This window comes from Streptomyces sp. MS191 (genome assembly GCF_008042125.1).
Classification (GTDB): domain Bacteria; phylum Actinomycetota; class Actinomycetes; order Streptomycetales; family Streptomycetaceae; genus Streptomyces.
The window spans coordinates 68,284-114,705 of the sequence record NZ_RDBI01000057.1 but is presented as its reverse complement, the minus strand read 5'-3'; the positions used below and the strand labels follow the sequence as shown (position 1 = coordinate 114,705).

The following is a 46,422-nucleotide window of genomic DNA, read 5'->3' as shown; positions in this document are numbered from 1 at the left end:
CCCGGCACACCCGCAGGGGCTCTCCACCGCCCCGGTCTCCCCAGACGTTTCCTTCCCACCCGCAAGGAGGCCCCGATGACATCAGCACCCCCGACCACCGGCGACCTGCCCGACCAGCCGACCCTGCCGCAGCTGCTGGCCCGCAACGCACGCGAGTACCCCCGGCTGCCCGGCCTGTCCTGGCAGGCTGCGGACGGCGACGGCGACTGGACGACGCTCAGCTGGGCGGAGATCCACGCGCACACCCGGAGCCTCGCCGCCGGCTACCGGGCCCTCGGCATCGGCCGTGGCGACCACGTCCTGCTGATGATGGCCAACCGGCCCGAACACTGGCTGTCCGACCTGGCGCTGGTCCGCCTCGGCGCGATCCCGGTCAGTGTCTACGGCACGGCGGCCCCCGAGCAGATCACCCACATCGCCCGCAACTGCCGGGCCCGCCTCGCCGTCGTGGAGGGGGCGGCGCAGGTCGCGGTGTGGGAGCCGTTGCTGGCCGACGCCGGTACCCCGCTGGAACGTCTGGTGGTGGCCGAGGCGGGCGCGGAGGACGGCCACTTCCCGTACGCCGCACTCCTCCGCGAACCGGTGCCGGAGGAGTTCGACAAGGAGGTGGACGCCGCCCGCCCGGAGGATCCGCTGACCGTCGTCTACACCTCCGGCACCACCGGCGAGCCCAAGGGCGTCGTCCTCACCCACCGCGAGGTGATGGCCAACGCCCTGGCGCTGGATGCCGTGGTGGAGCTGCCCCCGCACGTCGAGCACATCTGCTACCTGCCCCTCGCCCACATCGCCGAGCGGATGCTGGGCATCTACCTGCCCTGCCACCGGGCCTCGCACGTCCGTCTCTGCGCCGAGCCGACGCGCGTCGGCGAGGTGGTGCGCAAGGTGCGCCCCGCGCAGTTCTTCGGCGTGCCGAGGATCTGGGAGAAGCTGTCCGCCGCCGTGCGGGCCGTCCTCTCGCTGATGCCGGCCGAGCAGCGGGAGGTCATCGACCGGGCGTTCGAGGTCGCCCGTGAGCACGTCGGCTACCGAGAGCGGGGCGAGACGCCGCCCGCCGAACTCGAGGAGCGCTACGTACGCGTCCGCACGGACGTGCTGCTGCCCATGCTGGCCGCGGGCGGTCTGGACCGGGTGACCTGGTCGGCGAGTGCGTCGGCGCCGATGTCGGCCGACGTGGTGAGGTTCTGGGCCGGCTTCGGCATCGTCATCATGGACGCCTGGGGGCTGACGGAGACCACCGGTGTGGCCACCAGCAACAGCCCGAAGACCGGCTTCCGACTGGGCTCGGTCGGACGCCCGGTGGAGTCCGTGGAGATCCGCATCGCCGAGGACGGCGAGATCCTGGTCCGCGGCTCGTCCGTCTTCTCCGGCTACCTCCAGTCGGACGGCTCGGTGCGGTCGGCCCTGGACGCCGACGGCTGGCTGGCCACCGGCGACATCGGCCGTACGGACGAGGACGGCTACCTCTGGCTCACCGACCGGAAGAAGGAGCTGATCATCACCTCCACCGGCAAGAACGTCTCTCCGGCGCTGGTGGAGAACGCGCTCAAGGAACACCCGCTGATCGGGCAGGCGATGGTGCACGGCGACAACTGCTCCTACCTGGTCGCCCTGCTGGTGCTCGACGCGGAGGCCGCCCCCGCCTGGGCCGCGGCCAACGGCGTCACGGCGGAGAGGGGACTGGCCGGGCTGGCGGAACACCCGCTCGTCCGGGCGGAGGTGGACCGTGCCGTGGCCGCCGCCAACACCCGGCTCAACCGCACCGAACAGGTCAAGCGGTACGAGCTGCTGGCCGAGGAGTGGGGCCCCGCGACCGGCGAGCTGACGCCCTCGCTGAAGATGCGGCGCCGGGTCATCCGGGACAAGTACGCCGACGAGCTGTCCGGGCTGTACCGGGACTGACCCGGGCCGCGATCCACCTGGCCCCTCCGTACGGCCCGCGCCTCCCGCGTACGCGAACGGCCGCCCACCCCCCTCCGGGGTCGGGCGGCCGTTCGCGTTCCGGACGACTCAGAGACCGTAGGTCTTGCCGATGACGTCCCGCTGGATCTCGCTGGTCCCGCCGTAGACCGTGGAGACGACCGCGGCCCTCAGGTGGCGCTCCATGTCGAACTCCGTGGTGTAGCCGTAACCGCCCATCATCTGCATGCCCTCCAGGGCGGCCCGCTTCGCGATCTCGGTGGCCTTCAGCTTGGCCATGGACGCCTCGCGCGGGAACAGCCTGTCCGGCTGCGCGTCGCAGTCCAGCGCCACCTCGCGCACCAGGAGCCGGGTGCACTCGATCTCGGTGGCGAGATCGGCGATCCGGTGCCGGAGCGCCTGGAAGGAGCCGACGGGCCGCCCGAACTGCTCGCGTCCGCGGACGTAGGCGACGGTGTCGTCGAAGGCGCGGCGCGCCAGGCCCAGCATGTTCGCGGCCAGGAAGAGCCGCTCGTGGTTCAGGCCGGCCATCAACTGACGCCAGCCGTTGTCGACCTGGCCCACGACGGCGTCCGCGGGCAGCCGCACACCCGTGAGGAAGACGTCGTTGACCTCCCTGCCGCCCATGGTCTCGATGCCCCGCACCTCCACCCCCCGAGCGCCGGCCGGCAGATGGAACATGGTCAGACCACCGTGCTTGTCCTCCCCGGTGCGAGCCACCAGCAGAATGCTCTTCGCGAGGTGCGCGCTGGAGATCCAGGTCTTCTGACCGTCGATCACCCACGCACCGTCCGGCTCCTGCCGGGCGCGGCAGCGCAGTGCGCCGACGTCCGACCCGGCCCCCGGCTCCGACATGGCGATGGACAGCACGTCACCGCGGACGGCGCCGGACAGCACCTCCTGCCGCTGCCGCTCGGTGCCGAACCGCTCGTACGCCTTCGCGGCGATGACGGTGGTGATGAACCCCCCGGCCGGGACCATTCCGTACGAGGTCTCCTCCAGGAACAGGCAGGCGTCGGCCAGCCCGCCGCCGGAGCCTCCGTACTCCTCGGGCAGGCACACCCCGAGCCAGCCCAGGTCGGCGAGCCTGCCGTACAGCCGGGGGTTGTGGGCCTCGCGGCCGCCCGCGGTCAGCGCGTCGCGCTGCTCCCGGGTGCCGCACTCCCGCTTGGCGAAATCGCGGACGGCCGCGACGAGATCGGCCTGTTCTTCGGTGAGGCGACTGCCCATCAGATCCTCCGAGGTTCGTGTCGCGATACGGAGATATGATATGCGTCTCATCATGTCTTGGGGAGATGGCCGCCGGTATCGTGAGCGCCATGAGAACCGACTCGAACGACTCGGCCGTCGCCCGGGCCATCGCCCAGGCGGAGGCGGAGGACCCCACGGCGCGGAGGATCCTCGACGCCGCGCTGGAGCAGTTCACCCTGCTCGGCCTGCGCCGCTCGTCCGTGGACGACGTCGCCAAGCGCGCCGGGGTCTCCCGCGTCACCGTCTTCCGGCGCTTCCAGACCAAGGACAAGCTGGTCGAGGCCACTCTGCTGCGCGAGCTCAGCCGGTTCTTCCAGCGGCTGGACGCGGCGGTGGCGGTGCTGCCGACCATGGAGGAGCGGGTCGTCGAGGGCTTCGTGGTCGCCCTCCGCCACACCCGCGCCCATGCGCTCTACGGGGGCCTCCTGCGCCTCGAACCCGAGGTGGTGCTGCCCTACCTGACCGTGCAGGGCGGCTCCTCGCTCTCCGCCACCGTCGAGTACCTGACATTCCATCTGCGCCGCGCCCAGCAGGTCGAGGGCCGTCCCGACGAGGACCCGCGTCCGGTCGCCGAGCTGATGGTGCGGGTCGCCGTGTCCTTCCTGCTCAACCCCGCGAGCTGCATCGAGATGGACGACGAGGACCAGGCCCGGGCCTTCGCCCGCCGATACCTGGCCCCGCTGCTGGACGCCTGACCGGCCGGACCGTCCGAGCGGACGGTCGGCGGCCGGCAGTCCCGCCGCCCTGCCCTTCAGCGGCGCCGGTGCAGCGCCCGGGCCAGCCGCACCGCGCGCTCCCGCGTGGTGGCCGGCACCTCGAAGGAGGTCAGCGCGATCGGCGGAGTGAACCGCTGCACCGTCGTCGACTGCACGGAGGTGAAGGCACGGAGCCCCTCCTCGCCGTGGATCCGCCCGAAGCCGGAGTCCCGCGAGCCGCCGAACGGCAGTGCCGGCACCGCCGCGAAGCCCAGCACGGAGTTCACCGACACCGCCCCCGCGCGCAGCCGCGCCGCGATCTCCGCACCGGCGCGCCCGCTGCGGCAGAACACCGCGGCCCCCAGGGCGTAACGCGAGGCGTTGGCCCGCTCCACCGCCTCGTCCACGTCGGCCACCGGGTTGATCGCGACCACCGGCCCGAAGGTCTCCTCCGCCATCGCCGCCGCGTCCTCCGGAACCCCGGTCAGCACGACCGGCGCGACGTACGGAGCACGAACCGACTCGGGCCCGCCCAGCAGGGCCCGCGCACCCGCCGAGACCGCACCGGTCACATGCCGCTCGACGATCGCGACCTGACCCGGCAGCGTCATCGGCCCGTAGGAGGCGTCGGCCTCGGCACCCGGGCGCAGCGCCCGGGCCCGCTCGACCACCCGTTCACACAGCGCCGCATGGATCTCGCGCACCGCGTAGACGCGCTCCACCCCGGCGCAGGTCTGCCCCGCGTTGCTCAGCGCGCCCCACACGATCGCGTCGGCGGCCGCTTCCAGGTCCGCGTCCGCGGTGACGATCACCGCGTCCTTCCCGCCGCACTCGGCGAGGAACGGCGTCAGCGTCYCGGCGCACACCGCCATCACCTTGCGAGCCGTCCCCGGTGAACCGGTGAACGCCAGCTTGTCGATCCCGGAACGGGCCAGGGCGTCCCCCGTGGACGCCGCGCCGGTGACGGTGGCGAGCAGCCCGGCGTGCCCGGGCACGGCGGCGTCGAAGAGCTCGGCCAGCAGGACCCCGGTGCCGGGGGTCAGTTCGGACGGTTTGAAGACCACGGCGTTCCCCGCGGCCAGGGCGTAGCCGATGGAGCCCATCGGGGTGTACAGGGGGTAGTTCCAGGGGCCGATCACGCCGATCACGCCCAGCGGCCGGTGCACCAGCGAGGCCCGCTGATGGACGGTGAACAGTCCGGTGCCCACCTTCCGCCGGCGCAGCACGCGCCCGGCGTTGCGGGAGGCCCAGCCCAGGTGCTCCAGCGTCAGTACGACCTCCAGCGCGGCGTCGCCGGCGAGCTTGCCGGTCTCCTCGGCGATGGTGCGGGCCAGCACGTCCAGGTCGGTGGCGAGGGCCTTCTTCCAGCGCAGCAGGAGGTCACGGCGCCGGGACGCGGGCAGAGCCGCCCAGCCGGCCTGGGCGGTCCGGGCCGCGGCCAGCGCGCGGGAGACCTCCTCCGGCCCGTTCACCGGGTGTTCGGCGATGGCCTTGCCGGTCGCGGGGGAGTACGTGGTGAAGGTCGCCGCTTCTGCCGCCGCGGCCGGGGTGGTGTCGGTCATCGGGTCTCCTGCCGGGAAGTCCGGGGGGCGGTCGACCGCGCCGGGACGGAGGGCGCTTCCGGCGCCTCGTCCTGGGGCGGGGCCGGCGGACGGGAGTGCGCCCAGTGCGGACCCAGGTCGTCCAGGGTCCAGCCGAACGGGTAGGTGCGCGCCTTGGGCCGGCGCGGGAACCGCTCGGGGCGCGCGGGCAGCAGACGGATCAGCGCGGCCCGGGCGCGGAGCACACGGTGGACGGCGGTCCGCAGCCGGCGCGGCTCAGGGCGGAAGCCGAGCGCCGTCAGCAGCGGTTCGTCCAGGACGGCGAGCGGGACCCGGGACGCCAGCCGCCGCACCGGGGCCGGGTACCAGGAGGCCATGATCCGCAGGGTGGCCGCGGCGACCCTGCGGTTGGCGGGGTCGTAGGCGAACATCTCCCGCTCGTAGTCGTCGTGGAGTCGTTCGAACGCGGCGTAGGTTCCGGGCACACCCGAGATGCCCATCATCTCGCCCATCCGCCAGCCCACCAGCGCCAGGCTCTCGGTCTCCTGCTCGCACAGGCGCCGCCAGCCGAACCGGTCGATCCAGCGCTTCGGCCCGACCACCGTGGTGGCCAGGACGTAGAGGAAGTCCTCGTTGGGGATCCGGTAACGGCCGTGAATGCGGTTCAGGTGGCGGGCGGCGGCCAGGCCGTGCTCCGAGTCCATCCCCTCGCGGACCATCTCGTACGTGATCAGCACCGTGTCGTCGTAGCGCTTCTGACCGGCACGTTCGAACTCCTGCGTGCGGTCCAGGAGTCGGGATATGCGCGGGACGCCGTAGTCGCGCAGGAACGCGATCGACGTCCCGTGGAGATAGTCGCTGGGGAACTCGTAGTGGATGATCCACCGGTAGATCTGCTCGAAGTCCTGCTGCGGATCCATCTGCTGGATGCGGCGCAGCCGGCTGTAGCGGCCCATGGGTGATCCCTCCTGTCGAATCGCGGCCACCGGCTCGCGGTGCGGCGGTGGTCATGTCGGAGAAGTGGACGGACTCCGCGTCGACGAGCACCTGGCCGGCCTCCCCGTGGTCGCCGGGCGGCTTCSGAAGCCGCCCGGCGGCGGGGCGGCCGCCGGGCGATGCCGGCGCCCGGACGGATCCGCGGAGTGCTGACGTTCACGTGGGGACGGCGAGGGTCGGTCGGCCGGGTGACGCACCCTCGATGAGTCGAAGATACTGAAACTATTGAACCGTCTCATGAAGCGTCAATACTCCGGACGCGACGGGGACGCGGAGACGCCCGTGTGCCGTCCTGCAATCGCTCGCGCAGGTCTCTCGGGGCGGGAGTGGCGGCGTCGTGCGGTGTGCAGCGGCGGAGCCGGCGAGCGGCCGGGTGGCGGGGCTCGCTCCACCATGTCCATCGTTGGCGCGGTAGGACAGCGGGGTCCTGTTCACGATCGAGTTCGTCGGCAGGCTCTGACTGTTGCCTTGCTGTCGCGCGGGGCGTTCTCGGTGGCGACGAGAGGAACGAGCTGCGTCCCGTACGGAAGGTCGTCGTGCCGGACGATGCACTGCCGCTCCACGAAGTCGCCCACCCAGGCGAAGGCCTCGGCCGGTTCGGGAGCCAGACGGACGAAGTCGGCCAGTGGGAGGTCCAGCAGGTCGCGCCGCTTGCAGGACACCGCGGCCCCGACACCTGCCTGCTTACGTTCCCAGGTGCGTACCAGGGCTACCCCCACGCCTGAGTGATGGTTGCGGTGCGAACTGCCCAGCCGGCGCTGCCTCCTGGTCCGAGTGGAGCACTCCTGGCGAATGTGGCCTTTTGGCTGCGCGACGTGCTCGAGCTCCTAGATCATGCGCATGAGTGTGTGGCGGTGCGGTCGGCTGTGGACATCGCCCCCGCTCCGCGGCGTCACCACGCATCGTTCCGGTACGCATCGCGGACCCCCGGCGATCTCAGTCGATACGGAGAACCTCAGTGAGCACTTACGCCGCTCCACTCGTCGAAGCTGCGACCCCGATGAGCGAGTACGAGGGGCAGGTATGGGACGTGCTCAATGAGCACTGGCAGGGCCGCAACAACCGCCGTGGTCTGCCGAACTGGGCGAGTGCCGCCCTCGGTCGGACAGGTGAGTTCACGGGAAACGCCGTGAGACGGGTCACGGACGCGGTACCGGAGACGGTCACCGAACCCATCCGTCGCGCAGGCGAGGCGGTCGCCGACAAGGCCGTGCGACCGGCGCTCGCCGGCGCGGCGGCGTTGCTCGAGCTGGTCAACGACTCGGCCCTGGAGCTCAACGATCCGAAGAACGTCGAGAAGCTCGCCCGCAAGCGAGGCCTCGACATCGACAGTTTCACCGAACTGCGGCAGCAGGACCTCAAGGTCTGTGACCGGCTGCTGACCCGCAACACCCTCAAATGGCGGGCCACCGGCGCGGTCGAAGGCGGCGCTATGGGTGTGTTGGCGATGGTCCCCGTCGCCGGTATCCCCGTCGCGATGACAGCGGACATCCTCGTCGTCCAGGTCCTCAGCACGTCGATAGCGGCACGTATCGCGTACTCCTACGGCTACGATGCCAAAGACCCGAGGGAGCAGGACTTCATCCAACGCCTGGTCCAGCGGTCCTTCATGGCACAGGCGGCCAAGGCGAAACCCTTGCGTGATGCCGCACGGGCGGCTGACGCGGTCAAGGGACGCGTGAACTGGTCACAGAAACTCCGCCAGGACCACCGCCTCCTGACCTCCCTCGAGAAGTTGATGCAGCAGCTGGGCCCAGCCGGCTCCAGGGTGCCGGTCAAGAACGTCGCCAAGGTCGTGCCGTTCGTGGGCGTCCTCATCGGTGCCGGCATGAATTCCGCGGTCCTCGGCAGGGTGGCCGCCGACGCCCAGCGTTACTGCCAGACCCGTTTCCTGTGCGACAAGTACGGGCTGCCGCTGCCGGCCGCACTGGCGACCGACCGGGACGACGACCCCCAGACCGACGCCACGTAGGGGCGGCCGCGGGGGTCACGATGCAACCGTCGCCGAGCCCCGTGCGGGCGAGCGCCGACCGCTCCATGCGGCACGGCGAGGCGCGGGCAGGAATGATGCTTCAGGACGCGCTGACCGCCCGGGTCCACTTCGTGTGACCCGGATCGGCCGGTGAGGCTCGGATCAGCGCCGGTCCCGGCGGTCCTCCCGGCGGTCTTCACGGTCGTCCCGGCGGTCACTGCGGCGACCGACCCCGTGGGCGACGACAGCCGCCGTGCCGGCGACGGCCGCCGTGCGGGCGACAGGGGCGCCGATGACCCCACGTCGCCCTCTGCGCATCGGTCCGATAGGCATCTCATTCCCCTTCTTCGTCGGCCTCGATAGAGGCCAGGATCGCCTGGATCGGAATGCGTCCGTTGGCGATGAGCTGGCCTCCCGAGCGGCGTGCGGCGGAGGCGAAGGGTCCCGCCCACACGTTCTCCCAGACCAGCACGCCGGCTGTCGTGCCGGGCTCCATGGCGGCGGCGAGGTTGACGACGTCCTCTTCGGCGAGCAGGCCGGCCAGCTGCGCCTCCGCGGCGCGCAGTTCGCCGACGCTTTCCGGGGCATCGACCTCCATGACGTCGATCTCGCCGTCCGCCCCCTTCGTCAGGATGATCAGGTCCAGGACCCGGATCGTCCCCGAGGTGACCAGTTTGTCGAGCTCCTCGGCCATCTCGCCGGTGAAGTGCGAGGTGGCCGGCGGGAACTCGACCACGACGTAGTCGACCGGTCCCAGTTCGTCGGTGTCAGGTGATGTCATGTCAGCGTTCCCGTTCTCTCGATGAGCACCCGTTCGAGATGGAGGGCCTCTTCGGCGGCGGACGGGGCGGACGCCTCGAGCTCGGACGTGACTGTCTCTTCGGCCGGTCCGGCGCAGAGCGCCCACATGATGAAGATGTCCACGGCGATGGGCACGGTGGCCCCGAAGAGGTGGAAGGGCGGCCGGAAGAAGTCGGCGATCATGGCCGGCCCCGCGAGCGGGGCACGATCGGCCCTCGCTCGTCGGATCGGGTCCCTGGGCAGGCTTCCCCCTGTGTCAGCCTCGCACGGCGGCTGTGGGCCCGCATCCTGGCTGGATTTTCGGCCTGGAGGCGGCAGACGCCGTATGCGGGGTGGTGTGGTGGGGCGGCGCCATCCCCGACGGCGGCCGGGAGCCGACCTCCTTCCAGGGGCGATCCGTGCGCTGATGGTCATGAAGGGGAGGTAGGAAACGATGCGAGCTTGACCGCATGAGGCTTCCGATACGCACCCAGGCCCTCGGCAGGGCTGACCGGGGCGCGAGATCCGGGGCTGACGCAGCCACCATCCGGTGCCACGATGGACGGAAGGGCTTCGTTGCCGGGCGCTTCCGGGAGGCGATCATGGGCCGCGAGTACCACTTTCACTGCGAGCACGCCGGCTGCTCGGTCACGGTGGGCCTGCACATGGGCGGGACGCGGGAGCTTGAGCTCCTCGTGGACGGGAAGCAGGTCGCTGCCGCCCGCGCCCACGGCCACCACGCCCAGACGACGGTGATGACCACGACCCTGCCCACCGACCCGCCCCGCGGCATCGAGGTCGAGGTGACGCTCCCGGGCGTTCTCGGCGGCGACCCGGCAAGCACTCTGCTCGCGGGTGGCGAACGCACACCCATGCCCGCCCGGGACGTGCCCCGCCGGGCGCGGCCGGCGGAGGCCGACTGGTACTCGTGAGACGTTGCTCCAGCCCGGTCGAACAGGATGAAGACGTCGTTCAGGACGCGCTCGGGGTCCTTGCGGCCTCTCCGTGGCGGCCCGGGTAGTCGGCGGCGTCGCCAGCGCTATGGTCGTCTCCCGAGCTCGAGCGCCGCTTCGAAATCGGTCTGCGCGCCGTTTCTTTGGCGTTGCCTGTGGCTGCTGAACTTGGTGTCCCGTCTCGCGAGACGTTCTCGTCGTCTCAGGCGACCTTGGTGGATTGGCCGCTGGTCTCAAGTGACCTTGTCGCTGCCATGTTGAGGTACGCCGTCGGGCTCACGTGATGTCGGCGGCGTGGCCCAGCAGCGACTCCGGATCCCAGCCGACCCGCGCGGTGCGGCCCCTCGAACGTGGCAAGGAGCTCGTACAGCCGGTGTCCCAGCTCGGTGAACTCGGCTGCGGAGAGGGGCAATCCGGGGAGGCTGGCATCGAGGCCGACGCCCCAGCCGACGGCTACCGGGAGGTTGGGGGGTCGGACGTGAGGGAGAGTCCGCAGTGAAGGGTTCCAGGGTCCGCCCGTCGACGTAGGCGGGCTGAGCCGGTATCAGTGACCCGGCGGGCCCGTACCCAGCTCCTCGGGTGTGCCCGTTCTCCTGCTTCACCGATCTTGAATGATCTAATGATCGACGGCCCCGTAGGCATCGGTCGTCGTCTTTGTCATGACTGTGGCGAAATGAACGATCCGGTCGGGCGAGGCTCGCTCCCCATGCACCCCCGCCGAGGGGTGCATTTTTCTCGTTCGACGGCAAGGGATGTGAAGAGCTGAATGAGGAGACCTTCCATAGCAGCGGGCTCGGCGGTGCTGTGCTTCGCTCTGCTCGGCCTGTTCACGGGCTCCGCCGGTGCGACCGCCGCGCCCAGGCAACCGGCAGTGACGGCCACGGCATTCGACGGCATGGCGGATGCGTCGACCAGTGTGGCGGCCGTGGCGGGCGCCGACGTCCGCCACGACTACAACGGTGACGGCCGCAGCGATATGGCCGCCTGGTACGACTACGGGGACGGGCACGACGCGGTACGCACCTTCTTCGCGGGCTCGAACGGCGCTTTCGGCGCTCCCGGAACGGGCTGCTCGCCCGCCCGGACGGTGGTTTCGGCGGGCACTTCTTCTCCTTCCAGCGGGCCCCTGAGGATGGCTGGTACGTCAACCGCATGAAGTTCGCCACCGGTGACTTCAACGGGGACGGACGTGACGACCTCGCGGCGCTGTACGGGTACCGGGACGGCAGAGTGAAGCTGATGTACTGGGCCGGGCGGACCGATGGCGGGTTCGCCGAGCCCGTGCACGGCTGGGAGTCCGAGGACTGGACGTTCCGTCAGGCGAGTCTGCACGCGGGTGACTTCGACGGGGACGGCCGTGACGAAGTGGCTGCCTGGTACGACTACGGAGACGGTCACGACGCGGTGATCGGCTTCAGTCTCGGCACGGACGGAAAGTTCGGCGGCCGGCGGGAGATGCTGAACCTCCCGGCGGGCTCGTACGAACGTCCGCAAATGAAGATCGTCACCGGTGACTACAACGGGGACGGCCGCGACGACCTGGCCACTCTCTACGGCTACGGGGACGGACGGGTGAAGACGATCACCTTCACCGCCAAGTCCGACGGCGACCTCAACAGTGCCCTGCACAGCTGGGAGTCCCTGCCCGGCAACTGGACCTTCGGACAGGTCCACATGATGGAGGGGTACACCAGCCCCACCGCGCTGCCCTACTGTCCCGAGGTGTTCGGGCACGGCGGGTGGCCCACGGAGGCGGGAGGCTGGGAAGAGGACCAGATCCGTGCGGCGAACCACCCCACGGGCCTTGCCCAGGAGAAGAGCTGGGGCGCGGCCGGGGTGGAGGCCGATCTGCGGCTGACCAAGAACGGCACCAAGGCCGTGATGTGGCACAACAGAACCACCTACGGGCTGACCGGATCGTCCGCTTCCATCTCGGATCTGACGTGGGCGAGCGGGGAGAACCCGCTCGATGGACGCACCATTAGGTGGGGCCCTTACGCGGGCGAGACCGTGTACACGTTCCGTGAGTGGCTCGACAGCGCCAAGGAGCACGGCATGGCCGTGTTGGTGGAGGTGAAGGGGGAAACGAAGGAGTCGCTCCTCAGCAGCGACTCGTCGATCCGGGACAACGCCTGGAACGAGGTGCTCGCACCGATCAAGGAGCGCATCGCGTCCCAGGAGATCATGATCTACACGAGTGACACGGATCTGATTCCGGTGCTCCAGAGCCGGGTCAGCGCCGAGGGCCTCTCCGCGGCCCTCACCGGCCATCCCGCGTGGGGGGTCGACGCCGTCGAGTGGGAGGAGCCGCCCCCGCCGGCCTCCGGCAACTACTCCTCCTGGCAGAAGGCACTGGACGCCGACGTGACCCGTGTGGCCACCTCGTGGACGAAGGGCTTCACCGACTGGATGGACGGACGCTGCGTCTGACGTTCGCACCGGGCCGCGGGGGAGGCGAGGAAGTTCGCCTCCCCCGCGGCCCGGTGCTTTCCGCATGCCGCTCTACGGCCGGATCAACGGGAAGCGCAGGTAGGGGTTGTCCCGTAAATGATCTACGAGCTGCCTCAGGCGTCGTTGTGAATGATCGGCTGCGGGGGGCGACCTGAGCAAGGCGCGTTGCCGCAGGTCAGGTAGCAGCCGTCCCGGCCACCGAGGGCGGTGTGGGGAAGGCCGCAAGCTCGTCGAACCGTTCGCCGTGCTGGAGACCGTGGTAGAGCTGGCCGATCATGCGGTTGAAGAGGTTGCGTTGAGCGGCGGCGTGCCAGTCTGCATGGGTGTCGCGGCGGCGCCGGTGGTGGGCCTCGGCGCCGGGCGACGTGGTGATCGCGGAGAACGCCCAGAGGTATCCGGCGTGGTTGAGGCGGTCGTTCTTCACTCAGCGTCGGGTGATGCCGGACTTCTTGCCGGATGCCCGGATGCCCGGGTGATGGGCGAGGCGCCGGCGTAGGCCTTCAGACCGCGGGCGTTGGAGAACCGTTGTCGGTCGTCTCCGATTTCGGCGAGCACCCGGGCGCCCAGCTGGGTGCCGAGGCCAGGGAAGCAGAGAATGATCTCAGCGTCCGGGTGCTGAGGGAATGCCTCTTCGACAGCCTCGGCGAGGTTGTCGGTGGTGGAGCAGGCGGCCTCCAGCTGAAACAGGAGAGCAAGCATCTGCTTGCCGAGCGCGACCTCGACCAGCTCCGGCTGGTGGGCCCAGTCGGCCGGGAAGACCTCGCGAAGCCGCTCAGCGTCGGCTGCGATGCCCCGCTGACGACCGGCCCGCTTGAGCGCGGCCTGCAACCGTGTGCGGGTAGGCCGGGTCGCCTTGGCCGGCGTCGGGGCCGGCTTGAGGATCTCGTCGGCCTCCGGCCGGCAGAGACCGTTCTTCCAGGATTCGACGGCCGCGAGAGCGGTGCAAAGTGGTCTCCCGCTTGTCTGATGGCCCATCGGGCAAGTCGGCATTCGGTCAGCATGAGTCGCCGGGCATTCCCGGAGGATTGCCTGAACAGGTGTCGGTGATGGCGCGAAGCCCAGGTGGGGCCCTTATCGCCTGACCCGAGCGATGTTCCTCACAATCCTCGACCGACGCATCCCGGTGTACAGTCGAGGCCGCCCTTGACCTGCAGAAAGCAGGCAGGGAGCCGTCTTCGAGGAGTCCATAGTACTGCGCACCATGTTCAAGTCCTACATCTGACATCTGGGCGTTTCCGCAGGTCAGCGGCGTGGCGGTGGGGCTCTGGTCAGCAAACGGTCAGCATCAGCCCCTTGGGTCGCTCACGGAGGCACAGCAGCCGGGCGGTCGCGCATACTGCTGGCGCAGGGGCTTGTCGGCGCGCCGTTACGGCCTCTGCCGCGGGCAGCCCGACGTCCTCGGGGCCGCGCCCGGTTACCTGTCAGCGACAGAGGGTGCAGTTCGCGCCTGCTGCGCAGGAGGTGGCCCGACTGGATCCTTACAGCCGGGGGCGCTCACCCATCTCGGCCACCGACGTCGTCACGTGCGTGATCTCCGCAATCCACCGGATGGCGAGTGTCGACAATGCGGAGGCAACTTCCCCTCGTTCGTTCAGGGGAAACACGCGCGAAAGCACGTCGCAGTCCGATCTCAAGGTTCCTAGCGTCGGCAGCAGTGTTTCGCTGGGCGAGAGTAATCGAATGTGGCCGACCCGCCGGAGGCGTAGGTGTGCGACCGTCGGGTGTAGTGCGCCGACCTCCGGGCCGGGCGAAGCGGCGTACGGATGTTCTGCGCGAGTAAGAGGAATTCAATGCCAATCGCCGCAGGGGGATTCCTCCGGTGCTGTGGGCGTTCCTCGCACCGGACCCGGACCGCTACTACCGATGGCGGACGCAGCTCGATTGCGCGTGCATCACCGAGCTCTTGACTCCGGACAACTGCACCCGTCGACGAAGGGCAGTGGCGCGCTCTTGGGGAAGGCGAAGCGTTGCCGCCGGGACAGGCGTAGTGCCAGCACGATGATTGGGGTCATGCCGCTACCGCGACGTCATTGAAATGGGTCTGGAGCCCCGTCGATGCCGGCTAGTACCACCACCGCACCCGTTGTCCTGACCGCCAGTGCCCTGCTCCTGGACGGCACGATCGTCAACTCCGACGCCGTGGTCGAGCGCTGCTGGCGCGGCTGGGCCGTCTCCCACGGGCTGGACCCGCAGCAGGCCCTCAAGGTGGTCTACGGCCGCCTGAGCCACGCCACCATGGTTGTCCTCCTCCTGGACCGCCCGATGGAGGTCAACCACGTGGAGATGCTCGCCCGTGAGACTGCCCACACCGACGGAGTGGTCCCGGTCGCGGGAGCCCCCGCGTTCCTGGCGGCGCTCGACGGTCTGCCGCACGCCCTCGTCACCTCCGCCGACACGGCCCGGGGCCACGGCCGCGTCCGTCGGCGCCAGCAAGCCCGACCCCGAAGGCTTCCTCAAGGGCGCGGCCGCGCTGGGCATGGACTCCGCCGACTGCATCCTCTTCGAGGACTCCGCCGCCGGGATCGCCGCCGGCCGGGGCGGCGGCCATGCGGGTCATCGGCATCGGCCCCCGCGCCGCCGCCCACGCCCCTGCGGCCCACGTCCCAGACCTGACCGGCCTCACCGTCGCGGCCGCCGCCGACGGCTCGATCCTGGTCACGCTCCACCCCCGGGACTGACACCCCGCCACGGGCACGGCCCCGGCGCGCGGGCCCGGTGTCCACTCCTCAGACTCCCCGTCCGAACCTTGAATATTGGTCTATATTTCGCATCCGAGGGGGGTGACTTCGTCGACCCCGGAGAAAACGAGAAGCAAGGACCAGTGTGACGACTGCGGGCTCCTTCGGTGGCGGTGGAGAGCTGGAACAGCTCAAGGCGAAGCTGGCTCAGTACCGGACTTCGCTGGTGGATCTGAGCGGTCGCAACCGGCTGCTCAACTTCCGGCACACCAGGGCCTCCACGTTGGAGATTCTCCACCCGGCGGCGGAAGAGTTGGTCGCAGGGCTGGAGAAGGGTTGGGAGTTCGCTCCGCTTCCCGATGAAGAGCCAGATGACGACTGCGACTTCCCGGAAGAAGCCGACGGGATCCTCACCCAGCGGAAGACCACCCCCGCCCTGCAGCGGGCGCTGCTCCAACTGCGGCGCAAGTCCACTCAGCTGTTCAATGACTACGGTCTGTGGACCCTGCAGCTCGGCGTCGGAATGCTCAACTGGCGGGAGGACGGGGCTCTGTCGGGCAGCGACGCCCCGCTCGTCCTGGTGCCGGTGAACCTCGAGCGCACCGAGGACGGCAGGGTCAAGCTGACGGCCAACACTGACGAGGACCCCCGGCTCAACCCGGCCCTGAAGGTGAAGCTGGAGCAGTTCCACATCGACTGGTCGACCGTGGCCGCCCAGGATCCCATGGACATCCGCGCCGTGTTCCGTGCGGCCGCCGCCTCGATCGCGGGCAAGTCCGGCTGGACGCTCAAGGAGCGGGTGGTCGTCGCGCTCTTCGCCTCCCACAAGGAGGCCATGTACCAGGACCTGTTGGAGAACGAGGGCCACCTGCTGGCCAGCGACCTGGTGCGTGCCGTCGCCCTCGGGCGCAAGGCTGGCCTGGCGTCCGACCGGTTCGACTTCGAGGAGGTCGAGCTCGACCGGATCGACGAGCTCAGCCCGCCCGAGGACAGCCCGCTCGTGCTCGACGCCGACGCCTCTCAGCGCCAGGCGGTCGCCGCGGCCGTGGCCGGCCGTTCCTTCGTACTCGACGGGCCGCCCGGAACCGGCAAGAGCCAGACGATCACCAACATGATCGCCGGCCTGATGCACTCCGGCCGCAGCGTCCTGTTCGTGAGCGAGAAGGCCGCGGCCCTCGACGTCGTCCTGGACCGGCTGCGCTCCGTCGGCCTGGATTCGTACGCCCTGCCCCTGCACAGCCACAACACGAGCCGGCGGGCCGTCGCCCAGGAGCTTGGCCGGGCCCTCGTCGAGGAGCCGCGCGCCCCGCAGCTCAGCGAGCAGGTGGTGGCGCGGGCCCGGGACTCCCGCGAGGCGCTCAGCCGGTACGCGAGCGCGATGAACGAGGTGCGCGAGCCGTTCGGGCAGACCCTGCACGATGTCATCGGCCGCGTCGGACACCTGCACGGCGCCCCGGTCGCCTTCCTTCCGACGCGGTCGGAGGACTCGGAAGGAGCCGGGCCGAAGAACGGGGGCAAGGACGGGCCGAAGAACGGGGGCAAGGACGGGGCGAAGGACGGAGGCAAGGGCGGGAAGAAGAAGGGGAAGAAGAACGGCGAGAAAGCCGCGTTCCAGCCCGAGGCCCTCAGCAGCCAGGACCTCCAGGACATCGTCGGCGCGACCAAGACGATCTCCAGGGCCTGGGACGCCGTCGCCGACCCCACCTTCCCCTGGCGGCAGTTGCGCGCCGGCCTGCCGCATCCGCGAGCGGCGCTGGATCAGGCCATGGCCGCACGCGACGGGCTGGCCGCGGCCATCGCCCCCTACCCGGACCTCGTCCCCGCCGGTGAAGCCGTCGATGACGAGGCGGGCGTCTACCGGCTGGCCGCCCTGCTCAAGCTGATCGATTCCCGCAGGCCCGTGCCCGAGGAGTGGCTGACGAGCGAGCAGTTCGCCGATGAGGTCGAAGGGCCCGTCGAGGTGTTCGCCTCGCAGCTGCGGCGGCTGAACCGGGCCCGGATCGCTGCCCGTAGTGCCGGCGGACCCCGCTGGGAAGAGCTGTCGCAGCGCTGGACCGCGGAGACCGGTGAGGCCGAGCGCGCGCTCGCCGCGCTCACCCCTCCCGGGCTCGACCCCGCCGCCCTGACCGAGGAGCGGGCGGCGAAGCTGGCGCAGGAGTTCCAGAGCACGGCCGAGGATCTGGAGCGGACGCACGGCGCCCTCGCCGGGATCGCCCGGGCGGCCGGCCTCGACCTCGCGGCCGGCGCCGAGGCCGCCGGCTCGGTGTGCGAGATCGTCACGCTCGCCGCCGGAGCGTACCGTCCGCTGGCCGAGTGGCTCGGCCCCGACGGCCCGGAGGAGGCGGCGGAGGCGGCCGTGAGGGTCGTGGCGGACGCACTGCACGAGTTCCTCGAACGGCGCGAGCGCGCGCTCGCCGCCCGTGCCCAGGCGGCGGCCGACGCGGGACCGGGCTGGGCCGACCTCGGCCCGGAGCTGAGCGCGGCGGCTCCCGCCCCTGAGGCGGGCCTGGCCGCGCTCGACCCGGCCGGCCTGGRCATTACCCAGCTGACCGGGCCGCAGATCGCCACGCTCGCCGACTGGTTCGCTCCCCTCGTACGGAACCTGGAGTCCGCTGAGCGCTCTGCCCGCGCCCTTGCCGCCCAGCTGGGCTGCACGGACCCGGAGACCACGGCGGACGCCGAGGCACTGGCCGCTCTCGTCGAGCTGAGCCAGGCCGCGGACCGTGCCCCGGCCACCTGGTTCGATCCGCAGGTGCTGGCACGCGTACGGGCGGCCGTCGCGGAGATCGACTCGGCCGCGCGCGTGCTGGCGCAGGCCGAGCAGGCCGGCAGCGACGCGTTCCTGCCCGAGACGCTCGAGACTCCGGGCCTCCCCGAAGCGGTCCGACGGCTCCAGGAGGGCCCGGCGGGCCTCGGAGGCGCGCTTAACGGCGAGATACGCGCAGGCCGGAAACTGATCGGCCGGCTCACCCCCGCGGGGTCCTGGAAGAAGGACCTGGGCGGCAAGCTGGACCTTGCCCTCGACTGGTACACCGCCCACCACCGGCTGCTCGCGCTCGCGGGCGCCCACGCGGAACTTCTCGGCCACCGTGCCGGCCCCGGCGGCCTCCCCGACGTCCCCCGGCTCCGGGGCGCCCTCGAACACGCCGAGCAGGTGCACCGGCTCGCCCCGGCGGCCACGGCCGACGCGCACCGCCGCGGCCTGCTGGCCGATCAGCTGGCCGACGGCCGTATGCCGAAGCCCGAACTGCTCGAGGCGGGCGCCGGGTTGCGCACGGACCTGGCGGCGTGGCGCCGCGGCCTGGACCACCCTCACCTGCCCCGTCACGCGGTGGACCTCGCCACGCGCCGGCTCACGTTCCGGCCGCTCGATGCCGCCGCCCGCTGGCTGCACGTGCACCTGGAACCGGCCCGGCAGGCCTGCGCGCTGCTGGACGGCGTCGCGTCCGTGACCCGTCGCGGTACGGAGGAGGACGCCCGGTCCACCCTCGCCGACGCCCGTACGGCCATCGCCTCCGGGCTGGCCGCCCGGCGCGAGACCGCGGAGTTCACGGCACGGGAGGCCGCGGACCGGTGCCTGCTCGGACCCTGGTACCAGGGCCTCGACACCGACCCGGCCGCCTTCGCCGAGGACACGCCCGGCGGCGCGACCGGGTTCGAGGCCACCGGCCGGCTGCTGCGCCTGGCCCTGGACCTGACCCGGCAGCGGCCGGCCCCGTACGCGGCGGGGCAGGACATCGCGTTCCTGGGCCGGTACGCCGCCGACGGTCACCCCGACAGCCACGCCCTGACGGGCGCGGCGACGGCCGCCCGCACCATCGCCCGGCTCGCGCCGGGGACCCTCGCCGACCCGCTACGGCGGGCCCGCCTCGCCGAGGTCGTCGCCGACGGCCGCCCCGTACCGCACGAGCTGCTGCGGCATGCCGAGCGGACCCGTGCCGAGTTGGCCGACTGGGTACGGCACGCACGGCTCCCGCACCTCGCGGCGGCCGGGCCCGAGCTCCTCGCCGCCCCGCTGGACGCCGCGGCGCACTGGTTCCGTGCGCACGTCGAGCCCTTCGAGGACGCCGCCGAACTGCTGCACGCGGTCTCCCGTCTGGCCGACCAGGACACCGAGCCGACGGTGGCCGAAGCGCGCGAAGCGGTGGGGGCGATCCGCGCGGCGGACGCGGCCAAAGACCGCTTCGAGCAGGACGCGGCCGGCCACCGCGCGCTGCTGGGCGAGCTCTACCGGGGTGCCGACACCGACCGGAGCGAGGTCCTCGACGCCCTCGACTGGGCGCAGCGTGTCCGCAGGACCGCCCACGGCTCCCGCTCCGCGCCACTGCCCGCAGCGGCCGCGCGGATGATGCGTACGGCCGCCCCCGACCCGGCGGTCGCCGCCCGCCACGCCGACTGGATCCGCCAGCGCGAGGCGCTCGCCGCCTACTTCGAACCGCGCCGGGAGAAGCCGCTGCTGGCCGAGCTGGCGGCTTCGCTGGCCGAGGCCAGCATCCTGCTGACCCGGCTCGACAGGGACCCGTACGGCCCGGCCGCCTGGACGGACCGCGCCGCGGCGCTGACCCTGCTGGCCGGGCACGGACTGGACGGCCTGCCCGCGCAGCTCGCCGGACGCGGGGTCTCGGCCGAGGATTTCCCCGACGCGGTGGCGCGGGCCGTGCTCACCGGCTGGGTCGAGCACCAGCTCGCCACCGACCTCCGGCTGAACCCGATCCGGGCGATCGAGCGCGACCAGCTGGTGGAGCGGTTCAGGGAGGCCGACGAGGCCCTGGTCGAGAGCGCGAACGCCGAGGTCATCGCCGCCTGCAACGCCCGCCGGCCGCGCCGCACCTCGCTGGGGGCGGCCAGCCTGATCCGTAACGAGGCGCAGAAGCAGCGCAAGCACATGCCGGTTCGCGTTCTCCTGCGGGAGGCCCAGGACGTCGTCCGGCGGATCAAGCCTTGCTTCATGATGAGCCCCCTGACGGTCAGCCAGTACCTGCCGCCGGACTTCCGCTTCGACGTGGTCATCTTCGACGAGGCGTCCCAGGTGCTGCCGGAGGACGCCGTGAACTCGGTGTACCGCGGCGACCAGCTGATTGTGGCCGGTGACCAGAAGCAGCTGCCGCCCACGTCGTTCTTCAGCGCGACGGGTGACGGCGATGACGACGACGAATGGCACGAGAACGGCGGCGACGGGTTCGAGTCGGTACTCGACGCCTGCAAGGCCAGCGGCCTGCTGCGCGGTCTGCCGCTGCGCTGGCACTACCGGAGCCGGCACGAGAACCTCATCGCCTTCAGCAACCACGAGTTCTACCAGGGCGGGATGGTGACCTTTCCGGGAGCCTTGGAGGAGGGCCCCGACGTAGGAGTGGAGTTCTTCAAGGCGGACGGGGTCTACGACCGCGGCGGCCGCAGCAACAACGTGGGCGAGGCCGAGGTCGTGGCGGCACGGGTCATCCACCACTTCGAGACCCGGCCCGACCAGTCGCTCGGCGTGGTGGCGCTGTCGAAGTCCCAGGCCGATGCGATCGAGACGGCGGTGCAGCAGGCCCGCTCCGCACGCCCCGACCTCGACCCCTTTTTCACCGAGGGGCGTCTGCACGGGTTCTTCGTCAAGAACCTAGAGTCTGTGCAGGGTGACGAGCGCGATGTGATCATCCTGTCGGTCGGCTACGGCCGGGACCACCAGGGCAAGCTGACCACCTCCTTCGGCCCCATCAACAAGGACGGCGGCTGGCGACGGCTCAACGTGGCCGTGACCCGGGCCCGGCAGCGGATGGAGGTGGTCGCCTCCTTCCACGGCGGCGAGCTCCCGGAGAGCCAGAACAAGAGCGTCCGGGACCTCAAGCGCTACCTGGAGTACGCGGCGCAGGGCCCGCAGATCCTGCAGACCGCGGCCGCGGACCCCGACGCCGAGCCGGAGAGCCCTTTCGAGGACGAGGTCCTCGGCGTGCTCCGCGGCTGGGGCTATTCCGTGCAACCGCAGGTGGGCGTCGCGGGGTTCCGTATCGACATGGCCGTACGGCACCCCGACGCGCCGGGCTCGTACGCCCTGGGCATCGAGTGCGACGGCGTGATGTACCACTCCTCGCGAGCCGCCCGGGACCGCGACCGGCTGCGCGAGGGCGTCCTGCGGGACCTGGGCTGGGAGCTGCACCGCATCTGGGGCACCGACTGGTACCGCAACAGGCGCGATGCGATCGAGCGGCTGCGGGTCGCCGTGGAGGCGGCGTGCGCCGCGGACCCGCACGCGCGTAAGCGGCCGACGCGGGAGGCGGCCCCGGTCGCGCAAGCACCCACACCCGAGGTGGCCATCCCCGCACCCACACCCACACCCGCACCTGCGCTGACGCCCGCGCCCACGGGGGCCGGCACCGTCGCGACCGGTCCGTGCGAGGAGCCCCTGCGGCCCGCCCCGGCGGCGCGGCCGGCTCCCGCACCGGTCGAGTTCGCGCCGGTGGTGAGCGGTCCGCCGGAGTGGAGCCGCCCCTACCAGGTGGCCGACCACGCGGAGCTGATCGACGCCCGTTTCCGCGGTGCGCGGCGGCTGGGCCGCGATGACATCCCGCTCCAGGACCCCGACGCGATGAAGATCGTGGCGGACGTCGCCCTGCGCGTCATCACGGCCGAGGGGCCGATCGAGGAAGAGTTGGTCTTCACGCGCGTCCGCCAGGCGTGGAACGTGGCCAGTTCCGGAACCGTCGTCAAGGACCGGATCCGCAGGGCGCTCACGCACCTGGTCAGGCAGCGCAAGGCGGTGGCCGTCGGAACGGCATACGACCTGCCGGGCCACCAGGTCGAGTTCGCCCGCAAGCCCATCCCGCGGTGCGACCGCAAGGTGGCACTGGTGCCGCCGGTCGAACGCCGGCTGGTCATCTGCCACGTGGTGGCCGAGGGGCCGGGGGCCGGCCGCGAGGAGCTGCTGCGCGAGGTGGCCCGCTTCTTCGGCTGGACCCGGCTGGGCTCGGAGATCAGAACCACGTTGACCGGCGACATCGACGAACTGGTCGCCCGGTGTGCCGTGGTGGAGACCTCCCGCGGGCTGACCCGCGGGAAGGACCACGCATAGCCCCGATGCCGCCGACCCGGGGGTCGGGCCCGTCCGCGGTCCGGCCGCTCCGGGCCGGGGGCTCCTATGCCCCCGACGACGCCGCGACGGCCCGTTCCGCGGCCCGCCGCCGGCAGGTCCGCGACATCATCGAATTGGGAGAGCAGCGAGAGATGCCTTCCCGCGGACCCGGTGGAGCCAGCCGCGTGGGCCGATGCCGACGAATGTCTGGGTCTCAGACCCGATGCTTCGACCCAAACGCCAACGGGAGCACATCCGCTGCATGCCAGCGGCAGGATGGCCAATTCCGAGGCCGGAGCGGTCGTGCCATACGGTGCCAGCCCCCATGCTCGCGCGGTTGTCGAGTGTCAGCGCCTGGTGGGTGCCGCGTCCGTGTGCACCCGGGCGTGACACCATCACCCTTTCCCCGGCAGGTTCAGGTCAGTACGCGCATCGCGAGTACGGAGCCGTCTTGATGGACGGAGACCGGGCCGTCCCACTTCGAGTCCCATTCGAGCAGCGGCCATGTCTTCCGGTGGGCGTGGACCTCGGTGCGGTACCGCTCGATCTGGCCGTTCTCGAGGTGGTGGAAGAGGTCCTTCGCGACTCCGGAGAAGGCCTCGACCCGGGTCCTGTTGAGACGGAAGACGTGATCGGTGCCGACGAAGTCGATGCCGTGGAGCTGTACGTACGCGTCTTGGACGCTGTCGGTGGCGGCGTGGATCAGGCCCGTGAAGTGTCGCTGGCCCTGCCTCTTGGTCAGGTACTGCGCGGTGGCCGTGCCGTCTCCGGCGAAGGCCGTCAGGCCGGCGCTCGGCATCTGCGGCCAACGCGTCGGATATGTGGCGCAGCAGCGAGGCCGCCCAGCCGTGTTCTCATCCAGCCCTTCGATGCGGGTGTCCCGGTGACGGTACCGGGAGCCCGTCGGGGAGGTGTGGGCGCCAGTAGTCCGGGCTCACGGCCAAGGCGTGTCTTCGACCTCGCCCGCAAAGCCGCGAATGCTTGACAGGTTCCGATGTGGTCCTCGGTAGTTCAGCGAGTCGAGGCCCAGCAGTGACAGGCAGTGTCGGGTGACAAGCCAAACCTCTGTGACGAGTCCTGGAAGCCGGTAGTGCTCCTTCTGGTCCTCCTCGGGGTGGACCAGGTAGTTGCGAACCTTCGTCACCACATCGGGGCCGTCCCGGGCATTTCCGGTCCGCCAAGTCATTTCATCGGCAAACGCGGCCATGGCGGAGGGCAGTTGGCTGCGGTCGATTGAGACCGCGGTTACCGAACCGAGTGATCGAGTTCGGCGCACCGTTCGACGTTAGAGGTTAAAGATCAAGCTAGCCCCGCTACGGCAGTCGAGTTGCGGGGATCCGGCGTTCTACGCCCGCCCGGGGTGCCGTCGTGCTCTTATGGATTGGTGGACACCCTCACAGTGCCCCGGGCCCCGGCAGGTCCCGCGGATGGTACGGGGCGTCGCCGACGCTCCTGGTTGGTGCGGAGCGCCGGCGACCGGAGCGCCGACAGGACCTTAGTTCGAGAACCGGTCGAGCAGCCAGGTGAACACGGCACGGGCGGCGCCGCCGACAGCGGCACCGAGCACGGTTGCTGCCCAGGGCGTCTGCTCGCGGCGGGGCGGGCGGGGCCGGCTGGATCGACGGGGCCTGCGGGTGCGGGACATCGTTCTCCTTCGGGACGGACGTCGGATGGTGGCGTCGGCCGACGAAGAAGACGATCCAGGTCTTGGTGCCTGCAGCGGGGATATTGGGACGCCTCGGAAACACCAGGGGATTTGCCCTGTTCACGCCAGGTGTGGATGTGGATCACCCGGGACGATCCGGGACGGGCCTCATGGTGGGGAGAGTCGACATGACGGCATTGGAAGACGCCCGGCGGTACTTCGCGGGCACCCTGGCCGAGGTACGCCGAGATGCTGACTCTCCCTCGCTCGCCGAGATAGAGAGGGTCAGCGGCGGGCGACTGACGCAGTCCACCGTCAACAGGGTGCTTCTGGGCCAGTTCCCGGAGTGGGAATTCGTCGAACTCTTCCTCAAGGCCTGCAGGGCGTTCGCCAAAGAGAAGAGGAGGTCGGTCACCGAATCGCTCTACGAGGAGAGCTTGTGGCGACGACGCCATGCAGATCTGGTGGTCTTGTCGGAGGCGCACCGGAGGGACGAAGGGGCCGAGCTCCCTCCGGGAGTCCAGCGCTTCCCACTGAAGGACGTGCAGCCGCCGGTTGCGGATCTGGGTGAACAGCCGAGCCAGTTGCTACTGGCCCGCCACGAGGTGGTGCCGTTCACCGGCCGGGCGGACGAGCTGACCACGCTGGAGCGCTGGCGGGACGGGAAGACGCCGGACGGGCGGCCGATCGTGGCCTCGGTGGCGTTGCTGCACGGGGGAGGAGGGCAGGGGAAGACCCGGTTGGCCACCGAACTGGCCCGTCGCACCGCCGCCGCAGGGGGATGGAAGGTGTGGCAGGCCGTCCGGACCGGCACGGTTACGGCGGACCCCCCCCACCCCAAGAAGTCGGCGCTGGGACGCAACGCGCTGGTGGTGGTCGACTACGCCGAACGCTGGCCCGCGCAGGAGCTCGATTCCCTCATGGGCAAGCTCTCCGCCCGGCGCGGCGCGCGGCTCAGGGTCCTGCTCATCGCCCGCTCGGAGAGCTGGTGGTCCTCCCTGGTGGATGATTTCCGCAAAAAGGGCTATGCAGATGAAGCGATCCCGGTGAAGGCACTTCCTGAGGGGGACGTCACCACCCGGCTCGAGGCGTTCACGGTCGCCCGCGAGCGCTTCGCCGACGCCCTCGGGGTGCCGGGGAAAGAAGCCGAGACCATCGCGGAGCCAGGGAACCTGGACCACGAGGCCTACGGCTTGACGCTGACCGTGCACATGGCCGCGCTGGTGGCCGTGTACGCCCACATCTGCCGCGGCGAACCACCACGGAATCCGGGTGCACTGTCGGCATACCTGCTGGACCGCGAATACAGCCACTGGGCGAAGCTGGCGCAGGCCAAGAACAACTGCGCCGCACCGGAAGGCGACTTGGCGCAGGCTATGAACAACTGTGCCGTACCGGCGGGCGTCATGGCGCAGACCGTGTACACCGCGACTCTCGCGCGCCCCAGGCGACTCCCGGCGGCGCTCGCCGCCCTGAAGGACGCCCTGGTGGGTGATCCGGCGTCCCATCTTCAGGTCTTGGAGGAACATGCCGCGTGCTACCCCGCCGCTGATGCGCAGACGTACCTGGAACCGCTCTACCCCGACCGCCTCGGCGAGGACTTCGTAGGCCTCAGCACACCGGGTGCCCAGGCCGGCCAGCGCCTGCAGATGCGCTGGGCCGTGCGGGCCGCGGCGCGGCTGCTCGGAGTCAACGCCGACGTGCCCGCTGATGCCGAGGTCGACCCCCACGTACATGCCCGGCTGAACACTCCGGCCGACACCCCTGCCGGCGTTCGAACCGACGCCCCCGCTCCGGAGTGGCGCCGCGACGTCCTCACGAACCTGATCAATGCCGCCGCGCGCTGGCCACACCTCGCCGCCGACGAACTTGCCCCACTGGCACGCGAGCATCCCGGCCTCATACTCCACGCGGGCAACGCCGCCCTGGCCACCCTGGCCCGGATCAAGGAGATCCCGCTCGAAACGCTGGAGGCCATCGAGGCGGTCGCTCCCCCAAGGGATGCAGACCTCGATGTGGGGATCGCCGAAATCACCGATCGTTTCTCCTCCGCCGAACGGATCCGGTCCCTCGCGGACCCCGCCGCCAAGACCGTCCTCTACGCGAAGAAGGCGTGGCGCCTGTCCAACTCGGGCCGGCACGACGACGCCCTGGAGGCGATCGAGCACGCGGTGGAGCTCCATCGCATCCTGGCGCGCGGCGGCCAGGCGGAAGAGTTGTCCGACCTCGGGTGGGCGCTGAACAGCCTGAGCAACGAACTGCACTGGACCGGCCGCCACCGGACCGCGCTGGAAGCGGCCGAGGAATCCGTGGCGATCTTCGTGGCGGTCGTACAGAACCATCCCGAGAAGATCGGCAGTCTTGCGGTCGCCTTCATGACCTTGTCCCTGCGGCTCGATCAGCAGGGGCAGACCGCTCGCGGCCTCGAGCTCCTGGAACACGCGGTCGACATCACCCGACTCACGGCCGAGGCGAGGCCCGCGGACTTCCGTCCCGACCTGGCCGGAATGCTTCACAACCTGGGATCCCAACTGTCCCGAGTCGGCCGGTACTCGGAGGCGCTGTCCGCGGAAACGGAAGCTGTGTCCATCTACCGGCAGTTGGTGGAGCAAGAGCCCCGGGCCCACATCGACGTCATGGCCAACGCACTCGACGGCCTGGCGGTCGCGCTGGGCGGCGAAGGCCGTCACCGCGAGGCTCTGGTGTCCAGCGAGGAAGCGGTCGGATTCCTCCGGGCCGGCGCCGAGGACAATCCCGGCGCCTACGAGCCGCTCCTCGCCAACGCCCTGCTGAACCTCGGTGTCGGGTTCGGCGAGTCAGGTTTCCTGCAGGAGGCCGTTCGGTACTGCCGCGAAGCGGTCGGCATGTCCCGCGACCTCGCGTTCGCAAGCCGGTCCACCCACCTGCCACTCCTCGCGAGGTCGGTGATGAACCTCGGCATCTGGCTCGGCGAGTCGGGATTCCACCAGGAGGCCGTCGACTTCTCCGAGGAGGCGGTTGCGCTGTTCCGCGAACTCGTCGGGCTCGACTCCGAGAGCCACCTACCCAATCTTGCGGAGGCGCTCCTGAACCTCGGACCCCGCTTGGCGCACGCCGACCGGCCCGCGGAGGGCGGGGACGCCTGCGGTGAAGCCGTCGAACTGTACCGTCGGCTGAGCCCTGACGATCCCGTCGTGTACCGCCGCAAACTCGCGATCGCACTGATCAACATGGGGAACGGGCACTCCCGGCAACGGGATCCCGCGGGGGCCGTGGAGTGTTTCAGGGAAGCGGCCGACCTGGCCCGGGAGGTCGCGGAAGACAACCCCGGCGCGGGCCTGCCGATCCTGGCCGGCGCCCTGACCAACCTCGCGGGCCAGCTGAGCAAGGCGGGGCTGTCGGCGGCGTCCGTCACCGTGGCCCAGGAAGCCGTAGCCATCCGACGGCCCTTGGCGGAGGCCGACCCCGGCACACACGAGCCCGGCCTGGCAGCGGCACTGGTGGTCCTCTGCGACGTGCTGAGCGGGGTGGGCCGTCACGAAGAGGCGGCCAAGGAGGGCGCGCGGGCGGTCGCCTTGCTGCTGAAGCTCGCCCACACCGCCCCGGAGGCCCATCGACTGCACCTGGCGCTCTCGCTCAAGAGCCTCGGTCGGCCACTGACTGAGCTGAACCGCCTGCACCAGGCCGTCGCGGTCGCAGAGCAGGAGGTCGCAGTCTGGCGGCACTTGGCACAGGCCGACCCCGTCGGCTACGAGTTCGAGTTGGGCCTGGCCCTGGACCGGCTCGGCGACCTCCTGGCGCAAGTGGGGCGGCACGAAGAGGCGGTCATGGTCGGCGAGCAGGCCGTGGCACTCTGGCGGCGCCTCGACCACCCTGCCACCGGTCTACTGCTGGTGCTTGCCCTCGGCAACCTCGGCGGCCCGCTCTCGGCTCTGAACCGGTACGAGGACGTCATCGCCGCCGGGGAGGAGGCGCTCCCCGTCTGGCGTCGGCTCGCCCGGGAAGACCCGGCCACCTATCGGCCCCAGCTCGGGCATCTGCTGACCCTCCTGGCGCGGGTGCGGTGCGGCCTGTCGCACGGCCTGCGCGAGGCGCTGACCGAGGCGGAGGAAGCGGTGGAGGTCTTCACCGCACTGGACGCACGGCATCCGGGGCTGTTCCGGATGCCGCTGAATGAGGCACTGCACCTACGCACGCACCTGCGCACCATCCTTCCGTAGCGGGGCCGGCTCGATCTTTGATCTCTGACGTCGAACGGCGCGTCGAAGTCGATCGTGGGGAGGCCGCGTTGCCGGCAGCTGTGAACGGGCTCACCCCGGTCGGGGACTGTAACGGCTGCGGCACTGGCTGCACTTGCCCGGTTTGCCCGGCCTGGGCGCGGGAGAAGGAACCGATGTATCCCGGGCCGAGGTGGCCCGGGGTGAAGAGGGGGGAGGATTATGTCCGACACGTACGCTGCGGAATGCCGGATCCGGGCAACAGGTCTGTACCTACTCCTGTAAGCCGGTGGTGTCATTGTTCGCGGTGAGCCGTTATCGAATGGCTGCCGCTTCGTCCGACCCCCTCAGCCGGACAAGTAGGTCAGATTGTAGGCGCAGTCCAGTATGGAGGGACTCCAGGAATCGCGCAGGCGCAGTCGCCGTGAGCCGACGGTAGATTTCCACTGCCTCCTCCGTGGCTTCCAGCGCTCCGCAGGGATCTTGCTGCGCCTGATACACCACCGAGGACCAGCCAGTCAGCGAGGCGGCGAGGCCATGTTCGTAGGTGGCCGGGTCGCTAGCGGCTAGCTGACGGCGGATATCGACAGCCTCCTGAATGGCGGTCATAGCCTCCTGGTGACGCTCCGCATAGGACAGGTAGAGCCCGAGCATGTTCAGCGACGCAGCGAGATCGGGTCTGTGAGTGGTGGGGTCACTCGCGGTGAGCTGTCGGCGGATTCGGACCGCCTCCTGGGTGGCGGTGAGTGCCTCCTCCGGCCGCCCCGCCGTCCTTAGACCGTGTCCTATGTGGTGAGGCGTCGTTGACCCCCGTATGGGGCGGGGTACTTGGAGTTGGATTGTTCCGGACGGACTGTGGGAGATCGCGGAGCCGCTGATCCCACCGTCGAAGGTCCGGTCGCAGGGCGGCGGGACGCAGGACACGCCTGATGAGACGCTGTTCGCGGCCATCATCTACGACCTGGTCAGCGGGTGCGCCTGGCGGGCGCTGCCGCCGTGCTTCGGGATATCGAAGTCGACGGCCCACCGCAGGTTCCTGATCTGGTCGAGGGCCGGAGTCTGGGGCCGGCTCCACGAGGAGCTCCTGCACCGCCTGGACGACGCTGGCCTCCTCGACCTGTCCCGGGCGGTCCTGGACTCCGCCCACGTCAGTGCCAAAAAAAGGGGGCGAACTCACAGGTCCGAGTCCCGTGGACCGGGGCAAGCCGGGTTCCAAGATGCACGTCCTGTCGGACGCGAACGGACTGCCCCTCCTCGTCGGCGTCACCGCGGCCAACACCCACGACAGCCTCGCCCTGAAGCCCATGATCATGGGCCACCAAACGAGACACGACCCCCACCGCGGCCGCTTCTTCAAGCCTCAGCGCCTTCACGCCGACAAGGCCTACGACGTTCCCCACCTGCGAAAATGGTTCCGCTGCAAACGGATCGGCGTCCGTGCTGCCCGCAAGGGCGTCGAGTCCTCCGAACGACTCGGCCAGCGCAGGTGGGTGATCGAGCGGACCATGTCCTGGCTCACCGGCTACCGCCGCCTCAACCACCGCTACGAACGCCACCCCCGCAACTACCTGGCCTTTCTCGGCCTCGCCGCCGCCATCTGCTGCTACAAACGCCTCGTCCGCCTCACCACGTAGGACACGGTCTAAGGGGCGGTCGGGCCGACTGTTGGACGACGGCAACTGGCGAGCCCAGACTCGGTGGCCGGCGGTGAGGCGGGCGCGCTACGCAGAGTCCAGCGGGACGATCGGGCAGGTGCCGCAGTATCCGCCGCACTCCACCCGGCACATGTGTGCGTCGTGGCTCGTTCAAAAGGGCGTCTCGCTGTACGACGTCCAGCACCTACTCGGTCACGAGAGCTACCAGACGACACAGCGGTACGCCCATCTCGCCCCGGCGCTCACCAGGCTGTCCTCGGAGCCTGGGAACGATTGGGCTCCCAGCTGGTCGTGCCGGCGTGGGGCGGCGTGCGGTCCGGCGAATAGAAGCCGGTGACCACCGTGTCTCTGGTGGGCCTCCCGCCCGTGCTGTCAGCTGGTTCGCGGATTCCCTGCTGCATGCCAGGCGTCGGCGAGGGCGCTAACGGTAGGAAGGCGCTTATCAGGCTCCACTGCGGTCGCCGTTGTGATGACAGTCAGCTGGGCAGGGGTTCCGCGCCACTGCGTTTCCTCGTCGCCGGCGTCGAGGAGGAGGTGCAGCGCCCGGCCGAGGTTGAAGACCGTGGTGCGGATGTCGATGAGCGAGCCGCGGGCGAACTCCTCGGGCGCCATATAGCGGCTGGTGCCGGGTAGGCGGTCGGCTTCCAGCGTGAACGGTCCGGGGCGGTACTCGTCCAGATCGCAGAGCTTCATGCGCTGCTGGTCGAAGTCGTAGAGCATGCAGCCGTCGCAGAGGTCGACGGCCACGCAACCAGCATCTTCGACAGCCAGGTGGGCGCTGATAAGCGATTCCAAGGCGGCATTGATCTGAGCGAGCGGCTGGGCCCTGAACCTTGCCATAGGGCTGCCGGGAGCGGCCCGTCCGCCATGCCGTGACCGGGTCGGATGGTAGAGAACCTCGCCGCCCATCCACGGGTATACAAGCACAGGGCTGACGGCCGTGGTGAAGGAATGCACCAGGGGCACGATCGCCGAATGTGCGACGGCGCGGTGGACCGAGATTGCCCGGTGCAGCGACGCGACGGCTTCGGGCGTCGATGCGGTCTTAACGAACCAGCGCTGTCCCGACGCCAGCAACCCGTACGAGGTGCAGCCGGAGTCTTGATCGCCGAACCTCTGGAACACGGTGCCCAGTCGGTCCAGCAGAGGCTCGATCTCTGGGGCGTGCGTCACGTCCTGGAACGGGTGCGTCGTCATTTCCTGCATGGTGTCATTCCGTGCACCGACGTGCAGCGGTTTTGCGGCGATGCCCGGCGTCGTTGGCGATCGCCACTAATGGGTCTTCTGCTGCTCCAGCTACTTGAAGACCTCGGTCTTCTCGTAGAGGACCTTGGCATTCCTGCCCCGGCCGAGTTTGTACCCCTTCAAGCCGAGCTTCGAGGCTTCCTTGTAGACCCAGCTCCTGGACATATTGAGCATTGTCGCAACCTCGGTCGAGTCCATGAGCACGGGCTCGACCGGGCGCCTCCCGTGGGGCGAGCTGGTGCCAGAGCTCGTCCTTTCGGGGGGCGTTTGCGGGTCTGTGGTCAATGGTGCTCCTTTGGGGCTGGCCGTGCCGATCCCGAAAGCGGAGTGGCACGCGGTCTGGCAGGAAGTCGAGGCATCGGTGTGCGCCCGCCGAGTGGCACCGCCAGATGCCGTCGCGCGGACAACACCAATGGTCACGAGAATCCCCGGTTTCGCTAACCGGGCTTTGCCGCTATATTCCGCACCCGCCTCGATGTGCCGTTGCCTGTGGCGAGCCGCGAGCGGCGCCGCCAAGGGCGTCGGAGTAGGTGCCGCAGCCTGGGCGGGTTGATCCGTGTGCAGGCGCCGGCGCGTGCCGACCGTCGGCCCGCCGCCGTGGATCCGCTCACAGTTAAGGTGGTCCTGGACGACTGCCGACCGTCGTTGCGTAGGCTGGCGTGGTCGTCGCGGTGGGGGCGCGAGTGAGCCGGCTGAGCCCCTCGAAACCTGCCTGACGGTGCATCAGAAAAGGTCAGCAATTGGTCAGCATTAGTCCTCAAAAACCTGGTGAAAGCTGACCGAACATGCGACTCGTTGTAAGGTAGGGAAACCGCCCTTGACCTGCAAAAACGCAGGCAGGGAGCCGTCTTCGAGGAGTCCATAGTGCTGCGCACCATGTTCAAGTCCAAGATCCACCGCGCCACCGTGACCCAGGCCGATCTGCACTACGTCGGCTCCGTCACCATCGACGGCGAGCTGATGGAAGCCGCCGATCTGCTGCCCGGTGAGCTCGTCCACATCGTCGACATCGACAACGGGGCCCGGCTCGAGACCTACGTCATCGAGGGCGAGCGCGGTTCCGGCGTGATCGGGATCAACGGGGCCGCCGCCCATCTGGTGCACCCCGGGGACCTCGTCATCCTGATCAGTTACGCCCAGGTCGAGGACGCCGAGGCGCGTGCCCTCGTGCCGCGCGTGGTGCACGTCGACGCGGACAACCGGATCGTGGAGCTCGGGGCGGACGCCTCCGCGCCCGTGCCCGGGACCGATCAGCAGCGCAGCCCGCAGGCCGTTCCCGCGCACGTCTGAGACGAGGAGAAGCACCGCATGGCAGATCTGGAGATCCGCGACGACCGGGCGGCCGGACGCCTGGGGGCGTTCGAGGGCGAGACCTACGTCGGCGGCATCGTCTACTTCGTCCTGGACGCCGAGCCGCACGCGCTGGTCGCCGTGCACACGGTCGTCGAGGAGGGCCACGAGGGCAAGGGCGTCGCCGGCTCCCTGGTGCGCGAGTTCTACGGGATCGCCGCACGCGAGGGCGTCCCCGTCGTGCCGCTCTGCCCCTACGCCGCGAAGTGGGCCGAGAAGCACCCGGACGAGGCGCCCGTCCCGTCGGACGAGCTCGTCCGGGCGGCGAAGACCCAGCTCAAGGCGACGCCGGAACTCCTGTGACGGGGACGCCCGCGCTGGCGCTGCTGCACACCTCACCGGTTCACGTGCCCGTCTTCGACGGGCTGCGCGACCGGGACCGACCCGGGCTCGTCCTGCACCACCTCGTACGCGAGGACCTTCTGGCGCGCGCCCGGGCCGAGGGCCCCGACGCGGTGGACGACGACGTCCGGAGCGCCCTCGCCGAGGCCGTCGCGGCGGGCGCCGGCGCCGTCCTCTGCACCTGTTCGACGATCGGCGCGGTGGCGGAGCGGGCCGCCGCGCGGCTCGGCGTGCCGGTGCTGCGGGTGGACCGCCCGATGGCCGCCGAGGCGGTCCGGGCGGAGCGGATCGTCGTCGTCGCGACCGTGCGGTCGACCCTGGCGCCCACGATCGACCTGCTCCGGGAGGAGTCGGGGGAACGGACCTCGTTCGTCACGACCCTGCTCGTCGAGGAGGCGTGGCCGTACTTCGAGGCCGGGGACCGGGACGGCTACCTGGACACGGTGGCCGCGGCCGTCGACCGGATCGACCCGGCGGCCGGCGGGGTGATCGTCCTGGCGCAGGCGTCGCTGGCCGACGTCGCCGGACGGGTCCGCACCCCGCTGCCCGTCCTGTCCAGCCCGGCGAGCGGGCTGGCCGCCGGGGCGGAGGCCGTCGCGCGGCGTCAGGGATGAATGGATCCGGCGGGCGAGGGCACGCGCAGCGGGAGAGCCTGGTGCACAACGGACCAGCCGATCGAGAGGCGCGTCATGACCCACCCGTACCCCGACCCGGTACCTCCGTCGCCCATCCCGCCGCCGAACCCGGTGCCGCCGCCCGCGCCCGGGCCGGTGCCCGGCCCGGCTCCGGTACCCGAGCCGGACCCGGTCCCGGGACCGCCGCCGCCCGCTCCCGTACCGGAACCCGAGCCTCAACCCCAGCCGGGTCCCGCCGGTCCCTGACGGCCATGTGACACAAGGGAGTTGGAGTTTCCCGAAGGCCCTTGTCACGGCCTGTGACTGTCCCTTACCTTGGGCGACTGCTGATGCGTTCAAGGGGGTCCCATGGCCGTACGCGGACGACACCGCCGGCAGCAGCCGAGCCGGATCAACCGAGCCTCGCTCACGGTGACGGCAGGCGGTGCGGGAATCGCGCTGCCCCTGATGGGAGCGGGTACGGCGCAGGCCGCCTCGCTCGACGTCTGGGAGAAGATGGCGGCCTGCGAGTCGTCCTCCAACTGGCGTATCAACACCGGCAACGGCTACTTCGGCGGCCTGCAGTTCAGCCAGGCGACCTGGGAGCGGTACGGCGGCACGCACTACGCCCCCCGCGCCGACCTCGCCTCCAAGGACCAGCAGATCGCCGTCGCGGAGAAGGTCCTCAAGGGACAGGGCCCCGGCGCCTGGCCCGCCTGCGCGCCGCGGGCGGGGCTGGCCCGGGGGCAGGACGCCCCGGACATCCGGCCCGCGTCCCTGCCCGGGCAGCGGACGGCCGTGGGGCACAAGCCCCCGGGCGCCACGCCGACCACCGTGCCCACCGTCCGCGAGTCGTACACGGTCGCCCCCGGCGACTCGCTCTCCCGGATCGCCCGGGAGGAGCGGGTCAAGGGCGGCTGGCAGCGGCTCTACGAGGCCAACCGCACCGTGGTCGGCGGTGACCCCGACCTGATCCACCCGGGACAGAAGCTGACCCTCCGGATGACGGCGCCCGCACGGAAGCCGTCCACCCGCAGCACCGGCACGCCGAGCCGCGCGGCGGCCCGCTCCGCCACCGCGCCGATCGTCGAACAGGTGCAGAGGACGGCGCCGGCGCCCGCCGCGACGGCCTCGGCGACCCGCGGCCGCGAAGCCCGCCCCCGCGAAACCCGCCGCGAAGCCGGTCACCGGACCCGCGGCCGCGAAGCCCGCGGCCAGGCCGGCCGCGAAACCCGTCTCCCGGCCCGCGTCCCGGCCGGCCGCCAAGCCGCACACCGACGCGTTCAGCGCCCCGGTCTCCGCGTCCATCGGCACCCGCTACCGGGTGTCCGGGTCCTCCTGGGCCAGCGGCTACCACACGGGGGTGGACTTCCCCGTCCCGACCGGCACGTCCGTCAGGGCCGTCGCAGGCGGCAAGGTCGTCTCCGCCGGGTGGGGCGGGGCGTACGGCTACGAGATCGTCATCCGGCACGACGACGGCCGCTACAGCCAGTACGCGCACCTCTCGGCGCTCTCCGTGCGCGAGGGCCAGCGGGKCGGYGGCGGCCAGCGGATCGCCCGGTCAGGATCGACCGGCAACAGCTCGGGACCGCACCTCCACTTCGAGATGCGGACGGGTCCCGGGTACGGCAGCGACATCGACCCCCTGGCCTACCTCAGGGCCCGCGGAGTCTCCATCTGACCGCGACGACGACACCGCCGGGCCGTCGTCCACGGCCGTCAGGCGGTCCATCGTGAGCTGGATCAGTCCGCCGGCCGCCACCGCCCCGCAGATCAGCGCGGCGACGGTGCCGGCCGTGCCGTAGCGGAAGCTCTCGCCGAACAGGGTCAGGCCCACCGCCGCCGCGACCACCGGGTTCACGACCGTGACGGTGGCCAGCGGCGCGGCGAGCCCGGCACCCCGGTACGAGGCCTGCGAGAGCAGGAGTCCCGTGACCGCCAGCGCCGAGAGCACCAGCAGGCTCGGCCACTGGGCGAAGGGCGCGCTCGCCGTCCACTCCACGGCGACCGTCTTGGTGAAGACCGAGGCGATGCCGAACGACACCCCCGCCGCGGCGGCCAGGACCACGCTGCGGAGCACCGGACGCCCCACCAGCTGCGCCACGGTGAACAGCGCGGTGACCACGCCGGCCGTCCCGGCCGCGAGCATCCACCGCTCGGCCCCGCCCAGCGCCTGCGAGTCCGCGCTCCCGGTCAGACTGAGCAGCCCCGCCAGGCCCACCGTGGCCATGATCGCGCCCCGCCAGGCCGTCCGGCCGGCCCGGCGGCCGACGAACAGCGCGGCCATGGGCAGGGCGAAGACGATCGTGAGGGCGCCCAGCGGCTGGACCAGGCTGAGCGGGCCGTAGGCGAGCGCCACCACGTGCAGCGTCGCACCGAGACCGTTGAGCAGCACCGACCCCCACCAGGCCGGGCTGTGCAGCGGTGCGTAGGGGCGGCCGGGGACGGCGGCCGCGACCCGCTCCTGCACGATGGCAGCGGCCGCGTAGGCGACCGCCGAGACCAGCGACAGGAGAACGGACAGCACGAGGGGACTCATACGTACAACGATCTCTCTTCCGGGCGTTCACGTCGTCGTACCTGGGAACCCCATCGCCCGTACTGCCGTCGTAGTACAGGGCCCGTACGTACACCTGAAGACGTACGCCTCCGCAGGTCAGGAGGGGTGGAACGCGACCTTTCCGGTATCCGGGGCGAAGCGGGCACCGCCCATCCGGAGCCGTACCGGAATCCCATCCCGAGCCAGTCGGCGCCCGGTCCGGTCCACTTTGGCCCGCTCCGGGAGCCGTTACGGTGATCGCCGGACGAGGGCCCACGGCGGGGCCCGAAACGGGGCGGGAAGGGCGGTCGCGGCGGTGGATCTCGTCGAGAGCGGATCGGTCGGGGGCTTCTTCGCGCTGCGGACGGCCGCACCTCCCGGAGGCGGCGCGCACCTGCCGCTCGCGCGGCTGTACGCGGGGGAGACCGGCCCCCTCACCGCCCGCGTCGACCGGGTCGCCGCCCGCCTGCGCGCCCCGGAGCGCAGGGTCGCCGCCTCGATCGCCCATCTCGGACTCGCCGCGCGCCTCTGGTCGACGGTGCTCGGCCCGGCCGCCCTCCACGGCCGCTTCCCGGCCCTCGACCCCGCCGAGCTGCACTGGGACGGGGCGCTGACCTCTCCCGACGACCTCTGGTGGGCCGGTGCGGACACCCGTCCCGCCACCGTGGAGCAGCTGACCGAGGTCGTCGTCGACACCCACCTCGTCCCGCTGGCCGCCGCCTTCCGCGCCGACGGACGCATCTCGCCGCGGCTCCTCCGGGGCAACGCCGGGTCCGCCCTGGCCGGTGCGCTGCGGGAGCTGATCCGCTGGTCCCGTGCCCGGCAGCGCCCCGAGGTGGCCGAGCGTGCGGCGGCCCTCGCCGGTGGGCTCCTCGGTCACCCCGTCCTGGCCGGCACCGTCCGCGGCCCCGCCCTGCGCCGCGCGTCCTGCTGCCTCTACTACCGGGCCCCGGGCGGCGGGCTCTGCGGCGACTGTGTGTTCGATCACCCACCGGCGACGGGTTTGGAGACAGGGCCCTCCGCTCCGTAAAATTCCGCTTTTGGGATACGGAGCGCGTGAGCGCACGAGTGATCGAGGAACGGCAGAGGCCATGACGGTGACCGAAGAAACCCAGGAGTACGGCCCGGGGGTCGACCCCGAGCGCCTGGCCGTCTGCCTGAGCGTCCTCGACGAGCTCGACAAGCTGGACGTGGACCACCCCGACGCGATCGCCGTGCGGCGCGCCACCGCCGGGATCTACCGGACGGTGAAGCAGCGCCGCCGCCAGGAGCGCCGGGCCGCCAAGACCGCGCACGACAAGGCCGTCACCGAGGCCACCGCCACCGGCTCCGCCGCGCGCATCGACGACGAGACCGAGGGCCTCCTGCCCTCCTCCGTCACCGAGGCCGGCCGGATCGCGGGCATACTCCAGCGCCCCCGCTCCTGCTACACCTGCAAGACGCGGTACGTCGAGGTCGACTACTTCTACCACCAGCTCTGCCAGAACTGCGCCGCGCTGAACCGCAGCCGCCGGGACGCCCGTACCGACCTCGCCGGCAAGCGCGCGCTGCTCACCGGCGGCCGGGCCAAGATCGGCATGTACATCGCGCTGCGGCTGCTGCGCGACGGCGCCCACACCACGATCACCACCCGCTTCCCCAAGGACGCGATCCGCCGCTTCAAGGCGATGGAGGACTCCGCGGACTGGATGCACCGGCTCGAGGTCGTCGGCATCGACCTGCGCGACCCGGCCCAGGCCGTCGCCCTGGCCGACCAGATCGCCGAGGCGGGTCCGCTCGACGTCCTCGTCAACAACGCGACGCAGACCGTGCGCCGGCTGCCGAGCGCCTACGCCGCCCTCGTGGAGGGGGAGACCGCGCCGCTGCCGGCCGGTGAACTGCCCGCCCACCACGTGATCGGCGCCTTCAACTCCGGCGCGGTGGACGGCCTGGCCGCGCTGCCCGTCGGTGTCAGCGGTCTCGACGCGCAGAAGGTCGCGGACCTCGCCCTGGTGGCGGGCAACGCGAGCGTGGCCCGCCACCTCGACGGCACGGCGATCGACGCCGGCGGCCTGGTTCCGGACGTCGTCGAGTCGAACACCTGGGTCCAGACCATCGAGCAGATCTCCCCGGTGGAGCTGCTGGAGACCCAGCTGTGCAACTACACGGCGCCGTTCATCCTGATCAGCAAGCTGCGTCCGGTGATGGCCCAGGCCGCCGCGAAGGCGTCCAGCGGCCGCGCGTACGTCGTCAACGTCTCGGCGATGGAGGGCGTCTTCAGCCGGGGCTACAAGGGCGCAGGTCACCCCAACACCAACGCCGCGAAGGCCGCCATCAACATGGTGACGCGGACCAGCGCGCAGGAGATGTTCCAGACCGACGGCATCCTCATGACCTCGGTCGACACCGGCTGGATCACCGACGAGCGCCCGCACTTCGACAAGCTGCGGCTCGCCGAGGAGGGCTTCCACGCCCCGCTCGACCTGGTCGACGGCGCGGCCCGGGTCTACGACCCGATCGTGCGCGGCGAGGCGGGCGAGGACCTGTACGGCTGCTTCCTCAAGGACTACGCCCAGGCGAACTGGTAGGTCCGCCGGCGGCCGGTCCCGCACCGGCCGCCCGGCCGAGCGACACGCGGTCACCCGGGCCCGCCCGGGTGACCGCGCGTCGTACGCCCCGCCGCCCTCTTCCCGGAGTGTCCCGGGGGGTGTCCCGGGGTGTCCCGGGCGTGCCCGTGACACCGCGTCCCGGAGCGTCGGGCCGCCCGTCCCGCGGGTTCACCCGTCCGGCGGTTCGCCAGGGCCTTCGGATTCGTCCATCTGTCCGGAACTCACCCGATCGCGTCACACTTCCGAGCCCCATAGAGCATGAGCGCGCTCATTTGGTTACTCTGATGCTCACGGTCGGCCACCGGGGTTTCACCAAACCCTCACGGCCGGCTTGGGGACTGGCCTGCCACCAAGGCCGCGGTCCCGCCCGGAGAACGGCGCCACCGCGACCGAACGGCCATGTCCTCATAGGCTCGCGACACGAAGGAGTGCGCGGTGACACCAGAACTGACGAAGCAGGAAACACGACCGGCCGATCAACCGGACCGGTCGAAGAGGCCCGGCGAGCGGCTGGGCAGCCTGGACGTGTGGGCGCATGCGGCCCCCATCCGGCTGGCCGGCTACGAAGACGACCTCGCGGAGCCCCACATCCTGCCCGGCATCGACTGAGTCGTAGCTGTCGCTTCGCCCGTGCCCCCGGCCGCCCCGGCCGGGGGCACGGGCATGTCCGCGGCCGGGGCGGGTGGCCGGCCGCTCAGCGCCAGGCGCCGGAGCGCAGCCGGGTCGGCGGCAGGTACTCGCGGACGAGGGTGCGGTGCCACCACGCGCCGGTCTCGCGCAGTTCCCGCCGGGTCGTGAACCGGTAGCGGTAGAGACGGGCCCTGACCAGGGCCGGCGGCGCGTCCGGGAAGGGGTTGTGCCGAAGGAGCCTCAGGGTGTCCCGGTCCCCGTCGAGCAGCCGCTCGACGAACGGGCCGAACCAGTCGCCGGCGTACGCGGGGGAGAGCGCCGCGAACCACATCAGCCAGTCGAGCCGCAGGTGGTACGGGGCGAACTGGCGCGGCAGCCGGCGGGGATCGCCCGGCTTGCCCTTGAAGCCGTACTCCTTCCACAACGTGTCCGGGCGGGGAACGGGATCGTCCGTGCCCTCGATGACGATCTCGTCCCTGACCCTGCCGACCGTGCCGAAGGCGCCGTACGAGTTGACCAGGTGGAGGGGGTCGTACGAGCGGTTCATCGCCTGGCGGCGGGAGGCCAGGTTGCGGACCGGGCGGTGGCTGAGGAACAGGATCAGCGCGGTCGCGGCGCAGACGACGACCACGTACCAGAGGGGCGGCGACGGCAGCGCGGGGGCTCCGACGAGCAGGGAGCCGTCCATGGCGGACAGCGCGAGGACGATCGTCAGCCAGTTCAGCCAGGCGAAGTTCCCGGAGAGCACCAGCCACAGCTGGGTCGCCACCATCAGGCCGGCCGCGACCGTCGCCACCGGCTGCGGGGTGAAGAGGAGGACCGGGACCAGCAGCTGCACGACGTGGTTGGCGGCCGCCTCCACCCGGTGCAGCGGCCGGGGCAGGCGGTGGAAGAACCAGCTCAGCGGCCCGGGCATCGGCTGCGTCTCGTGGTGGTGGTACAGGCAGGTCAGGTCGCGCCAGCAGCGGTCGCCGCGGATCTTGATGAGCCCGGCGCCGAACTCGACCCGGAAGAGCAGCCACCGCAGCAGGAACAGCACCAGGACGGGCGGCCCGACGTCGTCGTTGCCCAGGAGGATCGCGAGGAAGCCGGTCTCCAGGAGCAGTGACTCCCAGCCGAAGGCGTACCAGGTCTGACCGACGTTCACGATGGAGAGGTACAGCACCCAGGGGACCGCCCACAGGAGCATCGAGACCCCGAGGGGCACGGCGTCGCCGGCGCCCGCCGCCAGGGCGAGGGCCAGCGCCGCGCCCGTCCACGCCACCGCGGCGAACAGCCGGTCCGAGTAGCGCCAGTGGAAGAGGCTCGGGGCCCGGCGGGGATCCACCCGGCGCAGGTGGTCCGGCACCGGGAGCATGCCCCGCTCGCCGATCAGGGCCCGGAACTGGAGCGCGGCGCAGAGGAAGGCCACGAAGTAGAGCCCGGCGAGCCCTCGCTGGAAGACGATCCGGCTCAGCCAGTAGTCGGGTGCGGTGAACCAGTCCATCGCTGCCCGTTCCGGGCGGGGCCCCGGGCGGCGCCGGGCCGGCGGTCAGCTCTTCTCGTCGTCGTCCGTGCCGCGTTCGCCCTCGGCCTGGGAGGGCGTCGTGCGCGTCGTCTGGGGATGCCGCTGCTTCCGCTCCTGGACGTCCATGTCCTCGTCGAGGCGTTCGCCCTCGGCCTGCGAGGGGCTGGTGTACTCGTCGTAACGGCGCATGACCGCCTCCTCGATCGGTGTCCACGGGCGGGCGCGTCCGCGCCCGCACCGGGCACATCCGTACAGAAGGAGCGTAACGCCGCGGGTCCCCTGGGGCCCGCTCCATCAAGGCCGCGCGGTGCCGCCCGCACGGGAGCCCCGGCAGCCAGGAGACGGCTCGGTCCGGTCCCGGCCCGTCCTCAGGCGGGCGCGGCGATCCGCCGCAGCGTGCGGCCGAGCCGGCGGGCGTAGGCGTGCTGGAGGAACGGGACCAGGGGGCCCGCGAGGCGGGTGTACCAGGCGGCGGGGCGGCTGAAGGCGGTGACCGTGAACCAGACCGAGCCGTCCGGGTGCAGATCCACGACGAAGGACTCCTCGCCCCGCTCGGGGTGCCCGGTCCGGGTGCCGTAGGCGAAGCCGGCGCGGGTCTCCTCGTAGGCCGTCCAGATCACCTCGCAGGGAGCGGTGAACCGGACGGGGCCGATTCCGGCCGAGACCTCGACGGCCACCCCGGGTGCGGCACGCTCGGCCTCGCAGTGGATCCGGGCGCCCGAGGAGCGGTGCATCCGCCAGGTGGTGACGGCCGTCCCGGCGGTCTCGAAGGCGTCCCGGCCCCGGCCGATCCGGAGGGTGTGGTGGAGGTGGTGGTAGCCGGGCGGGAGGTGGTCCCGTCCGGTGGCGCCGACCTCGGGGTAGGTGAGCGACGCGGGCGCGGCGCCGGACAGGCTGCGGATCAGGCGGGTCATGCTGCGGTCTCCGTTCGGACGGGGCGGGCGGGAGCGAGGGGGCGCGCGCGGAGCCGGTGCCAGGCGAGGACCGAGCAGAGCGCGAAGCCGAGGGCGTTGCCGAGGCCGTGGGTGGCGGCCATCCAGGTCAGGCTCGGGTGGGGCAGGCCGGTGGCCTCGCCGAGGGCCCAGCTGAGGGCCAGCAGCATGGTGGCCGCGAGCACGGCGGCGGAGACGGCCAGCAGGGTCCGGGCGACCGGGTCGGGCGTGTGGGCGCGGACGTCCCGCCAGGTCGCCAGGGCGACGGCCCACATGCCCGCGGTGAGGACGAGCGCGCCGACCAGTTCGGCCCAGTCGTCCACGAAGTAGCCGAGCAGCACCAGCAGGGTGCCGACCGGGACGCTGAGCGCCGCGAACCGTGCGGCGGGGCCGTCGGCCGTCCGGCAGACGAGGCCCGCGACGAGTGCCGCGGCGAATCCCGCGTAGTGGAAGTGGGGCACGGTCAGGGACAGGATCTCGAGGTCGAAGCCGAACAGTTCGTACCCGGCGCGCTCGGCGACGAGGGCGAGGCCGGCGACCGAGGGCGTCACCAGCGCGGTGAGCACGGCGATCTCGGACGGCCGCGGGAGGTACCGGGCGAGCGGTCCGCCCTCGGGCGCCGGCCTCGCCCTCGTCGCCGAGCGCGCCGGGTACGAACTGTTCGGCTTCGACCTCGAGATCCTGTCCCTGACCGTGCCCCACTTCCACTACCCGCCTCGGCCGTGACATCGGCGGCGACTGGTACGACGTCATCCCGCTGCCCGGCGGCCGGGTCGGCGCCGTCATCGGGGACGTCCAGGGCCACGACACGCACGCCGCCGCCGTCATGGGCCAGCTACGGATCGTGCTGCGCGCCTACGCCGCGGAGGGGCACACCCCGGCCACCGTGATGGCGCGCGCCTCCGTCTTCCTGCACGAGCTGGACACCGACCGCTTCGCCACCTGCACCTACGCCGAGGCGGACCTCGCCACCGGCGTCGTGCAGGTGGTCCGCGCCGGGCACGTCGACCCGCTGATCCAGGACACCGACGGCACCAGCCGCCGGCTGCCCGTGGAGGGCGGGCTGCCGCTCGGGCTCTCGGCGGAGTTCGGCCGCCTCGACTACCCCGTGACGACGCTGGAGCTGGACCCCGGCCAGACCCTGCTGCTGTACACCGACGGCCTGGTCGAGAAGCGCGGATCCGACCTCGCCGAGGGCATGCGCTGGCTCTCCGCGCTCGTACGCGGCGGCCCGCGCGACCTCCAGGACCTCGCCGACCACCTGTGCGAGGTGGTGGACGAGCGCGGCGGCGAGGACGACGTCGCGATCCTGCTCCTGCGCCGCCGGGGCGTGTACTTCCCGCAGTCCGGCGGCCGGCTCCAGCAGCACGTCGCCCCCAGTGATCCCGAGGCCCTCAGCTCGGCCCGCCACATGATCCGGGCGGCGGTCCGGGCCTGGGGCGCCGGGGAGCGGTCCGACGAGATCGAGCTCGTCGCGGACGAGATGATCACCAACGCGCTGATGCACACCGACGGCGGGGCGATCGTGACCCTGCGGATGCTGGCGGGCCCCGAGCGGCGGCTCCGGGTGGAGGTCGAGGACCGCTCCAGCGCGCTGCCGCGGCGCCGCGAGGCGGGCGAGGCCGGGGTCTCCGGGCGGGGCCTGCTGCTGGTCGACATGATCTCGGACGTCTGGGGCGTGGAGCCCCGCGGTGGCGGCAAGTGCGTCTGGTGCGAGTTCACCGTCGGGCAACACGGTGTTAACTCAGCGTGAAGTGATCGTACTTGACCGTAACCGACCGTGCACGATTGACTTCGGTTACCTGCCGTTCCCCGAGGACACGAGGCACTGTTGAGCGTCGAGCTGCTGACACCTCTTGATCTGGCCTTCTGGCATCTGGAATCGACCGATCACCCCATGCACCTGGGCGCCCTCGCCCACTTCGGGCCCGCGCCCGGCGACCCGGCCGGGCTCCCCGAGCTCCTCGCCCGCCGCGCCGCCGCGATCCCCCGGCTGCGCATGCGGGTCCGCGACGTCTGGCTGCCCGTCGGCGGCGCCGCCTGGGCCGCCGACAAGGACTTCGACGTACGACGGCACGTCCGGGAGATCGCGCTGCCCGGCGCCGACTTCGGCGCCGAGAGCGCCCACCTGGCCGGCGAACTCATGGAACGGCCGCTCGAACGCGGCCGGCCGCCGTGGGAGATGTACCTCCTCACCGGCGCCCCCGACGGCTCCTTCGCCGTCCTCGTCAAGCTCCACCACGCCCTCGCCGACGGCATGCGGGCCGTCGCCATCGGCGCCGGGATCTTCGACGAGATCGCCGCCGGCCGCGGGCGTGCCGTACCCGGCCGGCGCGCCCGCGCCGTACCCCCGCGTTCCTGGCTGCCCGGCCCCGGCCGGCTCGTCGGCGCCGCCCGCGACCGCATCGGGGACCTCGGCCGGGCCGTCGAGGTCGGCGCCTCCGTGGTCCGCGCGAGCAGGCTCGACGGCCGCGGCGCCGCCGCCCTCGCGGCCGGCTCCAGCGGCACGCGCCGGGTGGCCACCGCCACCCTGGACCAGGAGCGGATCCACCGGATCCGCCGCGCCGCGGGCGGCACCTCCAACGACATCCTGCTCGCCCTGGTCTCCGGCGCGCTGCGCCGCTGGATCGACGGCCGCGGCGAACCCGTCCCCGGCGTCGACCCGCGCGCCCTCGTGCCCGTGTCCCGCCGACGGCCCGGCGCGCCCTCCGCCGCGGGCAACAGCCTCTCCGCCTACCTGCTGGACCTGCCGGTCACCGAGCCCGACCCGGCGGCCCGGCTCGCCTCCGTCCGGCGGGCCATGGACCGCAACAAGGCCGCGGGTCCGCTGCGCGGCGCCGGGGCCGTCGCCGTACTCGCCGACCAGCTCCCGCCGCTCGCCCACCGATTCGGCGCGCCGATCGCGTCCGGCGCCGCCCGGCTGCTCTTCGACGTCCTGGTCACCCAGGTACCGCTGCCCCGCTCGGCGCTCTCCCTCGGCGGGGCGCCGCTGCGCGAACTCTTCCCGATGGCGCCGCTCGCCCGCGGCCAGTCGCTCGCCGTGGCCATGTCGCCGTACGGCGGGCAGGTCCACTTCGGCCTCGTCGCCGACGGCAAGGCCGTGCCCGACCTCGACGCGCTCGCCGCGGCGCTCGCCGACGAACTGGAGGTGCTGGACACGGCGCCCGGCCGCTGAGCGCGCGGCCCGGCGGGCGGTGCGGCAGGGTGGAGCCATGCCGGAACTGCCCGAGGTCGACGCCCTGCGAGAGTTCCTCGACGAGCACCTCGTGGGCAAGGAGATCGCCCGCGTGCTGCCCGTCGCGATCAGCGTGCTCAAGACCTACGACCCGCCGCTGAGCGCGCTGGAGGGAACCGAGGTCACGGCGGTCGACCGGCACGGCAAGTTCCTGGACATCACCACCGGACACGGCGACGCGCGGCTCCACCTCCTCGTCCACCTCGCCCGGGCCGGCTGGCTCCACTGGAAGGACCCGCTGCCCTCCGGCGTCCCCCGCCCCGGCAAGGGGCCGCTGGCCCTGCGCACCGCCCTCACCGGCGGCGACGGCTTCGACCTCACCGAGGCCGGCACCACCAAACGGCTCGCCGTCCACGTGGTGCGCGCACCCCGCGACGTTCCCGGCGTCGCCCGGCTCGGCCCCGACCCGCTCGCCGACGCCTTCGACCTCCCGGCCTTCGCCGCGCTGCTCGCCGGCGAGCAGCGCCGGATCAAGGGCGCCCTGCGGGACCAGAGCCTGATCGCGGGCATCGGCAACGCCTACAGCGACGAGATCCTGCACGCCGCGAGGATGTCCCCCTTCAAACCCACCCGGAACCTCACGGAGGAGGAGACCGCCACGCTCTACACCGCGATGCGGACCACCCTGCGCGAGGCCGTCGACCGCTCGCGCGGCGTCGCCGCGGGCCGGCTCAAGGCCGAGAAGAAGAGCGGCCTGCGGGTGCACGGACGGACCGGCGAGGCCTGCCCGGTCTGCGGCGACACCATCCGCGAGGTGTCCTTCAGCGACTCGTCCCTCCAGTACTGCCCCACCTGCCAGACCGGCGGGAAGCCGCTCGCCGACCGGAGGCTGTCCCGGCTGCTGAAGTAGCCGGCGCCGTGCGCCCGCCGGGGATCACGGGACAGCCCTTAGACTCCGCCGCATGCTGCGCGTACTGGCCGTCGACGACGAAGAGCCGGCCCTCGGGGAACTGCTCTACCTCCTCCGCTCCGACCCCCGGGTGCGCAGCGCCGAGGGCGCCACCGACGCGACCGGGGCGCTGCGCCGGATCGGCCGCGCGCTGGACGCGGGACCCGACGGCGAGGAGGCCGTCGACGTCGTCTTCCTCGACATCCACATGGCCGGGCTGACCGGCCTCGACGTCGCCCGGCTGCTGGCCGGCTTCGCGAGGCCGCCGCTCATCGTCTTCGTCACCGCCCACGAGGGCTTCGCCGTCCAGGCCTTCGACCTCGAGGCGGTCGACTACGTCCTCAAACCGGTCCGCCGCGAACGACTCGCCGAGGCGGTCCGCCGCGTCCACGACCTGGTGCACGCGGCCGGCGCCCCCGCGCCCGCGCCGGTGGCGACCCTGGGGACGCCGGAGCAGATACCCGTCGAGCTCGGTGGCGTCACGCGGTTCGTGTCCGTCGACGACATCGCCTACGTCGAGGCCCAGGGCGACTACGCCCGCCTCCACACCGACGAGGGCAGCCATCTGGTCCGCATCCCGCTCTCCACGCTGGAGGAGCGCTGGGCCGCGCGCGGTTTCGTCCGGATCCACCGCAGCCACCTCGTCGCCCTCGGCCGGATCGACGAACTGCGCCTGGACGGCGGCGCGACCTCGGTCCGCGTCGGCAGCGCGGAACTCGCGGTGAGCCGCCGCCACGCCCGCGAACTCCGCGACCTGCTGATGCGCCGCC

Annotated in this window: 33 protein-coding genes and 6 pseudogenes; 23 read left to right on the top strand and 16 right to left on the bottom strand. The window is 71.6% G+C overall.

Going from position 1 to position 46,422, the window contains the following annotated elements; genetic code table 11:
- Positions 1-75: 75 nt before the first annotated feature.
- The gene (locus EAO71_RS25500; RefSeq protein WP_147980154.1) at positions 76-1,899 is read left to right on the top strand and encodes an AMP-dependent synthetase/ligase; all 1,824 of its coding nucleotides are present in this window, start codon (positions 76-78) and stop codon (positions 1,897-1,899) included.
- 108 nt (positions 1,900-2,007) lie between these two features.
- On the opposite strand, the gene EAO71_RS25495 is transcribed toward EAO71_RS25500, so the two are convergent.
- On the bottom strand, positions 2,008-3,147 hold the full coding sequence (locus tag EAO71_RS25495) for an acyl-CoA dehydrogenase family protein (protein WP_147980153.1): 1,140 nt from the start codon (positions 3,145-3,147) through the stop codon (positions 2,008-2,010).
- A gap of 89 nt (positions 3,148-3,236) precedes the next feature.
- On the opposite strand from EAO71_RS25495, the gene EAO71_RS25490 reads away from it, so the two are divergent.
- The gene (locus EAO71_RS25490; RefSeq protein ID WP_147980152.1) at positions 3,237-3,863 is read left to right on the top strand and encodes a TetR/AcrR family transcriptional regulator; all 627 of its coding nucleotides are present in this window, start codon (positions 3,237-3,239) and stop codon (positions 3,861-3,863) included.
- A gap of 56 nt (positions 3,864-3,919) precedes the next feature.
- On the opposite strand, the gene EAO71_RS25485 is transcribed toward EAO71_RS25490, so the two are convergent.
- From EAO71_RS25485 to EAO71_RS25475, 3 genes are all read right to left on the bottom strand, one after another.
- A complete protein-coding gene (locus tag EAO71_RS25485; protein ID WP_147980151.1) occupies positions 3,920-5,425 on the bottom strand; it encodes an aldehyde dehydrogenase family protein in 1,506 nt (501 codons plus the stop codon).
- Complete coding sequence (locus EAO71_RS25480; RefSeq protein ID WP_147980150.1) at positions 5,422-6,360, bottom strand: oxygenase MpaB family protein; 939 nt, start codon at positions 6,358-6,360, stop codon at positions 5,422-5,424. Before EAO71_RS25480 ends, EAO71_RS25485 begins: the two co-directional genes overlap by 4 nt.
- Before the next feature lie 471 nt (positions 6,361-6,831).
- Positions 6,832-7,119 (bottom strand): hypothetical protein, encoded by a 288-nt coding sequence (locus EAO71_RS25475; RefSeq protein WP_261992342.1) that lies wholly within the window; start codon positions 7,117-7,119, stop codon positions 6,832-6,834.
- A gap of 281 nt (positions 7,120-7,400) precedes the next feature.
- Between EAO71_RS25475 and EAO71_RS25470 the strand changes: the two genes are divergently transcribed.
- Positions 7,401-8,372 (top strand): EcsC family protein, encoded by a 972-nt coding sequence (locus EAO71_RS25470; protein WP_261992341.1) that lies wholly within the window; start codon positions 7,401-7,403, stop codon positions 8,370-8,372.
- Positions 8,373-8,706: 334 nt separating this feature from the next.
- Here EAO71_RS25470 and EAO71_RS25465 read toward each other — a convergent pair whose 3' ends face one another.
- Together EAO71_RS25465 and EAO71_RS25460 are read right to left on the bottom strand one after the other, a co-directional pair.
- The gene (locus tag EAO71_RS25465) at positions 8,707-9,153 is read right to left on the bottom strand and encodes a DUF6325 family protein (RefSeq protein WP_147980148.1); all 447 of its coding nucleotides are present in this window, start codon (positions 9,151-9,153) and stop codon (positions 8,707-8,709) included.
- The gene (locus tag EAO71_RS25460) at positions 9,150-9,356 is read right to left on the bottom strand and encodes a hypothetical protein (RefSeq protein WP_147980147.1); all 207 of its coding nucleotides are present in this window, start codon (positions 9,354-9,356) and stop codon (positions 9,150-9,152) included. The genes EAO71_RS25465 and EAO71_RS25460 overlap by 4 nt, the downstream gene beginning before the upstream one ends.
- A 398-nt stretch (positions 9,357-9,754) precedes the next feature.
- On the opposite strand from EAO71_RS25460, the gene EAO71_RS25455 reads away from it, so the two are divergent.
- The 3 genes from EAO71_RS25455 (at position 9,755) to EAO71_RS25450 (ending at position 12,535) form a co-directional block, all read left to right on the top strand.
- Positions 9,755-10,084, top strand: coding sequence for a hypothetical protein (locus EAO71_RS25455; protein ID WP_147980146.1), 330 nt, complete (start codon positions 9,755-9,757; stop codon positions 10,082-10,084).
- An 892-nt stretch (positions 10,085-10,976) separates the two neighbouring features.
- A complete protein-coding gene (locus EAO71_RS39150) occupies positions 10,977-11,261 on the top strand; it encodes a hypothetical protein (RefSeq protein WP_261992340.1) in 285 nt (94 codons plus the stop codon).
- Entirely contained in the window at positions 11,258-12,535 is a 1,278-nt protein-coding gene (locus EAO71_RS25450) for an FG-GAP-like repeat-containing protein (protein ID WP_261992339.1), read from the top strand. Before EAO71_RS39150 ends, EAO71_RS25450 begins: the two co-directional genes overlap by 4 nt.
- A 196-nt stretch (positions 12,536-12,731) precedes the next feature.
- Here the strand turns inward: EAO71_RS25450 and EAO71_RS40320 are convergent.
- Positions 12,732-13,495: pseudogene (locus EAO71_RS40320) on the bottom strand (transposase); the annotation flags it as partial.
- Between the two features lie 1,116 nt (positions 13,496-14,611).
- Between EAO71_RS40320 and EAO71_RS25440 the strand changes: the two are divergent.
- A pseudogene (locus EAO71_RS25440) lies at positions 14,612-15,234 on the top strand (HAD-IA family hydrolase).
- A 145-nt stretch (positions 15,235-15,379) separates the two neighbouring features.
- A complete protein-coding gene (locus EAO71_RS25435) occupies positions 15,380-22,285 on the top strand; it encodes a DUF3320 domain-containing protein (RefSeq protein WP_261992338.1) in 6,906 nt (2,301 codons plus the stop codon).
- A gap of 415 nt (positions 22,286-22,700) precedes the next feature.
- On the opposite strand, the gene EAO71_RS25430 is transcribed toward EAO71_RS25435, so the two are convergent.
- A complete protein-coding gene (locus tag EAO71_RS25430; RefSeq protein WP_147980145.1) occupies positions 22,701-23,084 on the bottom strand; it encodes a hypothetical protein in 384 nt (127 codons plus the stop codon).
- A 135-nt stretch (positions 23,085-23,219) separates the two neighbouring features.
- Complete coding sequence (locus tag EAO71_RS25425) at positions 23,220-23,561, bottom strand: hypothetical protein (RefSeq protein WP_147980144.1); 342 nt, start codon at positions 23,559-23,561, stop codon at positions 23,220-23,222.
- A 557-nt stretch (positions 23,562-24,118) separates the two neighbouring features.
- Between EAO71_RS25425 and EAO71_RS25420 the strand changes: the two genes are divergently transcribed.
- A complete protein-coding gene (locus EAO71_RS25420) occupies positions 24,119-28,129 on the top strand; it encodes a tetratricopeptide repeat protein (RefSeq protein ID WP_147980143.1) in 4,011 nt (1,336 codons plus the stop codon).
- 312 nt (positions 28,130-28,441) lie between these two features.
- On the opposite strand, the gene EAO71_RS40125 is transcribed toward EAO71_RS25420, so the two are convergent.
- The gene (locus EAO71_RS40125; protein ID WP_147980142.1) at positions 28,442-29,050 is read right to left on the bottom strand and encodes a tetratricopeptide repeat protein; all 609 of its coding nucleotides are present in this window, start codon (positions 29,048-29,050) and stop codon (positions 28,442-28,444) included.
- Here EAO71_RS40125 and EAO71_RS25410 point away from each other — a divergent pair.
- Both EAO71_RS25410 and EAO71_RS25405 read left to right on the top strand, forming a co-directional pair.
- Positions 28,941-29,760, top strand: a protein-coding gene (locus tag EAO71_RS25410; protein ID WP_147980141.1) for an IS5 family transposase whose coding sequence is annotated in 2 segments (ribosomal slippage) — positions 28,941-29,282 and positions 29,284-29,760 — 819 coding nt in all. Because the reading frame shifts where the segments join, the coding sequence is not laid out codon by codon here. The two genes, EAO71_RS40125 and EAO71_RS25410, sit on opposite strands and share 110 nt — an antisense overlap.
- Before the next feature lie 73 nt (positions 29,761-29,833).
- Positions 29,834-30,118, top strand: coding sequence for a tyrosine-type recombinase/integrase (locus tag EAO71_RS25405; protein ID WP_261992359.1), 285 nt, complete (start codon positions 29,834-29,836; stop codon positions 30,116-30,118).
- Positions 30,119-30,153: 35 nt separating this feature from the next.
- Here EAO71_RS25405 and EAO71_RS37865 read toward each other — a convergent pair whose 3' ends face one another.
- Positions 30,154-30,978 (bottom strand): serine/threonine-protein kinase, encoded by an 825-nt coding sequence (locus EAO71_RS37865; RefSeq protein WP_187282819.1) that lies wholly within the window; start codon positions 30,976-30,978, stop codon positions 30,154-30,156.
- Positions 30,979-31,890: 912 nt separating this feature from the next.
- Between EAO71_RS37865 and panD the strand changes: the two genes are divergently transcribed.
- The 4 genes and pseudogenes from panD to EAO71_RS40120 all read left to right on the top strand — a co-directional run bounded on the left by panD (position 31,891) and on the right by EAO71_RS40120 (position 35,013).
- Positions 31,891-32,316, top strand: coding sequence for an aspartate 1-decarboxylase (gene panD / locus EAO71_RS25390; RefSeq protein WP_147980140.1), 426 nt, complete (start codon positions 31,891-31,893; stop codon positions 32,314-32,316).
- Between the two features lie 18 nt (positions 32,317-32,334).
- Positions 32,335-32,679 (top strand): GNAT family N-acetyltransferase, encoded by a 345-nt coding sequence (locus tag EAO71_RS25385; protein WP_147980139.1) that lies wholly within the window; start codon positions 32,335-32,337, stop codon positions 32,677-32,679.
- A complete protein-coding gene (locus EAO71_RS25380) occupies positions 32,676-33,332 on the top strand; it encodes an aspartate/glutamate racemase family protein (RefSeq protein WP_261992337.1) in 657 nt (218 codons plus the stop codon). The genes EAO71_RS25385 and EAO71_RS25380 overlap by 4 nt, the downstream gene beginning before the upstream one ends.
- 369 nt (positions 33,333-33,701) lie before the next feature.
- Positions 33,702-35,013, top strand: a pseudogene (locus EAO71_RS40120) (transglycosylase family protein).
- Here EAO71_RS40120 and EAO71_RS25365 read toward each other — a convergent pair.
- On the bottom strand, positions 34,894-35,871 hold the full coding sequence (locus EAO71_RS25365) for a DMT family transporter (RefSeq protein ID WP_147980137.1): 978 nt from the start codon (positions 35,869-35,871) through the stop codon (positions 34,894-34,896). The pseudogene EAO71_RS40120 and the gene EAO71_RS25365 overlap by 120 nt on opposite strands.
- Before the next feature lie 316 nt (positions 35,872-36,187).
- On the opposite strand from EAO71_RS25365, the gene EAO71_RS25360 reads away from it, so the two are divergent.
- The 3 genes from EAO71_RS25360 (at position 36,188) to EAO71_RS37860 (ending at position 39,068) form a co-directional block, all read left to right on the top strand.
- On the top strand, positions 36,188-36,901 hold the full coding sequence (locus EAO71_RS25360) for a (2Fe-2S)-binding protein (protein WP_147980136.1): 714 nt from the start codon (positions 36,188-36,190) through the stop codon (positions 36,899-36,901).
- Positions 36,902-36,962: 61 nt separating this feature from the next.
- Positions 36,963-38,438, top strand: a complete 1,476-nt coding sequence (locus EAO71_RS25355) for an SDR family NAD(P)-dependent oxidoreductase (protein WP_147980135.1) — start codon at positions 36,963-36,965, stop codon at positions 38,436-38,438.
- Positions 38,439-38,894: 456 nt separating this feature from the next.
- A complete protein-coding gene (locus EAO71_RS37860; RefSeq protein ID WP_187282818.1) occupies positions 38,895-39,068 on the top strand; it encodes a hypothetical protein in 174 nt (57 codons plus the stop codon).
- Between the two features lie 85 nt (positions 39,069-39,153).
- Here the strand turns inward: EAO71_RS37860 and EAO71_RS25350 are convergent, their stop codons facing one another.
- From EAO71_RS25350 to EAO71_RS25340, 4 genes and pseudogenes are all read right to left on the bottom strand, one after another.
- Positions 39,154-40,575, bottom strand: a complete 1,422-nt coding sequence (locus EAO71_RS25350; RefSeq protein WP_147980134.1) for a lipase maturation factor family protein — start codon at positions 40,573-40,575, stop codon at positions 39,154-39,156.
- Between the two features lie 45 nt (positions 40,576-40,620).
- Entirely contained in the window at positions 40,621-40,785 is a 165-nt protein-coding gene (locus tag EAO71_RS37855) for a hypothetical protein (protein ID WP_187282817.1), read from the bottom strand.
- A 179-nt stretch (positions 40,786-40,964) separates the two neighbouring features.
- Positions 40,965-41,510: a DUF1990 family protein gene (locus EAO71_RS25345; RefSeq protein ID WP_147980133.1), complete on the bottom strand. Its 546-nt coding sequence runs from the start codon at positions 41,508-41,510 to the stop codon at positions 40,965-40,967.
- A pseudogene (locus EAO71_RS25340) lies at positions 41,507-42,148 on the bottom strand (YndJ family protein); the annotation flags it as partial. The gene EAO71_RS25345 and the pseudogene EAO71_RS25340, both read right to left, overlap by 4 nt.
- On the opposite strand from EAO71_RS25340, the pseudogene EAO71_RS25335 reads away from it, so the two are divergent.
- The 5 genes and pseudogenes from EAO71_RS25335 to EAO71_RS25315 form a co-directional block, all read left to right on the top strand.
- A pseudogene (locus EAO71_RS25335) lies at positions 42,138-42,239 on the top strand (YndJ family transporter); the annotation flags it as partial. The pseudogenes EAO71_RS25340 and EAO71_RS25335 overlap by 11 nt on opposite strands.
- Positions 42,235-43,281: pseudogene (locus EAO71_RS25330) on the top strand (SpoIIE family protein phosphatase); the annotation flags it as partial. The pseudogenes EAO71_RS25335 and EAO71_RS25330, both read left to right, overlap by 5 nt.
- Positions 43,282-43,359: 78 nt before the next feature.
- Entirely contained in the window at positions 43,360-44,703 is a 1,344-nt protein-coding gene (locus EAO71_RS25325; RefSeq protein WP_147980132.1) for a wax ester/triacylglycerol synthase family O-acyltransferase, read from the top strand.
- A 37-nt stretch (positions 44,704-44,740) separates the two neighbouring features.
- A complete protein-coding gene (locus tag EAO71_RS25320; protein ID WP_147980131.1) occupies positions 44,741-45,613 on the top strand; it encodes an Fpg/Nei family DNA glycosylase in 873 nt (290 codons plus the stop codon).
- A 52-nt stretch (positions 45,614-45,665) separates the two neighbouring features.
- Positions 45,666-46,422 (top strand): LytR/AlgR family response regulator transcription factor (locus EAO71_RS25315; protein ID WP_147980234.1); only part of this gene is annotated, 757 nt, incomplete at its 3' end.

Excerpts from the sequence above, each read along its gene's own strand:
- EAO71_RS25500 (WP_147980154.1), top strand. The coding sequence starts at position 76 with ATGACATCAGCACCCCCGACCACCGGCGACCTGCCCGACCAGCCGACC.
- EAO71_RS25495 (WP_147980153.1), bottom strand. The coding sequence starts at position 3,147 with ATGGGCAGTCGCCTCACCGAAGAACAGGCCGATCTCGTCGCGGCCGTC.
- EAO71_RS25490 (WP_147980152.1), top strand. The coding sequence starts at position 3,237 with ATGAGAACCGACTCGAACGACTCGGCCGTCGCCCGGGCCATCGCCCAG.
- EAO71_RS25480 (WP_147980150.1), bottom strand. The coding sequence starts at position 6,360 with ATGGGCCGCTACAGCCGGCTGCGCCGCATCCAGCAGATGGATCCGCAG.
- EAO71_RS25470 (WP_261992341.1), top strand. The coding sequence starts at position 7,401 with ATGAGCGAGTACGAGGGGCAGGTATGGGACGTGCTCAATGAGCACTGG.
- EAO71_RS25465 (WP_147980148.1), bottom strand. The coding sequence starts at position 9,153 with ATGACATCACCTGACACCGACGAACTGGGACCGGTCGACTACGTCGTG.
- EAO71_RS25460 (WP_147980147.1), bottom strand. The coding sequence starts at position 9,356 with ATGATCGCCGACTTCTTCCGGCCGCCCTTCCACCTCTTCGGGGCCACC.
- EAO71_RS25455 (WP_147980146.1), top strand. The coding sequence starts at position 9,755 with ATGGGCCGCGAGTACCACTTTCACTGCGAGCACGCCGGCTGCTCGGTC.
- EAO71_RS25450 (WP_261992339.1), top strand. The coding sequence starts at position 11,258 with ATGAAGTTCGCCACCGGTGACTTCAACGGGGACGGACGTGACGACCTC.
- EAO71_RS25430 (WP_147980145.1), bottom strand. The coding sequence starts at position 23,084 with ATGCCGAGCGCCGGCCTGACGGCCTTCGCCGGAGACGGCACGGCCACC.
- EAO71_RS25420 (WP_147980143.1), top strand. The coding sequence starts at position 24,119 with ATGACGGCATTGGAAGACGCCCGGCGGTACTTCGCGGGCACCCTGGCC.
- EAO71_RS37865 (WP_187282819.1), bottom strand. The coding sequence starts at position 30,978 with ATGACGACGCACCCGTTCCAGGACGTGACGCACGCCCCAGAGATCGAG.
- EAO71_RS25385 (WP_147980139.1), top strand. The coding sequence starts at position 32,335 with ATGGCAGATCTGGAGATCCGCGACGACCGGGCGGCCGGACGCCTGGGG.
- EAO71_RS25365 (WP_147980137.1), bottom strand. The coding sequence starts at position 35,871 with ATGAGTCCCCTCGTGCTGTCCGTTCTCCTGTCGCTGGTCTCGGCGGTC.
- EAO71_RS25355 (WP_147980135.1), top strand. The coding sequence starts at position 36,963 with ATGACGGTGACCGAAGAAACCCAGGAGTACGGCCCGGGGGTCGACCCC.
- EAO71_RS25350 (WP_147980134.1), bottom strand. The coding sequence starts at position 40,575 with ATGGACTGGTTCACCGCACCCGACTACTGGCTGAGCCGGATCGTCTTC.
- EAO71_RS37855 (WP_187282817.1), bottom strand. The coding sequence starts at position 40,785 with ATGCGCCGTTACGACGAGTACACCAGCCCCTCGCAGGCCGAGGGCGAA.
- EAO71_RS25345 (WP_147980133.1), bottom strand. The coding sequence starts at position 41,510 with ATGACCCGCCTGATCCGCAGCCTGTCCGGCGCCGCGCCCGCGTCGCTC.
- EAO71_RS25320 (WP_147980131.1), top strand. The coding sequence starts at position 44,741 with ATGCCGGAACTGCCCGAGGTCGACGCCCTGCGAGAGTTCCTCGACGAG.